The following is a 55,483-nucleotide window of genomic DNA, read 5'->3' as shown; positions in this document are numbered from 1 at the left end:
CGTATGGAGCGCGTCGTGCGCGAGCGCATGACGACCCAGGACGTCGAGGCGATCACGCCGCAGACCCTGATCAACATCCGGCCGGTCGTCGCCTCCATCAAGGAGTTCTTCGGCACCAGCCAGCTGTCGCAGTTCATGGACCAGAACAACCCGCTGTCGGGTCTGACGCACAAGCGTCGTCTCTCGGCGCTGGGTCCCGGTGGTCTGTCCCGCGAGCGGGCCGGCTTCGAGGTCCGAGACGTTCACCCGTCGCACTACGGCCGCATGTGCCCGATCGAAACCCCTGAAGGCCCGAACATCGGTCTGATCGGTTCGCTCGCGTCCTACGGTCGCGTCAACGCGTTCGGTTTCGTCGAGACCCCGTACCGCAAGGTCATCGACGGTGTCGTCACCGACGACGTCGACTACCTGACGGCCGACGAGGAAGACCGCTTCGTCATCGCCCAGGCCAACGCCGGCCTGAACGACGAGATGCGCTTCACCGAGAACCGCGTGCTGGTCCGCCGTCGTGGTGGCGAGATCGACTACATCGCCGGCGACGACGTCGACTACATGGACGTCTCCCCGCGCCAGATGGTGTCCGTCGCGACCGCGATGATCCCCTTCCTGGAGCACGACGACGCCAACCGTGCCCTCATGGGCGCGAACATGATGCGCCAGGCCGTTCCGCTCATCAAGGCGGAGGCGCCGCTCGTCGGCACCGGCATGGAGTACCGCTGTGCGGTCGACGCCGGTGACTCGATCCGCGCGGAGAAGGACGGTGTCGTCCAGGAGGTCTCGGCCGACTACATCACCGTCGCCAACGACGACGGCACGTACACCACGTACCGCGTCGCGAAGTTCTCCCGCTCGAACCAGGGCACCTCGGTCAACCAGAAGGTCATCGTCAACGAGGGCGACCGGATCGTTGAATCCCAGGTCCTCGCCGATGGTCCGGCGACCGAAGAGGGCGAAATGGCCCTCGGCAAGAACCTGCTCGTGGCGTTCATGCCCTGGGAAGGTCACAACTACGAGGACGCGATCATCCTGTCGCAGCGCCTCGTACAGGACGACGTCCTCTCCTCGATCCACATCGAGGAGCACGAGGTCGACGCCCGTGACACCAAGCTGGGCCCCGAGGAGATCACCCGGGACATCCCGAACGTCTCCGAGGAGGTCCTCGCGGACCTCGACGAGCGCGGCATCATCCGCATCGGTGCGGACGTCGTCGCGGGCGACATCCTGGTCGGCAAGGTCACGCCCAAGGGTGAGACCGAGCTGACCCCGGAAGAGCGTCTGCTCCGCGCGATCTTCGGTGAGAAGGCCCGCGAGGTGCGCGACACCTCGCTCAAGGTTCCTCACGGTGAGATCGGCAAGGTCATCGGCGTCCGCGTCTTCGACCGCGAAGAGGGCGACGAGCTTCCCCCGGGCGTCAACCAGCTGGTCCGCGTCTACGTGGCCCAGAAGCGCAAGATCACCGACGGTGACAAGCTCGCCGGCCGCCACGGCAACAAGGGTGTCATCTCCAAGATCCTTCCGATCGAGGACATGCCCTTCCTTGAGGACGGCACGCCGGTCGACATCATCCTGAACCCCCTGGGTGTCCCGTCCCGAATGAACCCGGGACAGGTCCTGGAGATCCACCTCGGCTGGCTCGCCAGCCGCGGCTGGGACGTCTCCACCCTCGGCGAGGAGTGGGCCGAGCGGCTGAAGGCCATCGGCGCCGACCGCGTCGAGCCCGGCACCAACGTCGCCACCCCGGTGTTCGACGGCGCCCGCGAGGACGAGCTCACCGGCCTGTTCGAGCACACCATCCCGAACCGTGACGGTGACCGCCTGGTCCTGCCTTCCGGCAAGGCGCACCTGTTCGACGGCCGCTCCGGCGAGCCGTTCCCGGAGCCGGTCTCGATCGGCTACATGTACATCCTGAAGCTCCACCACCTGGTCGATGACAAGCTCCACGCTCGGTCGACCGGTCCGTACTCGATGATCACGCAGCAGCCGCTGGGTGGTAAGGCGCAGTTCGGTGGCCAGCGCTTCGGTGAGATGGAGGTGTGGGCGCTCGAGGCTTATGGCGCCGCTTACGCCCTCCAGGAGCTGCTGACCATCAAGTCCGATGACGTGACCGGCCGCGTGAAGGTCTACGAGGCCATCGTCAAGGGCGAGAACATCCCCGAGCCGGGCATTCCCGAGTCTTTCAAGGTGCTCATCAAGGAAATGCAGTCGCTCTGCCTCAACGTGGAGGTGCTGTCCTCGGACGGCATGTCCATCGAGATGCGCGACACCGACGAGGACGTCTTCCGCGCGGCGGAGGAGCTCGGTATCGACCTGTCCCGGCGCGAGCCGAGCAGCGTCGAAGAGGTCTGACGGGCCTGACGGGGGGCTCGCTCAAGAGCCCCCCGTCATCCCCGGGACCGTTCAGACCATGATTGAGACTCGACCCCGAAAGAGGGATTGACGCACAGTGCTCGACGTCAACTTCTTCGACGAGCTGCGGATCGGCCTTGCCACCGCGGACGACATCCGAACCTGGTCCCACGGCGAGGTCAAGAAGCCGGAGACCATCAACTACCGCACCCTCAAGCCCGAGAAGGACGGACTCTTCTGCGAGAAGATCTTCGGTCCGACCCGGGACTGGGAGTGCTACTGCGGCAAGTACAAGCGTGTCCGCTTCAAGGGCATCATCTGTGAGCGTTGTGGCGTCGAAGTCACGCGCGCCAAGGTGCGCCGCGAGCGGATGGGCCACATCGAGCTCGCCGCTCCCGTCACCCACATCTGGTACTTCAAGGGCGTTCCGTCGCGTCTTGGCTACCTGCTGGACCTCGCGCCGAAGGACCTCGAGAAGGTCATCTACTTCGCCGCGTACATGATCACGTTCGTGGACGACGAGCGCCGCACCCGCGACCTCCCGTCGCTGGAGGCCCACGTCTCCGTCGAGCGCCAGCAGATCGAGAACCGCCGCGACGCGGACCTCGAAGGCCGCGCCAAGAAGCTCGAGACCGACCTGGCCGAGCTCGAGGCCGAGGGCGCCAAGGCCGACGTGCGCCGCAAGGTGCGCGAAGGTGCCGAGCGCGAGATGAAGCAGCTGCGCGACCGTGCGCAGCGCGAGATCGACCGTCTGGACGAGGTCTGGTCGCGCTTCAAGAACCTCAAGGTCCAGGACCTCGAGGGCGACGAGCTGCTCTACCGCGAGCTGCGCGACCGCTTCGGCACGTACTTCGACGGGTCGATGGGTGCCGCGGCGCTGCAGAAGCGCCTGGAGTCCTTCGACCTCGAGGAAGAGGCCGAGCGCCTCCGCGAGATCATCCGTACCGGCAAGGGCCAGAAGAAGACCCGTGCGCTCAAGCGCCTCAAGGTCGTCTCCGCGTTCCTGCAGACCAGCAACAGCCCCAAGGGCATGGTGCTGGACTGCGTGCCGGTGATCCCGCCGGACCTGCGTCCGATGGTGCAGCTGGACGGTGGCCGCTTCGCGACCTCCGACCTGAACGACCTGTACCGCCGCGTGATCAACCGCAACAACCGCCTGAAGCGCCTTCTCGACCTCGGTGCCCCCGAGATCATCGTGAACAACGAGAAGCGCATGCTCCAGGAGGCCGTCGACGCCCTCTTCGACAACGGTCGTCGTGGTCGTCCGGTGACCGGTCCCGGTAACCGCCCGCTGAAGTCCCTGAGCGACATGCTCAAGGGCAAGCAGGGTCGATTCCGTCAGAACCTCCTCGGCAAGCGCGTGGACTACTCCGCGCGTTCCGTGATCGTCGTCGGTCCGCAGCTGAAGCTGCACCAGTGTGGTCTGCCCAAGGCCATGGCGCTGGAGCTCTTCAAGCCGTTCGTGATGAAGCGCCTGGTCGACCTGAACCACGCGCAGAACATCAAGTCGGCGAAGCGCATGGTCGAGCGCGGCCGCACGGTCGTCTACGACGTGCTCGAAGAGGTCATCGCCGAGCACCCGGTCCTCCTGAACCGTGCGCCCACGCTGCACCGCCTCGGCATCCAGGCCTTCGAGCCCCAGCTGGTCGAAGGCAAGGCCATCCAGATCCACCCGCTCGTCTGCACCGCGTTCAACGCGGACTTCGACGGTGACCAGATGGCCGTGCACCTCCCGCTCTCCGCGGAGGCGCAGGCCGAGGCCCGCATCCTGATGCTGTCCTCGAACAACATCCTGAAGCCCGCCGACGGCCGTCCGGTCACGATGCCGACCCAGGACATGGTCCTCGGTCTGTTCTTCCTGACCACCGACGGTGAGCTCCGTGACACCAAGGGCGAGGGCCGCGCGTTCGGCTCCACGGCCGAGGCGACCATGGCGTTCGACGGCGGCGAGCTGGCTCTCCAGTCCTCCGTGGACATCCGCTTCCCGGTGGGCACCATCCCGCCGCGCGGCTGGGTGCCCCCGGTGGCCGAAGAGGGCGAGCAGGAGTTCCAGCCGGGCGACAGCTTCCGTCTGCGCACCTCGCTGGGCCGCGCGCTCTTCAACGAGCTGCTGCCCGAGGACTACCCGTTCGTCGACTACTCGGTGGGCAAGAAGCAGCTCTCCGAGATCGTCAACGACCTGGCGGAGCGCTACCCCAAGGTCATCGTGGCGGCGACGCTCGACAACCTGAAGGCGGCGGGCTTCCACTGGGCGACCCGTTCGGGCGTCACCGTGGCCATCTCCGACGTCGTCGTGCCCGAGGCCAAGAAGGCCATCGTCAAGGGCTACGAGGAGCAGGACGAGAAGGTCCAGAAGCAGTACGAGCGCGGCCTGATCACCAAGGACGAGCGCACGCAGGAGCTCATCGCGATCTGGACCAAGGCGACCAACGAGGTTGCCGAGGCGATGAACGCGAACTTCCCCAAGACGAACCCCATCTTCATGATGGTTGACTCGGGTGCCCGAGGAAACATGATGCAGATGCGACAGATCGCCGGTATGCGTGGTCTGGTGTCGAACGCGAAGAACGAGACCATCCCGCGTCCCATCAAGGCCTCGTTCCGTGAGGGCCTCACCGTTCTGGAGTACTTCATCTCCACGCACGGTGCCCGTAAGGGTCTGGCGGACACCGCCCTGCGTACCGCCGACTCGGGTTACCTCACCCGTCGTCTGGTGGACGTCTCGCAGGACGTCATCATCCGCGAGGAGGACTGCGGTACCGAGCGCGGCCTGAAGCTGAAGATCGCCGTTCGCGGCGAGGACGGCGTGCTGCGCAAGGCCGACGACGTCGAGACCTCGATCTACGCCCGCATGCTGGCCGAGGACGTCGTCATCGACGGCAAGGTCATCGCGCCGGCCAACGTCGACCTCGGTGACGTCCTCATCGACGCCCTGGTCGCCAACGGCGTCGAGGAGGTCAAGACCCGCTCGGTCCTGACCTGTGAGTCCGCGGTCGGCACCTGTGCCTTCTGCTACGGACGCTCGCTCGCCACCGGCAAGCTGGTCGACATCGGTGAGGCGGTCGGCATCATCGCCGCCCAGTCCATCGGTGAGCCCGGTACCCAGCTGACGATGCGTACCTTCCACACCGGTGGTGTGGCCGGTGACGACATCACGCAGGGTCTGCCGCGTGTCGTCGAGCTCTTCGAAGCCCGTACGCCGAAGGGTGTCGCCCCGATCTCCGAGGCCGCCGGTCGCGTGCGGATCGAGGAGACCGAGAAGACGAAGAAGATCGTCATCACGCCGGACGACGGTGCCGAGGAGACGGCGTTCCCGATCTCCAAGCGCGCCAAGGTCCTCGTGCACGAGGGTGACCACGTCGAGGTGGGCCAGAAGCTCACCGCGGGTGCCACCAACCCGCACGACGTGCTGCGCATCCTCGGTCAGCGCGCGGTCCAGGTCCACCTGGTCGGCGAAGTCCAGAAGGTCTACAACTCGCAGGGCGTGTCGATCCACGACAAGCACATCGAGATCATCATCCGGCAGATGCTGCGCCGCGTGACGATCATCGAGTCCGGCGACGCGGAGCTGCTTCCGGGCGAGCTCGTCGAGCGGTCGAAGTTCGAGACCGAGAACCGTCGTGTGGTCACCGAGGGCGGTCACCCCGCCTCCGGCCGTCCGCAGCTGATGGGTATCACCAAGGCCTCGCTGGCGACGGAATCCTGGCTGTCGGCCGCCTCCTTCCAGGAGACGACCCGAGTCCTGACGGATGCGGCGATCAACGCCAAGTCCGACAGCCTCATCGGCCTCAAGGAGAACGTCATCATCGGTAAGCTCATCCCGGCCGGTACGGGTCTGTCCCGCTACCGCAACATCCGGGTCGAGCCCACCGAGGAAGCCAAGGCCGCGATGTACTCGGCCGTCGGTTACGACGACATCGACTACTCGCCCTTCGGCACCGGCTCCGGCCAGGCCGTCCCGCTGGAGGACTACGACTACGGCCCGTACAACGGCTGAGTCGCTCTAGCGCAGTAGGCAAGCACCGCAGGGCGGTCACCCGAGAGGGTGACCGCCCTGCGGCGTTCCCGGGTCCAGGTAGGGCTGGAGGCGGTGCAGACGGGTCCGGTGGTCGGGGTGGCCGGACAGGAGGCGCTCGAACAGCCCGCTCTCGGCGGCTCCCGTTTCCTCGTCGGCCAGGGTCCGGTGCAGCACCGCGGCCAGCATCGGCGCGAAGCCGAGACCCGCGGCGTGCGCGTCGGCACGCAGCTCGGCCCGGCGGCCGACCGCGGCGGTTAGCCAGGGGAGCGCGAGCAGGACGAGGGGCAGTCCGTACGTCGCTGCCAGAGTGCGGTACGCGAGGTAGCCCGCGAGGGCGGTGATCAGGATGGCGGCTGTGGGGGACAGGGAACGGACGGCCCGAGTCCGTAAGCGGGCCAGTGCCCGCCAGGCGGCCCGCGCCGGGAGCCCGTACCACTGCCCGAGCAGCCCGGCCCAGGCGTGGCCGCCGGTGTGGTGACCCAGCTCGTGGGCGAGCACGGCGGCCAGCTGCGAACGGGGCAGCCGTTCCAACGCGTGCCGGGTGACGCCCACGATGTGTCCGGCGGCGGCGAGCGCGTTGAGGTCGTCGCTGTCCTCGATCCAGAGCTGGTAGCGACCGCCGTCGACCCCCGCGCGCGCGGTCACCTCGCGCCAGACCGGATCGAGGACGGCCCGTTCGTGGGGGAGCGGCCGGTGCAGGCGCAGCAGGTGGCGGGCGATGCGTTCCTCGGTGGGCCGGTGGAAGACGAGCGCGCCGGAGCCGGCCCAGAGCGCGACCGTCACCCAGGCGGGCGGGCCGACCCAGGCCTCCAGGGCGAGCGCCGCGCTCCCCACGAGCACGAGGCCGAGCAGGAAGCCGGGTAGGTGCAGTGCGATCCGGAGCCAGGCGGTGAGGTCGAGGCCGCGCTGCCTGGCCCGGTAGGTGACGCGGGTACCGGGGGCGTGGCGGTAGGCGAGGTCCTCTGCGGGGTCGGGGTCCCGGGCGGGGTCGGATATCGGGTCCATGGGAGGTCTCCGGTCAGCCGATGAGCAGGGCCGTGGGCAGCAGGAGCGCGCCCGCGCAGAAGGCGAGAAGCCCGGTGCGGATCCACTGGTGTTTGCGGACGGCGATCCGGCTGTTCGCCGCGAGGGCCGTCCGCAGGGCGGCGTCCGGGTTCGCCTGGGTGGTGGCGAGGGCTTCGGCGAGCCGGCCCTGGCGGTCCGCGGAGCGGACGTCCCCGAAGTAGGAGAGGGGGACCCCGGCCCGCCATTCGGCGCTGAGCGAGCGGGGCAGTACGGCCAGGAGCAGCGCGGGCAGGGCCACCGCGAGGGCCGTCGCGCCGGCCCACCACACGGTCTGTCCCGGCGCGGACAGCAGGCCGGGCCGCCAGTGGCGGCCGGCGAGCTGGGCGCTGAGCACCCCGGCGGTCATTCCGAAGGCGCCGACCAGCAGGGCGGCCTTGCTGTCGGCCCGGGCGATCTCGACCCGGAGGTCGGCGAGGAGGCGGGCGGCGGCCTCGTCCCCGGCGCCGCTCATCGGGGGGCGTCCGGGTCCGCCGGGTCGGAGGGGGCGGCCGGGGGCGGTTCGTGGGGGATGAACTGACCGAGGATGCCGTGGGCGGCGGTGATCGAAAGCTTCTTGATCGCCGCCAGTTCGAAGGGCTCCGCGCCGCCCTTGTCCAGCACCGCCTTCACCAGATCCAACTGTGCTTTGAGCTGGTTCCTGTGGTTCTCGGCGAGACCGTCCATGGCCGCCTTGGAATCCCCCGTGTGCTGGGCCAGGTGCATGGCCCAGGCGTCGATCCCGCCGCGCGCCAGGTACTCGCGGTAGAAGGCGATGCGCTTGGCCTCGTACTCCTGGATCTCCAGTTGCCCCTGCTGCGTGAGGACGCTGGCGGCCGTCGCGTGCTCGATCTCCTGGAGGTGGCGGGCGTGGGCGATGTTGTCCGCGTCCCTGCGGACCCGTACGGTCCACCGCACGCGCAGCCCCGCGTCCTCGCCGAGCGGTGCGTGCTGCACGGCGGACAGTACCTCCGCCTCGACGTTGGCGCTGTCGGCGATGGGGAACCGGCGTGCGACCGGGCGAGCCGCTCGTTCCAGTGCGCCGAGCAGCAGACGGGGGACGTCACGGTGGCCACTGCGCACGTAGAGGGCCGGGTCGGTGACCTGCCAGTCGAGCTCCACGGTGGCGTCGAACTCGTGGGCGTCGTCGCTGCTGGGCAACAGGATCCGGTCCCGCACCGGGTGGATGCCCAGGTCCACTTCGTAGACGGCGTTGTAGCGGCGGCGGGCGGCGCGCGGCCGGTGCGGGGGCAGAAAGGTGTCGTACGTGCCGCGCCTGGTCGAACAGACCAGGGCGTGGTCGATTCGGGTCGGGACCGTGCGGACGAGGTCGAACCGGCCGAGCTGGCGCACGGTGAGCACCGGGTCGATCAGCGGGCTGTGCCGGTGGGCGTGCTGGTCCCAGTCGGGGGCGCGGAGCAGCGGGTTCTCCATGACGGGGCTCCTCTCAGGCGGGGGTGAGGGCGCGCAGGCGTTTCGCGGCTGCGGGTGGCGGGCGGCCGTCGAGGCCCAGCACGGTGTCGAGCAGGTGATCGAGGCGGGCGGCCTCACGGGCGTCGGTCGCGAGGGCGGGCAGCAGGGATGCCAGGGCCCGTTCCGTTGCGGGGTCCCGGTCGGCGGCGCGTACCCAATCGCACAGGACGCCCTCCGCGTCCGTGGTGCGCTCACGGTCACCGAGGGCGGTACGCATCAGCAGGGCGATGCCGTGGGCGGCGGAGGTGCCCTTCGCGTACTGGGCGAGCACGGGAGGGCAGTGGCCGTCGTCCGGTGGTGAGCAGGCGGCGAGGAAGCCGTTCACGGCGAGTGCGCGGGTGGCCGGGTGGTCGTCGAGGGTGCGGAGCAGTTCGCCGAGGACCGTTTCGGCGGCGTCGGAGAGCAGCAGCAGGGCCACGGATTGGGGGAGCTCCCTGACGATGTGCTCATCGGGCTTCGCCAGCTTGTGTTGTGCACGGGCCTGAGCCCGCAAGGCGGCGAGCGTCTCGACGGGTCGATGCAGGCCGATCAGCCCTTGGGCACGGACGGCGACCCAGCAGCGCTTCGCCGCTTCGCCGTCGGCGGTCCAGACATCGATGATCTTCGGAATGTTGGGGGCGTCGAACCGGTAGGCGAACGTGAGGGCGCTGACCGCGGTGAGCTGTTGCCGCACCTCCTTCGCGGCAGCCCATCGTTCGATGATCAGCGCCATGCTGGACGGCAGGTCGCTGAGGGCGAGGACGGCCACGGTGGCGGCGGCCCGGGTGCGGACGAATGGGCGTCCGTCCTTGGAGAGCTGGTCCAGCCAGGTGATGAGTGCCGGTCGCGCGGCCGGGTGGGCGGTCCACACCTGCTTCAGCAGGATGGGAGCGGTCCTTTGGTCTTTGAAGTAGGCGTTCTCCTGCCGAACGAGCCCCCATTCCGTCTGCTCGTCAGCCGCTCCGAGGTCCGCACGTGCGATCTGGAGACGCTTGCCGATGTGTGTCCCGAACACCGGGATGCTCTCTCCGTGTTCGGAAGCGCCGGTCCTACGCAATCGCTCGAAGAGCCGGTCGCTGAGTTCGGCGGTCAAGGCGTAAGGGCCGTTGTCGAAGGCCGCGAGTGCGATGAGGAAGGCCTTCTCCCGCAGCGGGAGGGTTTCCTCGGCTTCCTCGAACCACTCCTGGACCTGGCGTTCCAGGGCGAACTGGGAGTAGCCCTCGATCCGCGCCTCGTCCTCCTGAACGAGGATGTCGGCATAGGGGACCACTTCGCGCAGCTGATTCTCCTGGGCGAGGAACCGGAGGACCGCGGGCAGGGCGAGCAGACGTTCTGCTGTGGGCTCGTCCACGCGCTGGTTCAGCAGCGCTGCGAGCACTGCTCGTGCCCGGGGCGGTGTCCAGTGGTCACGCCGGATGGTGTCCTCGACATACGGGCTGTGGCCCGTGGTGATCACCAGGTACGCGTTCTTCTTGCGTAACCGGTCTCGCACGGCGAGGAGCTGTGGCTCCCGGAGTGGCTGATCCCGCGTGATCTCGAGGTCGAACAGCACGTGGCCACCGTGCTCGCCCAAGGTGATGTCCTCGGGCTTCGTGCCGCGGTCCACGGACTGTACGGACGTGCACCCGACGGCATGCAGCAGCATCAGGGCGGCGGTGCGGCGGCCGGTGTGCGCGTGGCCCCTCAGGACCAGGACGTGTTCGGCGCGAAGCCGCCCCACCAGGGCGTCGAAGCAGGTCCCGTCGGTGACGAAGCCCCGGGCCAGCCGGTCCAAGGTCTCTCGCGGGATCTCGCCCGAGGTGGTGGAGGACCCGTAGCCGCCGAAGGCGTAGAGGTGTACGCCGCCAGTGATGTTGCGGGCGGCGACCCCGTGGTTCACACCGTCGAAGCTCATCGAGGGCGGGGCGTGGGCGTTCAGGTCACGGCGGGCGTCCCAGGCCTGCTGGGTTTGCTGCTCCGGCTGTTCCGGCGCGTCCGGCGCCGGCTCCGCGTCGGGGGACCTGGGCTCCGCGCTCACGGTCGGCCGCCCCGGTCACCGAAGCTGATGCCCCCCTGGACCTGGTTCGCGACCACGCCGTGGTTGGTGCCCCGGAATGTGAGGCCCGGCTGTTCGGGCGCGGGTGCGGGTGGCGACGTGGGCTCCCGTGTGGGTTCCGGTGCCGCGGGCGAAGCCGGCAGCGGCCCCCGGAGCCATGCCCCCAGCGGGCCGTTCTTGCTGGGGAACGTGACGTGCGTGAACTCCTCGGACCGGATCCCGAGGTGGTTGTGGCGCACGATGCCCGCGTGCACCGACTCCGAGACGCAGAGTGCGTAGTCGTCCGGGCTCTCCCGGAGCGCCGCACGCAGAGGGCCGGCGTCCAGCAGGCGGCAGGCCTCGTTGAGGTCCGAACCGACCCAGCCGTTGCCGTCCAGGGTGACGAAGCCTGTGGCGAGGACGGCCCGCAAGCGGATCCGAGCCGATTCGGCGGCCAGCCGGTTCACTGCGTGGAGCTCGGCGGGAACGTCGCTGAGCAGGGTACGGAGCAGGGTCGTGAGGGGGACCGAGGTGTCGATCAGCTCCATGACCGCATCGCCGCGGTCCTCGTGCAGCCGCAGGGTCTGATCGACTCCGGCGGCCTGCAAGGAGCGGTCGACGATGCCGTAGAGCATGCGGCGCAGGTACGCCTGTTGGACGTCGTCGCGGTCGCTGAAGCGCTCGGTGTCGATGAGGAGGATCGAGTACGGGAGCGGGTGTCCCGTGGGCGGGTTCGTGGTCATGGGAGGAGCGTGCGGCAGTCCGGGACCACGGCGTGAGGTCGTATGACGCTGCCGGAGTGTGACCGTGTGCACTGAAGACGGCAGTGCTCAGCCCGCTGGTGGCTGGGCCCGGGCGATCCGGCGCAGGACGTCCGGCCGTACGATCACCAGCGCGCGGCGGCCCGTGCTGACGACCCCGCGGTCGCGGAGGTCCTTCAGCGCGCGCTGGACCATCTCGCGCGACGCGCTGACGGCCCCCGCCAGTTCCTGCTTCGTCAGCGGGACCCCCACCTCGACGCCCTCGTCCGTGCGTCTGCCGTGGATCTGGGCCAGGTCCAGGAGGAGGATCGCCAGGCGCTCGCGCACGCTCAGAGAGGCGAACTCGAGGCTGCGCCGGTCCGACGCCCGGTTCCGATCGGAGACGAGGGCGGCCAGTTGCAAGGAGACCTCGGGGCTGCGGCCAAGGAAGAGGCGGAAGCTCTCGTGCTCGATCACCACGGCGCGGACGCCTTCGAGCGCGGTGACGGTCGCGGAGCGGGGCCGCCGGGTGAGGGCCGCGGATTCACCGATGATGTCGCCCGGACCGCGGAGGGCGAGGAGCGCCTGGTACCCGTTCGCGTGCGCGGCCGTGACCTTGGTCCAGCCGTGCAGCACCAGCAGCACGTGGGCCGTGGGCTCGTCCTGGTGGAGCAGGGCGGCACGGGGCGGATAGGTCACCTCGCGCCCCAGGGCCCGTAACGCAGCGCCGTCCGCGTCCCCCAGCCGAGCGAGGAAGGGGACACGATCGTCCAGCCCGCCGTCCCCGCTCGTGACGTGCGTGTCCGCACCCATCCGCTGCCGCCTCCCGCCCGGTGATCAGGGCGGTCAATGTACTGAACACAGGGTTCGGGCGGCCCCGGAACGACGGTATTAGCCGGCTGCGCCCCTGCGGCGGCGGCCTGCGACCGTGACCGAGATCAGGGCCAGGAGGGCCAGGGTGCCGGCTGCTAGGCCCGGGGTGAGGCCTCGGGGGGTGAAGGTGCACGCGACCTTGCCGGTGGACGGGGTCACCGGGAGGGCGACCAGGCCGTGGAAGGCGGTCGGGGTGGTGGTGGCGCCGTCCGCGGTGCACTGCCAGCCGGGGACGTCGGTCATCGCGAAGACCGCCGTGCCGGAGGCGCCGCGGGGGAGGGTGGCCTCGATGTCGTGGCCGCCGGCGGTGACCTTCGTGGCCCCGGTGGCCTTCAGGTGGGCGACGGCCGCGTCGAGGCGGCCGCGGTCCAGGCAGCCGACGGGGTGTGCGGGGGCGGCGCCCTGGGAGCGGGTCTCCACCGTCACCTCGACCGTGCCGGAGGCCGGGACCGGGCCGAGCTTCATGACCCCGGAGAGCTTGTCCTCGATCGGGCGGCGGGTGCCGTCGCTGACGACGGTGCCGTAGAGGGCGGGGGAGTACCAGTACAGCTCGGAGCCGGGGGTGCACCGGGCGGTGTACGTCTGTGCGGTGTCCGGGCCCGTGCGGGTGACCTTCGGGACGTCGTAGACGGAGGCGCCCAGGACGTCCTCCTGGTGCGCGTACACGCTGTCGGCCGGATGGGGCGAGGTGAAGGGGGCGCTGCGCACGGTCACCAGGGGCGGGGCCGGGAAGCGGCTGGCCGTCCAGCTGTTCGGGGCGTCGCCCGGGCGGACCCGGGCGCCGATCGAGAAGATCGCGTCGAGGACCGGGTTGTCGGCGCCGAAGAAGGTGCGGCCGTCGTTCTTGTAGCCGAAGCCGAGGGGTTCGAGGGCCCGGTACGTGGCCTCGGGGAGGTAGCTGCTGTAGTACTGCGGACCCTCGGCCCGCAGGGCGAGGGCGTCGTTGTACGCGGTCTGCGGCGCGCCGGAGTCCGTCCGGTAGGCGGGCCAGCCGTCCACGTCGCGGACGGCGTCGAAGTGCTGGGAGATCGACCGGTTCGAGGTCACTGCGGGCGCGGCCCAGCGTTCGCGGGCCCGGCGCTCGTCGGCGTTGACCGCGGCCAGGGTCGACTCCGCGAAGACGACGCCGACCATGAGGACGGCGGCGACGGGCACGAGGTAGCGGCGCTTGCCGCCCATGACCAGGAGCAGCAGCGCGAGCAGCGAGACGCCCCCGCCGCCGAGGACCGCGAGCCAGGTGGCGCCGCCGAAGTCGTTGGTGTGGCGCAGCACGAAGGTGGCGACGACCAGCAGGGCCGCGCTGAGCGCCAGGTGCAGCGGGCGCGGCCGGTGGGCGAGGGCCAGCCAGGCCAGCACCACCAGCATCCCGCTGAAGACGAAGGCCTCGCGGTACGGGTTGCCGTTCGGGACGGCCAGGCCGTGCCACACGTACTGGGTCGGCGGGAACTGGAACGAGGCCGCCACCAGCACGATCGCGGCGCCCCACACCAGGCGGGTGCGCTTGGCGACGGCGGTGTTGAGCAGGAAGGACCCGGCCAGGATCAGCCCGAGCGAGGCGATGTAGAGCCGGGGCCGGCCGCCCCACAGGTGGGTCGCGGGCAGCATCCCGCTGAGGAAGACCTCGATGCGCTGCGGGTGGAAGGAGGAGGCGTCGGTGGGCTGCGCCGCGCCGCTGGAGAGGAAGGACGGAAGGAGCAGGGGGAGGGTGAGCATGATGCCCACCGCCGCGGCGGTGGCCGCGCGCCACACGGCCCGCAGTCGCGCACCGGACTCCATGTCCCGGGTGATGAGACGGACGGCGAGCAGTACGCAGGCCGCCATCGTCGCCATCATCGCGGTGTAGAAGTTGCCGTACCAGGCCAGCGCGACGAGGAGGGCGACCGAGGGCCAGCGCCGCTGCTCCAGGCACCATTCGACCGCGATCCCGAGCAGGGGCAGCGCCACCAGGCCCCACAGCCACATGGGGATGTACGAGGCGTCGCTCAGCGCCCATCCGCACAGGCCGTAGCAGGCGCCCAGCACCCCGCGCTGCCACCACGGGCCGGGGACCAGCTTGCCGAGGTAGACGGCCATCAGGGCCGCCGCGAGCCCCATGGTGAGCGGGGTGACCAGGAAGACGGCGAGGTCGACGCGGGCCCGCGGGACCAGCACGGTCAGCCAGGACAGCGGGTTGCCGAGGTAGGTGTAGTAGTCGGACAGGAACTGTTGTCCGAAGCCGCCGCGCCAGGTGAAGAGCAGGTCGCCGGCGGCCTGCCCGTGGACCAGGTCCCAGAGCGCGCGGTGGAAGGGCACGTACTGGTTGGCCTGGTCGTTCAGGGCCCGCCCGGTGTTGCCGAAGGGGTAGCTCCCGCGCAGCGCCCAGGCCGAGCAGAACGCGGCCGAGGTGACGAGGAAGGCGAGCAGGGGCGCGTACAGCCGCCGCAGGACGAGCCGCAGGCGCCGGCGGGCGGGCCGTGCGGGCTCTGGGGGCGGATCGCCGACCGTCGACCGCTCCGATGCCACGGTGCCCAATGTCTTGCTCCTGATGCTCGCCGATGCCCGTCGGTGCGCCGTGCGTCCGCGGGGGCCCACCGGGGCCGGCGCCGGGTCGCGCGCTGTTCGATGATCGGTATGCTGGTTGGTTTCGGGTAGTTTAAGCGGCCGTGGCCCGGGCCCCCGGGGGTGGTCGACCCGGCGGGGGCATTTGTTTTGACCGGAGTGAATGCGGTAGGTACGCTCAGACCTTGTGCCTGGGGTGTGCCTGGGCTCCCGTGCGTGTCCATCAACCGCACGCGAGCCGCACTGGCCACCGTTATCCGTAGGGTCTCCGCGCTGAGCGGGGGCTGAGCGGGTACGACACACCCGACCGCGTGGGTCGGCAAATGTTCCAGGTTAGCTTCACTACACGGCACACAGAAACCGGAGAAGTAGTGCCTACGATCCAGCAGCTGGTCCGTAAGGGCCGGCAGGACAAGGTCGAGAAGACAAAGACCCCCGCGCTTGAGGCTTCGCCCCAGCGTCGCGGCGTCTGCACGCGTGTGTTCACGACCACCCCGAAGAAGCCGAACTCGGCGCTCCGTAAGGTCGCGCGTGTGCGTCTGACCTCCGGCATCGAGGTCACGGCCTACATTCCGGGTGAGGGACACAACCTGCAGGAGCACTCGATCGTGCTCGTGCGTGGTGGCCGTGTGAAGGACCTGCCGGGTGTTCGTTACAAGATCATCCGCGGTGCGCTTGACACCCAGGCTGTCAAGAACCGCAAGCAGGCCCGCAGCCGCTACGGCGCCAAGAAGGAGAAGTAGAAATGCCTCGTAAGGGCCCCGCCCCGAAGCGCCCGGTCATCATCGACCCGGTCTACGGTTCTCCCCTGGTGACGTCGCTCATCAACAAGATCCTCCTGAACGGCAAGCGCTCCACCGCCGAGCGCATCGTTTACGGCGCCATGGAAGGCCTCCGCGAGAAGACCGGCAACGACCCGGTCATCACGCTGAAGCGCGCGCTCGAGAACGTCAAGCCGTCCCTCGAGGTCAAGTCCCGCCGTGTCGGTGGCGCCACCTACCAGGTGCCGATCGAGGTCAAGCCGGGTCGTCAGTCGACCCTCGCGCTGCGCTGGCTCGTGGGTTACTCCCGCGCCCGCCGCGAGAAGACGATGACCGAGCGCCTCATGAACGAGCTGCTGGACGCCTCCAACGGTCTTGGCGCTGCCGTCAAGAAGCGCGAGGACACGCACAAGATGGCCGAGTCCAACAAGGCCTTCGCGCACTACCGCTGGTAGTCCGAACCCACATCGAGACCGAGAGAAGACTGAGCCGATATGGCTACCACTTCGCTTGACCTGGCCAAGGTGCGCAACATCGGCATCATGGCCCACATCGACGCGGGCAAGACGACCACCACCGAGCGCATCCTGTTCTACACCGGTGTGTCGTACAAGATCGGTGAGGTCCACGACGGCGCTGCCACGATGGACTGGATGGAGCAGGAGCAGGAGCGTGGTATCACCATCACGTCTGCCGCCACCACCTGCCACTGGCCGCTCGAAGATGTTGACCACACCATCAACATCATCGACACCCCGGGTCACGTCGACTTCACCGTCGAGGTGGAGCGTTCGCTCCGCGTCCTCGACGGCGCCGTCACCGTGTTCGACGGTGTGGCCGGCGTCGAGCCGCAGTCCGAGACCGTTTGGCGTCAGGCGGACCGCTACGGCGTCCCGCGCATCTGCTTCGTCAACAAGCTGGACCGCACCGGCGCCGAGTTCCACCGCTGCGTCGACATGATCAAGGACCGCCTCGGTGCGGTTCCGATCGTCATGCAGCTCCCCATCGGCGCCGAGATGGACTTCCAGGGCGTTGTCGACCTGGTCACCATGAAGGCGTTCGTCTGGTCCGCCGAGGCGACCAAGGGCGAGATGTACGACATCGTCGACATCCCGGACACCCACAAGGAAGCCGCCGCTGAGTGGCACGCCAAGCTGGTCGAGACGGTCGCCGAGAACGACGACCAGATCATGGAGCTGTTCCTCGAGGGCGTCGAGCCGTCGGTCGAGCAGCTGCACGCCGCTGTGCGTCGCATCATCATCGGTTCCAAGGGTGACAACGGCGCCACCGTCACCGCGGTGTTCTGTGGCACGGCGTTCAAGAACAAGGGCGTCCAGCCCCTGCTCGACGCCGTCGTCCGCTACCTCCCGTCGCCCCTCGACATCGAGGCCATCGAAGGCCACGACGTCAAGGACGCCGAGGTCGTCGTGAAGCGCAAGCCGTCTGACGAGGAGCCCCTCGCGGCGCTCGCGTTCAAGATCATGCGCGACCCGCACCTCGGCAAGCTCACCTTCGTCCGGGTTTACTCGGGCCGCCTGGAGGCCGGCACTGCGGTGCTGAACTCCGTCAAGGGCAAGAAGGAGCGCATCGGCAAGATCTACCGCATGCACGCGAACAAGCGTGAAGAGATCGAGTCGGTGGGCGCCGGTGACATCGTCGCCGTCATGGGCCTGAAGCAGACCACCACCGGTGAGACGCTGTGTGACGACAAGAACCCGGTCATCCTGGAGTCCATGGACTTCCCGGCCCCGGTCATTCAGGTCGCCATCGAGCCCAAGTCCAAGGGCGACCAGGAGAAGCTGGGTGTCGCCATCCAGTCCCTGGCGGAGGAGGACCCCTCCTTCCACGTCCACTCGGACGAGGAGACCGGCCAGACCATCCTCGGTGGTATGGGCGAGCTGCACCTCGAGGTGCTGGTCGACCGTATGAAGCGCGAGTTCAAGGTCGAGGCCAACGTCGGCAAGCCGCAGGTCGCTTACCGCGAGACGATCCGCAAGACCGTCGAGCGTCACGACTACACCCACAAGAAGCAGACCGGTGGTACCGGTCAGTTCGCCAAGGTGCAGATCGCGATCGAGCCGATCCTCGAGGCCGACGGTCCGGCGTACGAGTTCGTGAACAAGGTCACCGGTGGCCGCATCCCGAGGGAGTACATCCCCTCGGTCGACGCGGGTGCGCAGGAAGCCATGCAGTTCGGCATCCTGGCGGGCTACGAGATGACTGGCGTCCGCGTCATTCTTCTCGACGGTGGCTACCACGAGGTCGACTCCTCCGAGCTCGCCTTCAAGATCGCCGGTTCGCAGGCCTTCAAGGAGGCCGCGCGCAAGGCTTCTCCCGTGCTCCTCGAGCCGATGATGGCCGTTGAGGTCACCACGCCCGAAGAGTCCATGGGTGATGTCATTGGTGACATCAACTCCCGCCGTGGCCAGATCCAGGCCATGGAGGAGCGTCACGGCGCTCGCCTCGTGAAGGGCCTCGTGCCCCTCTCGGAGATGTTCGGCTACGTCGGAGACCTCCGCAGCAAGACCTCGGGTCGCGCCAGCTACTCGATGCAGTTCGACTCCTACGCCGAGGTTCCCCGGAACGTCGCTGAGGAGATCATCGCGAAGGCCAAGGGCGAGTAACTCTTCCGAGTACACGCTTTAGGCTTGTCACCGGAGCCTCAGGGGCAACAGGAGCAACCCTCCCGTTGCCCCGGGGTACCGGCTTTCCAGCAAAGATCACCTGGCGCCAATCTGTAAGGCGTACAGAACCACTCTCCAGGAGGACCCCGTGGCGAAGGCGAAGTTCGAGCGGACTAAGCCGCACGTCAACATCGGCACCATCGGTCACATTGACCACGGTAAGACGACCCTCACGGCCGCCATTACCAAGGTGCTGCACGACAAGTACCCGGACCTGAACGCGGCCTCGGCCTTCGATCAGATCGACAAGGCTCCTGAAGAGCGTCAGCGCGGTATCACCATCTCCATCGCGCACGTCGAGTACCAGACCGAGGCGCGTCACTACGCCCACGTCGACTGCCCGGGTCACGCGGACTACATCAAGAACATGATCACCGGTGCCGCGCAGATGGACGGCGCGATCCTCGTGGTCGCCGCCACCGACGGCCCGATGCCGCAGACCAAGGAGCACGTGCTCCTGGCCCGCCAGGTCGGCGTTCCGTACATCGTCGTCGCCCTGAACAAGGCCGACATGGTGGACGACGAGGAGATCCTGGAGCTCGTCGAGCTCGAGGTCCGTGAGCTCCTCTCCGAGTACGAGTTCCCGGGCGACGACCTTCCGGTCGTCCAGGTCTCCGCGCTCAAGGCGCTCGAGGGCGACAAGGAGTGGGGCGACAAGCTCCTCGGCCTGATGGACGCCGTCGACGAGGCGATCCCGACCCCGCCGCGTGACACCGAGATGCCGTTCCTCATGCCCGTCGAGGACGTCTTCACGATCACCGGTCGTGGCACCGTCGTCACCGGTCGTATCGAGCGTGGTGTCCTGAAGGTCAACGAGACCGTCGACATCATCGGTATCAAGGAGACCAAGACCACCACCACGGTCACCGGTATCGAGATGTTCCGCAAGCTCCTCGACGAGGGCCAGGCGGGCGAGAACGTCGGTCTGCTCCTCCGCGGCATCAAGCGCGAGGACGTCGAGCGCGGCCAGGTCATCATCAAGCCCGGCTCGGTCACCCCGCACAAGGAGTTCGAGGCTCAGGCCTACATCCTGTCGAAGGACGAGGGTGGCCGTCACACCCCGTTCTTCAACAACTACCGCCCGCAGTTCTACTTCCGTACCACGGACGTTACGGGCGTCGTGACCCTCCCCGAGGGCACCGAGATGGTCATGCCCGGTGACAACACCGAGATGACCGTCGCGCTGATCCAGCCGGTCGCCATGGAAGAGGGCCTGAAGTTCGCCATCCGTGAGGGTGGCCGGACCGTCGGCGCCGGCCAGGTCACCAAGATCAACGCCTGATTTCAGGCCTGATCCGACCTGGTAGCTCTGCGGAGCACCATGCACTGAGGGGCCCTTCCCCGTCGCGAGAGCGACGGGGAAGGGCCCCTCGGCGTTTCCCGGGGGGCGTGCCCCGGGGGTCCCGTTACGACCAGCCGTTGTCGAAGGTGGTGGCCGTCTTCACCGGGGTGGACCAGCCGTTGTCGCCGGCGACGTTCTGCCCGGTGCTGGACTCCATAGGAGACTGGCCGATAATGATGGCCAGCGCCGCGGCTACACCGGTGATGAGCAGGGCGATTCGGGCAGAGATCGACTGCATTGTGTGGGTCCTTTTCATGCTGAGAGGTCAGAACAGCATCAGATTGCCGGTCGACATACGGCGCTGATCAGCCAGTTTTGGATGTTCCCCGGATGGCCGGCTGGCTTGTCTTCGAGTAGCTTGCCGCGCGCAGGAGCCGCACGGGACCCCCCTTGACCTGCGGTATTCACGTCTGTCGCAAACACGAAGGGTGGCGAAGTCGATGGAGTACGGCGAAAACGGAGCCGCTGAGGTTCCGCCGGCGGAGCTGACACCCGACGGGTTGCGGCTCTACGAGTTCGTGGCCGGTCTGCCCTCCTTCACACCGGAGGAGGTGGCGGGTCCGCTCGGCCTCGGCGAGCTGGAGCTACAGGCCGCCGTCGAGCAGCTGGAGGCGCTGCGGCTGCTGCGCCGGGACGCGGAGCACAAGAACCGGCTCGCGGTGGTCTCCCCGCAGTTCGCGGCCGGTCAGCTGCTGTGGCCGATGGAGCGCAGGATCCGCCGGCAGTCCGAAGCGGTGGAGCGCATCCGCACCTCCTTCGCCACGCTGGGGCCCTGCTACCAGCAGGGTCAGCAGCGCCAGCAGCGCAAGGCCGTGGAACTGCTGACCGACCTGGACGACGTACGACGCCTGATCGACGGGCTGACGGACAGCTGCCAGACCGAGGCGCTGCACGTGCAGCCGGGCGGCGCGCGCGACCCCGAGGCGCTGCAGAAGGCGCGCGGCAGCATGGCGCGGCTGCTCGAACGCGGGGTGAGCAGCCGGTCGATCTACCAGCACCCGGCCCGCTACAGCCAGCACACGGTGGAGTTCGCCGAGTGGATGATGGAGCGCGGCGCGGAGGTGCGCACCCTCGCCGACGGCCCGGACCGGATGCTGATCTACGACCGCCGGGCGGCGGTGGTCAGCGTGCAGGGGAACTCGGCGCACGCCCTGGTGGTCTACGAGCCCAATCTGGTCGCGTTCATGGTGACCTCGTTCGAGACGGCGTGGCGTGCGGCGGACCCCTTCCCCGTGAGCTTCGACCGCGAGTGGGCGAAGCAGGTCTCCGAGGACCTGCGCCATTCGATCGTGCGGCTGCTGACCGAGGGCCTGGACGACAAGGCCATCTCGCGCAGGCTCGGGATGTCGGTGCGGACGGTTCAGCGGCACGTCGCGGAGATCATGCGGTCCCTCGACGCGAAGAGCCGCTTCCAGATCGGCTACCTGGTCGGCCTGGAGGAGGCGGGCGTGGTGCTCGACGGCGAGTCCCGGGCGGGCGGCGCCGGGGGCGGTGCGGTCGGTGGTGCTGGTGCGGTCGGTGGTGCTGGGGCGGTCGGCGGTGGTGGGGCCGCGGAGGGTGCGGCTCCGGTCACCACTGGGCCCGGGGCCTAGGCGGGCCCACGTCCCGGCGGCTGTGGCCGAAGGTCATGGCCCGCATGACGGCGGGGTCGGTCCGCCCGGCGAGCAGTGCGTCCAGGACGGAGCCGAGCGCCGCCGCGAGCCGGAGGTTCTCGTCCCGCGGCAGGGGCCGCGCGGGCGTCGGGGCCAGCCAGTCCAGGCCGGGCGGCGGCGGGCCCGGCACGACCATCACGTACTCGTGTTCGCGCGCGTACGGGCCCCCCTGCGGCGACCGGGTCCACCACGCGGCCCCGGCCCCCTCCAGCGGGGGCACGGGCGGGGCGACGAGTCGGGGGATCCGGCCGGTCAGCTCCCGTACCAGGGCGGCCGCCGCCGCGGCCGGGTCGGCCGAGGCGGTCAGCGGGGCGTGGGGCAGGGCGGGCGTCCCGCCGGGCAGGACACCCACCCGCCAGGGGCCGGCCGGGGCGCCGGTGGCCCCGGCGGGCGTGCGGGCGTAGACGTAGCACCGGACGGCGGTCACCGCCGGGGCAGCCGGTCCGGGAGGCCGAGGAGCAGCAGGGCCAGGTTGACCCCGGGCCGGCCGAATTCCTCCTGGTAGCGGTCGATGACCACGTTCTCCTCGGTCAGGGAGGTCCGGGCGCCGCCGGAGGTGACGCGGGCGCGGGTGCGCGCGCGGGCGGCCTCGGCGCGCCGGCCGACGAGGTGGATGATCTGCTGGTCGAGGACGGCGATGTCGTCGGGCTGCATGGGGTTCTCCGTTGTGGTGGTCACGGGGGTCAGCCGGCCGGTACGAGCGCGGCGGCGCCGGAGTCGGCGGCGGTACGGGCCCTGCGGCGCAGGGTGGTGAGGGCGACGAGCCCGCACAGGGCGGCCAGCGGCAGCCAGACCCAGAGCGGGTCGCCGAGGCCGATGAGCGCGATGCCCGCGGAGGGGCCGAAGAACATGCCGATGCCCATCATCGAGTTGCACAGGGCGCTGGCCCGGGTCAGCTCGCGGTCGGGCACCTTGGAGATCAGCCAGGGGTGGAACGAGCAGGAGTAGGCGCACTCGCCGAGGCCGAAGAAGGCCGCGTAGAGGATCAGCCCGGTGAGCTGGACGGGCCCGGGGCCGAAGGCGCTCACGCCGGCGCAGAGGAAGCCGATCACCCACAGGGCCACGGCGAGGCGCAGTCCGCGTTCCTCGGCGTGCTTCTCCAGGAGCTTGCCGAGGGGGCGTTGGCAGGCCACGATCACCACGACGTTGACGGTGAGCATCACCGAGATCCAGCCGATGCCGGTGTCCATGAGCTGGTCGGCGACGAGCGGGGCGGTGGCCTCGAACTGGCTGAAGCCGAAGAGGTACGCGCCGAACTGGAACAGGGCGGCGGTCAGCGAGGCGCGGACGAGCATGCCGGTGCCGAAGGCGGGGGCCGCCGCTTCCGGGGCCGGGCCGTCGGGGCTCTGGCCGGCCGCCGCGGATTCAGCGATCCCGGGGACCTTGCGGGCCAGTGCCAGGACGAGGGCCACCGGCAGGTATCCGGCGGCGTTCACCAGCAGCAGCCAGGTGATGGCCTCCCGGGAGAAGGCGGCGAGGAACAGGCCGGCCACCAGGGAGCCGCCCGCCAGCGTGGCGTTGAGGATCTGGTAGCGGCGGGCGAAGACCGCGCGCCGTTCCTCGGGCGGCACGAGGGAGTTCACGATCGGGATGATCGCGGCCATGAAGGCGCCCTGGCCCGCGCCGCCGAGCACGGCGGCCGCGCCCGCCTCGGGCAGGGTCGTGGCGCCGGTCAGCACCCCGAAGCAGCCGACCCACAGGAGCAGGCCGAGGACGCCGAGCAGGTGCCGGGGGACGCGGACGACCGCGGCGGTGAGCAGCAGGGACACGGCGAGGTTGGCCAGGCCGCTGGCGCCGTAGTAGACGGCGACTCCGGCCGTCCCGATCCGCGGCTGGGCGGCCAGGTGGATCCCGATGAAGGGGAAGACCATGCCGTAGCAGAAGGACGACAGGCCGTGCAGGACCAGGATGCGGTTGACCGACCTGCGGCGGAGCGCGGCCAGGGCGTCGGGCGTCGGGCTCATGGGTGCCTTCCGGGGCGGCGGGAACGGGGGACGGTCAGGCGCCGGCGGCGGCCGGTACGAGGGCGAGGATGCGGGCGGGGCTGCCCGATCCGCCGACGATGGGCAGCGGCGCGGCGATCAGCACCGCGCCCAGGGCGGGCAGCCGGTGGAGGTTGCGCAGCTGGGTGATGCCGTACTTGTCGGCGCCGTGGAAGTACCAGTGGCAGGGGTAGGGCTGGTCCTCGAACTCGCCGGCGAGTCCGGCGTCGGTGCCGACCGTCTCCACGCCGATGCCGATGACCGCGGTCTCCTCGGCGAGCCAGCGGGCGCAGTCCGGGGCGATGCCGGGGGTGTGCCGCCCGTTGAGGAAGGTGTCCTGGTCGCCCTGGCGGGCCTCCCAGCCGGTGCGGTAGAGCAGCCAGCCGCCCGCCGGGAGGTCGCCGTGCTCCCGCTGCCAGGCCTCCACGTGGTGGCGCTGGAGCAGGAAGTCGGGGTCGGCCGCGGCTTCGGCGGAGAAGTCGAGCACGGCGGCGGGGCCGACCAGGCGCTGCGGCGGTACCTGGGAGACGTCGTCGAGGTCGCGGCCCGTGAGCCAGTGGACCGGCGCGTCGAAGTGGGTGCCGGTGTGCTCCGAGAGGCGGATGTTGTTCCAGTAGACGGTCGGTCCGGCCTCGTCGTAGTGGCTGATGACCTCGCGCGCGAACGGCCAGGGCTGGCCGCGCTCCGGCGGGAGCTGGATCAGCGGGGTCTGCTCGGACAGTGGCGAGGTGAGGTCGACGACCTCGACGGAGCCGTCGAGGAGGGCGCCCAGCAGCGGCGCGAGGGCGGTGGCGGCGGTGGTGGCAGTGGTGGCGGCGGTGCTCATGCGGAGGTCTCCGTCGTGTGGACGATCGTGTTCCAGTGCCGGTAGTCGGGGTGCTGGTCGCGCACCACCGCGTCGTAGAGCTCCTGGAGCTTGCGGGTGGTCACGCCCGGTGTGCCGTCGCCGACCGGGATCCGGTCGATGGTGGTGACCGGGGCGACCTCGGCGAGGGTGCCCGCGACGAAGATCTCGTCGGCGGTGTACAGCTCGGTGCGGTCGATCTCGCGGCGCTCCATCGGGATGCCCAGCTCGTTCGCGGCGAGTTCGCCGAGGGTGGCGACGGTGATGCCTTCGAGCACGCCGCTGGTCCCGGGCGGGGTGACGAGCTTGCCGTCGCGCAGCATCACGACGCAGGAACCGGGCGCTTCGGAGACGGTGCCGCGCTGGTTGAGCAGGAGCGTGGTGTCGTAGCCGTTGCGCACGGCTTCGTGGTGGGCGAGCCGGCTGTTGTGGTAGTTCGCACCGGCCTTGATGCGCGGCGGCATGCTGTCGTCGCTGATCCGGCGCCAGGAGGAGATGGTCGCGGAGAGCCCGCCGTCGAAGCCGCGGCCGCGCGGGGCGCGGGTGGTGGTGATGTGGGCGCCGGCGTCGTCGGTGTGGCTGAGCGGGTCGCCGTTCGGGCCCATGTTGAAGTACGAGACGACGCAGATGTGCGCGTCCTCCTCGAAGGCGTTGGCCTTCAGCACGTCGAGCACGCCCTGCCTCAGCTGCTCGTCGGTGAAGGGGATCTCCATGCGCAGCGCCTTCATCGAGCGGCGCAGTCGGGCGAGGTGCTCGTCGATGCGGAAGACGGCGAGGCCCGAGCGGTCGGGGCGGCGGTAGGCGCGCAGGCCCTCGAAGACGTTGGCGCCCCAGAAGGCGCCCTGCGAGCGGGCGTGGACGGTGCAGTTCTCCCAGTCGACGACAGTGCCGTTGAGCCAGCCGTGGGTGGGGAGTTGGGGGACGGTCATGGGGTGCTCCTGGAGGCGGAAGAAGGGGGAGGGCGGGCGCGGACCGGGCCGGGTCAGACGGCGACCGGGACGCGGACGTCGGCCGCGGCGTCCTCGGCGGTGGCGGCCGTGGCCAGCGCGCAACGGGCGAGCGTGTCGCCGTAGCGCTCCGGACGGTCGGCGTCGGCCAGCGCGCCCAGGTGGCCGTCGGGGCGGACGACCAGGCAGGTGCCCTCGGTGGCTTGGTAGGCGGCGCGCAGCACGTTGTCGCGGTCGCGCAGTACGGTCACGCCCGCGGGCATGTCGTCGGCGGGGCCGGCGGCCGGTACGGCCAGTTCGCCCTCGCGCAGGACCACGATCAGGTCGGCGGTCAGGCCGCGGGTGTCGGCGAGCGCGCGCTCGGCGAAGGCGCGGGCGGTCTCCCGGTCCGCGGCGAAGTACAGGCCGGTGAAGCCGGCGCCGTACAGCTCGCGCAGGCGGGCGGCGCCGGGCGCGGAGATCCGGGCGTCCGGGGCGAAGGCGCCCAGGAGCGGGTGGCGCTGCGCGGACTCGACGACGGGGGAGTCGACGTAGGTGTGCGGCTCGGCCATCTTGCCGCTGTTGACCTTGTCGCGGGCGCCCTGGAAGGGCTGGGAGAGGGTCAGCAGCACCTTGCGGACCGTGCGGCGCAGCAGGTTCGGCGGCACCATGAACTTGATCGTCGCCTCGGTGACGGCCAGGTTCTCCTTCGCGGCGGCGTAGCGCTCGTCGTGGTAGGTGTCGAGCAGGGCGTCGTCGGCCTGGCCGCGCATCACGAGGGCGAGCTTCCAGGCGAGGTTGTCGGCGTCCTGGATGCCGCTGTTCATGCCGCGGGAGCCGTACGGCGGCAGGGAGTGGGCGGAGTCGCCGGCGAAGAAGATCCGGCCGATCCGGAAGTTCTCCACCACGCGCTGGTGGAAGCGGTAGGTGGACAGCCAGTCGATCTCGTAGTCCACGTCACCGATCACCGCGCGCACGCGCTGGTCGAAGCGGCCGTCGGCGCGCTCGGCCTCGATGTCGGTGTTCGGGGCGAGCTGCCAGTCGATGCGCCAGATGTCGTTCGGCTGCGGGTGCATGACCAGCTGGCGGCCCGGGTTGAAGGGCGGGTCGTAGTGGAAGTGGCGCTCCTTGGCGAGCGGCAGCTTCACCTTCAGGTCGGTGATCAGGAAGCGGTCCTGGTGGCTGTAGCCGGTCCAGGCGACGCCGGTGAGCGCCCGCATGGGGCTGCGCACGCCGTCGCAGGCGACGAGGTAGCGGCAGGTGTACGTGCGCGGACCGTCCGGGGTGTCGGCGGTGACGGTGACCCCGTCGGCGTCCTGCACGGCGTCGGTGATCTCGTGCGCCCAGCGGACCTCGGCGAGGGGCTCGGACTCGATCTTCTCCAGCAGCAGCTGCTCGATGCGGAACTGCGAGATGTTGACGAAGGGGCCGTATCCGATCCGGCGGGTGTACTCGGCGGCGCGGATCTCCTTGCCGCGCACGTAGGTGCGGGCGGTGGTCCAGGTGACGCCCTCGGCGCCGATGGTCTCGGCGCACCCGAACTTGTCGAGCACCTCCAGCACGTCGCCCTGGATCAGGCAGGCCTTGGAGCCCTGCTTGCGCAGCTCGGGGTCGCGCTCGAAGAGCACGGAGGGGATGCCGAAAGAGGCCAGGCGGGCGGCGAGGGCCATGCCGACGGGGCCGGCGCCGACGATGCCGACGGGGATCTGGTCGCTGTTCATGCTGCTGCTTCGCCTTCGTTCGGGTGGCCGGGGGTGGCGGTGCGGGTGTCGGTGTCCGGCTCCTCCGTGACGCTGCGGAAGACCGGGATCTTGCGCACGGAGCTGAGGTACGGGGTGCCCTCGGTGGCGCCGGTGCCCGAGCGGGTGCCGAGCATCCGCACGGCGATCCGGTAGTGGGTCTGGCGCCAGCGGCGCAGCGCCCCGGCGAAGCCGAGCATCGAGGCGGTCAGCACCTCGCGGTCGGCGGCCGTGAAGCGCGGGTCGCCCAAGGCGGTGGTGCAGGCCGCGTCGAGGGTCTGCTGGCCGGCCAGGATCCGCTCGCGCACCTCGGGGGTGGAGCGGTAGGCGGGGGAGTCGAGCCGGTCCTGGTCCGGGACCCGGCACAGCGACTCGACCAGCTTGTAGTTGCGGGACTGGATCGCGCTGGCGCCCTCGGTGAAGTCGCGGAACACCCGGAACGACTCGACCTGCATCGTCGCCAGCAGCGAGAAGAGCGGGGCCGATTCGGCGAGCGCGCTCTCGGCGACCGCCAGGTGGGCGGCGGCCTCCTCGGTGCGGGCGCCGTCGAGGTGGCCGATGGCCGTACGGATGCTCAGCGCCAGCAGCGCGAAGGTCGTCTCGAAGGTCTGGAGCACCCGGATGAACATGTGCTCGTCGTGCGACACGTAGACCGGCAGCATGCTGAGCCGCAGCACCTGGCGCTCGCGGGCGTCCAGCAGTTCGCCGTCGGCCAGCGCCCACAGCTGGGCGGCCTGCCCGGCCGGGTCGGCGGCGGTGAGCCGGTCCCCGAGCCCGAGCCGCTCCAGGGCGGGCCGGGCCACGCGGACCGCGAGCCGGTGGCGCTTCTCCACCATCCGGGCGTCGGGCCGCATCTCGGGCAGCCACGTGGTGCGCCCCTCGACGGCGGCCAGCTCGAAGCGCAGCAGGTCGGCGAGGAGTTGGACGGTCAGCCGGTCCCGGGTCACCCGGGCCGCGGCGGCGGCCTCCGGGCCGTCGTCGGCGGTGGGCAGGCCGAGCACGCCGAGCGAGGTGTAGGTGGGGTAGTCGTAGCGCCCGTCCCACTTGTCGAGCGCGGTGTCCAGGAACCGGTCCAGGAGCAGGCGCTCCGCCGCGTCGACGTCGGCGTCGGCGTCGGCGTCGGTACCGGTCACCGGCTGCGGGGCGAGCCGTTCGCGGGCCAGGGCCAGGGACTTCAGGGTCGCGTCGGACACGAAGTGCTTGCCGACGAGGTGGAACTCCTGGAGCACGGCGGGGTAGGGGAACCGGCTGGGTACGGGATCGGCCAGCCAGTCGGTCAGCTCTTTCACTCTGGGGGTCTCACCTTCGGGAGCGGGACGGGGACGGGGACGGGCAGGGCGGGTCCGGTCAGTGCGCGGAAGGCGCGAACCTCCTGGCACAGGGCCTCCACGTCGGCCGCGGAGTTGTAGTAGTGGAAGGACAGGCGCACGACGGGGCCGCGCGGGCTGACCGCGATGCCCCGCGTCGTCAGCCATCCGGACAGGGAGCGCGGGTCGACGTCGTACAGCGCGAGGTGGGCGCCCTGCGCTTCGGGCGTCCGGGCCCGGCGGACCCGCTCGCCCTGGGCGGTCAGGGTGCGTGCGGCGAGGTCGACCAGGGCGCCGACGTGGCGTCGTACGTCGGCCCAGTCGACGCCGTCGAAGAGGCCGAAGGCGGCGTTCGCGGCGTAGACGGCGGGCACGGCCGGGGTCCCGGTCTCGAAGCGGCGGGCGACGGCCGGGAAGTCGAGGCGCAGCGGGTCGAAGGCCATCGGCTCGACCCGCCCGAACCAGCCCGTGAGCCGCGGCTCCCGGTCGGTGGTCAGGCCGGCGCGCGCATAGAGGAAGGCCAGGCCGGGCAGGCCGGCGAGGTACTTCATCGTGCCCGCGACCAGGTAGTCGCAGCCGATCTCGGTGACGTCCACCGGCATCACGCCCACGGCCTGGTAGGCGTCGACGAAGGTCAGCGCCCCGGCCTCGCGGCCGGCCCCGACGATCTCCGCCACCGGGGGCCGCTCCGCGTACTGGTAGGTGGACATCGGCACCGAGACCAGAGCGGTGCCGGGGCCGAGGACGGCCGTGTAGTCATCCGTCGTGACCCGCCCGCCCTCCCGGTCCCCGGTGAAGCGGACGCGGGCGCCGCGCGGTCGCTGGGCGAGCCAGACGTGCGCGATGGAGGGGAACTCCTCGACCGTGGTGACGATCTCGGTCCGCGGCGTCCGAAGGGCCAGGGTGGAGACCACCTGGTAGGCGCCGACGGAGGCGTTGGGCAGGATCGCGATCTGGTCCGGGGTCGCGCCGATCAGGGCGGCGATGTTCTCCCGGGCCTCGTGCACCTCCCCTTCGAACCGGTCCCAGGGCGCCCCGCGCGCCCCGATGGCCTCCTGCATGCGCTCCAGGGAGGCGTCGACCGCGTCGGACCGGGCGCCGAGGCTGCAACTGGCCAGGTGGACCGTCCGCTCCAGCATCGGGAAGGCGCGCCGGAAGGCGGCGGCCGTGACGCCGGTGACGCCGGTGGCGCCTGTGGTGCCGGTGGTGCCGGTGCTCACGCCGGGCCCATCGGGCAGGCCGGCGGCGCGGCGCCCTCCAGGTACTCGGCGTACTCGGGGGCCGGCTCGTCCTCGCCCATCGGACCGCTCAGCGTCAGCTCGGTGCGCAGCTCCCACAGCCGCGGGAAGAACTTGTGCCCGATCAGCTTGGCCAGGAACTCCACCGGCGCGCCCTTGGTGCCGACCACGGAGTGGCCGATGACCCGGGTGGCCATCTTGTAGTGCTGGGTGCGCCACAGCGAGATGCGCTCGTCCCAGTCGATGAGCGCCTCGCAGAGCCGGTACTCCGGGGTGTCCTGGCTGCTGCGGTAGACCTCGACGAGGTCGGTGCCGCGGGCCTCGGTCAGCCGCCGGAACGCCTTCTCCAGGTCCTGGCTGACCAGCCGGGCGGCCTTCCAGCCCGGGGATTCGAAGCCCGAACCGTGCCCGAGGACGGTACGGATGATCTGGAAGTCCCAGGGGGCCAGCTGCCGCATCATCTCCAGCTGGTCGGCGGTCATCCGCGCGCTCAGCGAGGCGCGGCCGAGCAGCCGGGCGGCGGTGTCGAGCTGCCCCGCGTCGATCTGCCGGGTGGCCTCCTCGACCTCGTGGCAGGCGAGCTTGAGCCACAGTTCGGTCGACTGGTGGACGACCTGGAAGAGCATCTCGTCCCGGTGGATCATGTCCTCGGGGCGGCGCTGGAGCGACAGCAGCGTGTCGGTCCGCATGTAGCGCGTGTAGTCGTTGTCCCCTTCTCCGTCGAGTACGGGAACCGAATAGTCCTTGGCCACGATGCTCCTGTCAGGCGGTGGTGGTGGACAGGGCGAGCGGCTCGGCGCGCACCCGGAAGTCCTTGGCGGTGGCGGTGATGGCGGCCTCGGCCTGGGCACCGGTCGCGGCGCGGAAGCGGAACCTGCCGCCGACGTGCTCGTAGTAGGCGTCCGCGTCGGGCAGCACCTCGCCCGGGTGCAGCACGACCTCGGCGTACGGTCCGAGGGCGCGGCCGGTCATGGAGGTCGACTCCGTGATGCGGCACGGCCGTTCGGCCGGGGCGGGCACGAGCATCCAGCCGGCCACCTCGTCGGCGGCGTGCGGAGCGGCGGCCGCCGCCGGGACGGGCGGCAGCGGGAGGTCCAGCTGGAGCTGCCAGGCGGCGTGCATCAGGTCGTAGCCGTGCACCTCGCGCCAGAGGAAGGCGATCTCGGCGCCGCCGACCCGGGCGCCGCATTCGAGGAAGCGGCAGTGGGGGCGGCCGTCCGCGTCCCGGTCGATGAAGACTTCGAGGTGGAAGACGGTGGCCCGGCCGGGGGAGAGCGCGCCGAGGAAGGCGGTGGCCGCCCGCTCCACGGCCGCGTTGACCTCGGGGTCGTCGATCTCGACGGAGCCGAGGTGGTTCCCGTCGCGGAAGCCCAGGCAGGTGTTGAGGTAGCGGGAGGCCCGCCAGGCGAGCAGCCGTTCGCCGTCGAAGACCCCGTCCACGTGCGAGATCGGGGCGTCCACGAAGGCCTGCACCAGCATCGGCTCGCTGTCCAGGTCGAGCGCGGCGACCTGTTCGGGGCGGTCCACCCGCACCACGCCGGAGCTGGAGCTGCCGGTGCGCGGCTTGACGATGACGGGCCAGCCCGTGTCCTCGCCGAAGGCGCGGACGACGGCCGCGTCGGTGGCGGCGGCGAACTCCGGTACGTCCAGGCCCGCGTCGGCGACCGCGCGGCACATCACGTACTTGTCGCGGAAGACGATCTGCGAGGCCTGGCGCGGGCCGGGTACGTCCCACTCCTCGCGCAGCGCGGCCCCGACGAGCAGGTCGTCCTCCTTGAGGGCGACGATCGCGGCGGGCGCGCCGTGCCGGGCGGCCAGGGCGCGCACCTCGGCGCGGACCCGCTCCAGGTCGTCGGTCGCGGGGACCAGGACGACCTCGTGGGCCTCGGCGGGCACGGAACCGGTGCCGACCTCGGTGCTCACGTAACTCACGCGGTGCGCGGCGTGGTCGATGTAGCGGGTGAATTCCGCGTACCGCTCGCGCCAGCGGTTGACGACGACGACGTGCGGGCGATCGGTGTCCGGGCTCATATCTGCTTCTCCTCGTCTTCCGGGTGGGTGAACACGCAGGTGCCGCGGGTGCCGGGGTTCGCGTAGGTGATGACCGAGCCGTCCCGCGGCTGGAGGGCGCGGACGAAGGCGCCGCCGTACCCCCGCGGGGTGACGAAGATCCCCCAGTTCGCGACCCATTCCCCGATGAGGCCGGTGTCCGGGTCGAGGGCTGGCTCCAGCGCCGGTACGACCAGCTCCTGCGCCACGTAGTCGCGCAGGGCGGTCGCCGCCAGGGCCGCCGCCCACGCCGCGTCGTCGACGTCCCGGCCGATGACCACGCCGTCGGCGCTGTAGCCGATGCCGGGCTTGAGCACGAGCGAGGCGCGGTGCGTACGGGCGTGCTCCAGGGCGTCTTCGCACCCCTCGGCCCCCAGCACCCAGGTCCGCGGCAGCACCCGGTCGACCAGCTCCCGCTCGGCCCCGGTCAGCTCGGCGCGGACGGCCGGGCGGTGCAGCAGGCCGAGGGCGGCCTTGCTCGTGAACAGGGCCCCTTCGAGCGGGGTGAACAGGGCGGTACGGCCTTGCGCGTGGGCCCGGTTGACGAGGCTCAGCGCGGCCCGGGCGGCCGGGTCGCCGGCGATCTGGCCGGCGGCGAAGAAGCGCAGGATCACGTCGAGCGGGCGGCCGTGCAGGTGCAGCCTGCCGTCCGGCCCCTCGGTGAGTTCCTGGATCTCCCCGAGCTGGAGCTCGATGCCGTGGCCGCGCAGGTCCTCCTGGATGGAGAGGAAGACCCCGTCGTGTTCGCCGAGCGCGCCGGGCGCCTCCACCAGGGCCACGGCCGGGGCGCCTTCGGTGGGGGCGGCGCCGGTACGGGCGGCCGCCGCGGCGTACAGCTCGGTGACCAGCTCCGCCATGGTGTCGGTGTGGCCCAGTCGGTTCTTGTCGGCGAAGGCGCGGAAGGCCGGGACGTCGAGGAAGGCGCGGTTGAGCTGGGCGCTGTCGATGCCGCCCAGTTCGCTGCCGACGTTCAGCTCCAGCAGGCGGAAGCCGGTGCCGTCGTGGAAGGCGTCGGCGCGGGCGTAGAGCAGCGGGTCGCCACCGGCGCCCTCGCGCATCACCTCGATGAGTTCGGGCGGCAGGCCGATGGCCGCGCCGTAGCGGTCGAGGTCGCCGTCGTAGCAGCGCTCCGGCAGCGAGACGAGGATGCGGAAGAGGGCGGCGAGGTCGTCGGCGAAGGCACGGACCTCGCGCTCGGGGACGAAGACGGGCCGGGGCAGCAGTACGTGCCCGTAGGTCTTGGCGTAGGCGGCGGGGACGGCGGCGCGGGCGGTGAGGGTGCGCAGCTCGCTGTCCGGGCGTCGGGTCTCCTCGACGTAGCGGCCGGTGACGGGACTGTCCATGGGCGGTCTCCATTTCTGCCGGATCGGGGCATGCCGGATCACGGCACGAAGGGGGAGCCGCCGGATGCGCGGCGGCGCGGAAATGCGGGGGAAGGGCCGGGGTCCCGGTGCGTGGGGGGACGGTCCCGGTCGGCCGGAGAGCCCGGTGGGGCGGGAATCCGGAGGCGGGCCCGTTGGCGGCGGCCCGGCGCACATGCGGCAATGCGGGAAGCGGTGTGATCCGCGGTGACGTGCCTTCACTGTGGCAGCGGCGCCCCCGGCCGGGGCGGCGTCCCGGGCTGCGCGTTTACGGCTGTCGTGAATGCGCCAGGGAGCTCCGGGCCGCCAGAAGCGGACAGAACGGGGCGAAGGGTCGGGTCGGACCGTCCGGGGCGGCCGGATCCGGTTGCGCGGGGCCCCGCTCGGCTGCTTACCTACGGATCACTGCAGGGGCCCACGCCCCTCCGGACGATCCGCGGTGACCACCGGAACGTCCACCAGGGAGAAACCACATGCCCCGCCTGCAGATCGTCATCGCCAGCACCCGCCCCGGCCGCGTCGGCCCCGCCGTCGCCACCTGGGCCGCGGCCGAGGCCGGCCGCCACGGCGGCTTCGAGATCGAGACCGTCGACCTCGCCGAGGCCGCCCTGCCCTTCTTCGACGAGCCCGGGCACCCGTCCGAGGGCGCGTACGTCCACCAGCACACCAAGGACTGGAGCGCCACGGTCTCCCGCGGCGACGCCTACCTCTTCGTGATGCCCATGTACAACGGCGCCTTCACCGCGCCGCTGAAGAACGCCATCGACTTCCTGTACCAGGAGTGGCAGGACAAGCCCGTCGCCCTCCTCAGCTACACCGCGGGCCCCTCGGGCGGCGTGCCGGCCGTCGAGATGCTGCGCCCGATCCTCACCCGGATCGGCTTCCGCGCCGCGCAGCGCAGCCTGTCCGTCCCCGGTGTCGGCGAGCTGACCGACCCCGCCGACCCGTCCGTCTTCCACGCCCCGGCCGACCTCGCGGGCGACCTGAAGGGCGTGCTCGACGAGCTGACCGAGCTCCTCGCGCCGCTCGACGCGTCCGACGCGGCCCAGGTCTGAGGGGCGCGGCCATGACCTCGCACTCCCCGCCCGCGCCCGGGCCCGTAGCCGCTCCCGCTCCCGCCTGCGCCGCCCCGCGGCTGATCGTGGTCGGCAGCGGCGGGCGTCCGTACCGCGCGTACTCCTTCGCGTCCCTGCACGCCCGCCACACCCTCTCCGCGGTGCTCTCCGCGGAGCCGGACTGGCAGCGCGAGTACCTCGACTCCTACGCCGTCACCGACCTGTCCGATCCGGTCGCGATCGCCGATGCCGTACTGGCCCTCGCGGGCCCCGACATCGCCTCCGCGGCCGTGCTGACCTGGGACGAGACGGCCGTCGAGGCGACCGCCGCGGCCGCCGCCAAGCTCGGGCTGCCGCACCTGTCCGCCGAGGCAGCCGGCCGCTGCCGCGACAAGTACGCGACCCGCACGCTGCTCGCCGAGGCGGGCCTCGCCGCGGTGCGCCACCGACTCGTCACCTCCGCGGACGAAGCGGCCCTGGCCGCCGCCGAGTTCGGCTATCCCGTGGTCCTCAAGCCGCGCGCCCTCGCCGGCAGCATCGGCGTCACCCGCGCCGACGACGAGGGCCAGGTGCGGGCGGCCTTCGCCCTCGCCGACGGCGCCGCCTTCGCCACGCTGCCCACCGGCCACGGCATCCTCGTCGAGGAGTACCTCGACGGCCCCGAGATCAGCGTCGACAGCGCCGTCCACGAGGGCGAGGTCCACGTCGTCCACGTCGCGCACAAGCGCCTCGGCTTCGCCCCGTACTTCGAGGAGGTCGGCCACCTGGTCGCCACCGCGGCGGGCGAGCCCTGGGCGGACGAGGTCCGCGACCTGGTCATCGGCGTGCACCGGGTGCTCGGCGTCACCACCGGCGTCACGCACGCCGAGGTCCGCCTCACCTCCCGCGGCCCGCGCCTGATCGAGCTGAACGCCCGCCTCGGCGGCGACCTCATCCCCTTCATCAGCGCCCTGGCCAGCGGGATCGACCTGGTCGCCGTCGCCGCCGAGCTGGCCTTCGGCCGGCTGCCCGACCTGACCCCGACGCGCGCGAACACCGCCGAGGTCCGCTTCGTGTACGCGGACACCGACGGCCTCGCCCGTCCGCTCGACCTCTCCGCCGCCGCGGCCGTGCCCGGCATCGCGCACACCGCGGTGCTCGCCGGGCCCGGTGACACCCTGCGCCTGCCGCCCCGCCAGGCCATCCCGCGGCTCGCCGCGCTGGTCGCCGTCGGAGCGGACGCGCGGGACTGCGCGCGGATCCTCGACCTGGCCGAGGCCGCCGTGGACCGCGGGGTGGACCCGATCCCCGGATCGGGGGCCGACGCGTGAGCGCCCCCGTCGACGAGAGCGTCGACCTGCGGATGGCCGAGCGCACGGCGGCCGACCGTACGGCGGTCGACCGTGCGGCCGCGGACCTGCGGGCGGGCGTGCTGCCCGACGCCGGCGCCGCGCGGGACCTCGCCGCCCGCCACGCCTTCGTACCGCTCCACATCGAGCTGCTCTCCGACACCCTCACCCCGGTGACGGCCTTCGCCCGCCTCTGCGGACCCGACGAGACGGGCCTGCTGCTGGAGAGCGTCATCGGGACCGACACGAGCGTCGCCGTCGCGCGGTACTCGTACATCGCCCACCGCACCCGCCCGCTCCCGCTCGGCGACGGGGACCCGCTCCTCGCGCTCCAGCCGTTGGCCGACCGCGACGTGGCCCGGCTGCCCGGGCTCCCGCCCTTCCACGGCGGGGCCGTGGGCTACCTCGGCTACGAGAGCGCCCGCCACTTCGAGCGGCTGCCCACCGCCCCCGGGCCCGGTCCGGACATGCCCGAATCGGTGTTCCTCCAGGCCGATGACCTGGTCGTCTTCGACCACGCCACCCGCCGGGTGCTGATCACGACCCTGTACGACACGGCCGCCGAGACCTACGAGGACGCCGTCGCCCGGCTCTGCTCGACCCACGAGCGGCTCTACGGCGACCACCCCGCGGCGGCGGCCGCCACGGGCGCGGGGAACCGACCGCTGGCCCGGACCCGGACCGCCGATCAGCAGGACCGTTCCGCCTGGCGCGCCCACACCTCCGAGGAGCGCTTCCTCGACATGGTCGACACCGCCCGCGAGCACATCCGCGCCGGCGACATCTTCCAGGTGGTCCTCTCCCAGCGGTTCAGCAAGCCGCTGGCCGCCGCGCCCCTCGACGTCTACCGCCACCTGCGCGCCGTCAACCCCTCGCCGTACATGTTCCACCTCTCCCTCGGCGGCGGCCGGCACGTCATCGGGGCCTCGCCCGAGCTCCTGGTCAAGGTCGAGGACGGCCGGGCACAGACCCGCCCGCTCGCCGGGACCCGCTGGCGCGGCACCGACGCCGCCGCCGACGCGGCCCTGGAAGCGGAGCTGCTCGCCGACGAGAAGGAGTGCGCCGAGCACGTCATGCTCGTCGACCTCGGCCGCAACGACATCGGCCGGATCGCCGCCCCCGGCACCGTCCGGGTCGACCGGCTCATGGAGGTCGAGCGCTACTCGCACGTCATGCACCTGTCGTCCACGGTCAGCGGCGACCTCGCCGAAGGCCGTACGCCGCTCGACGCGCTGCGCTCCACCTTCCCCGCGGGCACCGTCTCCGGCGCCCCGAAGATCCGCGCCATGGAGATCATCGCCGAGCTGGAGCACGAGCGGCGCGGGGTCTACGGCGGCGCGCTCGGCTTCATCGGCACCGGCGGCGACCTGGACACGGCCATCGCGCTGCGCACCCTGGTCATCGCCGACGGGCAGGCGTGGGTCCAGGCCGGAGCCGGGGTGGTCGCCGACTCCGACCCGGCCGCCGAGTACCGCGAGACCCTCAACAAGGCGCAGGCGCTCTTCGCCGCGGTGGAGCGGGCGGAGGCCGGCGCATGAGCACCCCCGCGTCCGTCCCGGCCCCGCGCATCGCCGTCATCGACAACTACGACTCCTTCACCTACAACCTCGTCCAGTACCTGGCCGAGGCGGGCGCGCGGCCGCTCGTCCACCGCAACGACGGCATCACCATCGAGGAACTGGCCGCCCACGACGCCGTCCTGATCTCACCCGGCCCCGGCAACCCCGGGCAGGCCGGCATCAGCCTCGCCGCCGTCCGCGCGCTCAGCGGCCGGCTCCCGCTGCTCGGCGTCTGCCTGGGCCACCAGGCGATCGCCGAGGCCTTCGGCGCCGACGTGGTCCGGGTGGGGCCCGTACACGGCAAGACCGACCGGGTGCGGCACGACGGCACGGGCGTCCTGACCGGGCTCCCGGACCCCTTCACCGCGACCCGCTACCACTCCCTGGCCGTGGACCCCGCGAGCCTGCCGCCCGAGCTGGTCGCCCACGCATGGGCCCAGGACGGCACCGTCATGGGCCTGCGCCACCGCGCGCACCCGACGTACGGCGTGCAGTTCCACCCGGAGTCGGTCCTCACCGAGCAGGGCCACCGCATCATCGCCAACTTCGTCGACTCGGTCCGCGTCCCGGCGCTGGTCCGGGATCCGGCGACGGCCCCGCTCGAAGGAGCCGCCCGGTGAAGAACGCCCTGCGCACCCTGGCGGCGGGCCGCCGCCTCACCCGCGACGAGGCGGGCAGCGCGATGGCCGCCGTACTGGCCGGGGAAGCCACCCCCGGCCAGATCGCCGGATTCGCCATGGCCCTGTCGGCCCGCGGAGCCGACGTCGAGGAGATCGTCGGCCTCGTCGCCACCGCCCGCTCCTTCGGGACCCGCCTGCCCGGCGACGGCCGGGTCCTGGACACCTGCGGCACCGGCGGCGACGGCCACGACACCTTCAACATCTCCACCACCGCCGCGATCGTCGCGGCGGCCTGCGGGGTCCCGGTCGCCAAGCACGGCAACCGCAGCGCCTCCTCGGCCTGCGGCAGCGCCGACGTCCTGGAAGCCCTGGGCGTACGGATCGACGCGGGCCCGGCGGAGGCGGCCGCCTGCCTGGCCGAGGTGGGCATCGCCTTCCTCTTCGCGCCCGTCTTCCAGCCCGCCTTCCGGCACGCGTCCGGGCCCCGCCGCGAGCTGGGCGTCCGGACCGTGTTCAACGTGCTGGGCCCGCTCTGCAACCCGGCCGGCGCCCGCTACCAGACCCTCGGCGTCTCCGACCCGGCCCTGCTGGAGGTCATGACCGAGGTCCTGCACCGGCTCGGCACCGAGCGCGCGCTGGTGTTCTGCGCGGAGGACGGCCTGGACGAGCTGAGCACCTGCTCCCCGTCCCGGGTCGTCGAACTCGCCGACGGCCGCACCACCTCCTACCGGCTCGACCCCGCCGAGCTGGGCCTCGCCCCCGCCACCCTGGCGGACCTGCGGGGCGGCGACGCCGCCGCGAACGCGCGGACCGTACGCCGCGTCCTGGGCGGGGGAACCGGCCCGCACCGGGAGATCGTGCTACTCAACACGGCCGCCGCCCTGCGAGCGGCCGGGCGCTGTGAGGACTGGCACACGGGGATCGCGCGCGCCGCCGAAGCCATCGACAGCGGCCGCGCCGCCGCCGTGCTCGACGCCTGGACGGCCGTGGGAGCGGCCCGCGGGCCGCTCCCGGCCGCCGCGTGACGCGACACCCCACGACACGACGAGGAGTCGTACGTTGACCCGCACCACCCGCACCACCCCGATGTCCGGGGCCGAGGCCGAGGCCGAGGCGCCGCACGTCGGCAGCGGTCTGCTGGCCGAGCTGATCGCTGCCGCGCACCGTCAGACCGAGGCCCGCCGCGCCGAGGTCCCGCTCGCCGAGATCGAGCGCCGGGCCGCCGCGGCTCCCCCCGTACGGGACTTCGGCGCGGCCCTGCGCGCCCCCGGCCTCGGCGTCATCGCCGAGCTCAAGCCCCGCAGCCCGCTCAAGGGCCCGCTCACCGACGACTACCGGCCCGCCGAGCTGGCCCGCGCCTACGAGGCGGGCGGCGCCTGCGCGCTCTCGGTCCTCGCGCACACCGAGGGCTTCGGCGGCCGTCCCGAGGACCTGGCGACCGTACGGGAGGCCGTCGGCCTGCCCGTCATGCGCAAGGACTTCATCGTCGACGAGTACCAGATCGCGGAGGGCCGGGCCTTCGGCGCGGACGCGGTCCTGCTCGTGGTCGCGGCGCTGACCGGCGAGCGGCTGGCCCAGCTGTACGCGTACGCGACCGGCCTCGGCCTGCACGTCCTGGTGGAGGTGCACAGCGAGGCGGAGGCGCACACCGCGCTCGGCCTCGGCGCCGTGAACATCGGGGTCAACCACCGCGACCTGCGCGACTTCCGCATGGACCTCGGGCTCACCGGCCGGCTGCGCCCGCAGGTCCCGGCCGACCGGGTGCTGATCGCCGAGAGCGGCGTGCGCGGCCCGGCGGACGCCCGCCGCCTGCGCGCGGACGGCGCGGACGCGGTCCTGGTCGGCGAGACGCTGATGCGCGCGGCCGATCCGGCGGCGCTGGTGGCGCAACTGAAGAACGTAGAGAACACCCCCGAGGAGAACCGGTCATGACCAGCACCACTTCCTTCTTCCCGGACGCGGGAGGAGCGGTCCCGAACACCGAGGGCTATTTCGGTGATTTCGGTGGCAAGTTCATTCCGGAGGCGTTGGTCGCCGCGGTGGATGAGGTTGCGGCCGAGTATGAGAAGGCGAAGGTCGATCCGGCGTTCGCGGCCGAGTTGAATGATCTGTTGGTGAATTACACGGGTCGTCCGAGTGCGTTGACCGAGGTGCCGCGGTTCGCGGAGCACGCGGGTGGGGCGACGGTCTTCCTGAAGCGTGAGGATCTGAACCACACGGGTTCGCACAAGATCAACAATGTGTTGGGTCAGGCGTTGTTGACCAAGCGCATGGGGAAGACGCGGGTGATCGCGGAGACCGGTGCGGGTCAGCACGGTGTGGCGACGGCGACGGCGTGTGCGTTGTTCGGTCTCGAGTGCACGATCTACATGGGTGAGATCGACACGGAGCGTCAGGCGTTGAATGTGGCGCGGATGCGGATGTTGGGTGCCGAGGTCATCGCGGTGAAGTCGGGTTCGCGGACGTTGAAGGACGCGATCAACGAGGCGTTCCGTGACTGGGTCGCGAATGTGGACCGTACGCATTATTTGTTCGGTACGGTCGCGGGTCCGCATCCGTTCCCGGCGATGGTGCGTGATTTCCACCGGGTGATCGGTGTGGAGGCGCGGCGGCAGATCTTGGAGCGTGTGGGGCGGTTGCCGGACGCGGTCGCGGCGTGTGTGGGGGGCGGGTCGAACGCGATCGGTCTCTTCCACGCGTTCATTCCGGACGCGGGGGTGCGTCTGGTGGGGTTCGAGCCGGCGGGGCACGGGATCGAGACGGGTGAGCACGCGGCGACGTTGTCGGCGGGTGAGCCGGGGATCCTGCATGGTTCGCGTTCCTATGTCCTGCAGGACGAGGAGGGTCAGATCACCGAGCCGTATTCGATCTCGGCGGGTCTGGACTATCCGGGGATCGGTCCGGAGCACGCGTATTTGAAGGACGCGGGCCGGGGCGAGTACCGGGCGGTGACCGATGACCAGGCGATGCGGGCGTTGCGTCTGTTGTCCCGTACGGAGGGCATCATTCCGGCGATCGAGTCGGCGCACGCGCTGGCGGGGGCGTTGGAGTTGGGCAAGGAGCTGGGCAAGGACGGGTTGATCATCGTGAACCTGTCCGGACGCGGTGACAAGGACATGGACACGGCGGCCCGCTACTTCGGCCTCTACGACGGCACCGAGGGGGAGAGCAAGTGAGCACCACGACTGCGGGACAGGGCAACGTCCAGCTGCTGAGCGACACCTTGGCGAAGGCCAAGGGGGAGAATCGGGCGGCGCTGGTGGCGTATCTCCCGGCGGGGTTCCCGACGGTGGACGGTGGGATCGAGGCGGTCAAGGCCGTCATCGCGGGTGGCGCGGACGTGGTCGAGGTCGGCCTGCCGCACAGTGACCCGGTCCTGGACGGTCCGGTGATCCAGACCGCGGACGACATCGCGCTCCGCGGCGGGGTGAAGATCGCCGACGTGCTGCGCACGGTGCGTGAGGCGCATGAGGCGACGGGTGCGCCGGTGTTGGTGATGACGTACTGGAACCCGATCGACCGGTACGGCGTGGAGCGGTTCGCCGCGGAGTTGGCGGCGGCGGGTGGCGCGGGGTGCATCCTGCCGGACCTGCCGGTCCAGGAGTCCGCGCTGTGGCGCGAGCACGCCGACAAGCACGGCCTGGCCACGGTGTTCGTCGTCGCGCCCTCCAGCAAGGACGCCCGTCTGGCGACCATCACCGCGGCCGGTTCCGGCTTCGTCTACGCGGCGTCGCTGATGGGTGTCACCGGGACCCGGGTCTCGGTCGGCGCACAGGCCCAGGACCTGGTCGCCCGCACCCGCAAGACCACCGACCTCCCGGTCTGTGTGGGCCTCGGTGTCTCGAACGCGGCGCAGGCGAAGGAGGTCGCGGTCTTCGCGGACGGCGTGATCGTCGGCTCGGCCTTCGTCAAGCTCCTCCTCGACGCCCCCGACCTCCCGGCCGGCCTCGCCGCCGTGCGGGCTTTGGCGGGCGAGCTTGCGGAAGGCGTACGCAGGAACTAGGCCGCCTCCTTCGCCTCAACCTCCCCCAAAATGCCGCCCCGCCGGCGTTTGAGGCGCCCCCGGAGGGGTCTTTGGGGGACCGACCGGCAAGCTCCGAAGGGGCCGCCCAGGCGTGGCTGACCACGGACGGAACTACGTCGTGCAGCCCTTGCAGCACCCGGGCTCGGCCGCGCGGTAGGCCCGGTCGCACCGCTCACAGTTGCGCAGCGGCAACACCGGGGGCACCGACGCCCGCGGTGTGCCGATGCCCGCCCAGCCCGACCTTTCGGGCGGAATCTGCACGGTGAGCCGGTGCGCGACCAGCCCGGCGGGGTGGCGCGGCCGCGGCGGCAGGTGGAGGGTGAGCGCGGCGGTCACGGCGTCCGGCGAGGCCCCGCGCTCCAGCCAGGCCTCGACCGCGGGCGCGAGCCGCTCGACGTCCCGCTCCCCGAGCAGCAACCGGGGATCCACCCCGCGCAGCCGTACGAGCACCTGCTCGGCGGCCGCCCGGCGCGCGGCGTTGGCCGGGCCGGAGGGCCGGGGGAGCGGTCGTAGCGGGATGGCGGCCGCTACCGGTGGTGGCTCGGACTCCGCCGCCATGGCCTCGGCCGCTCCGGGCTCTGCCCCTACGGGCTCCGCTTCCCGCCCGGTTTCCTCCTCGGGGACGGCGTAACCGGGCCGGTTGTAGAACACGGTCCGCGTGATCACCTGCCCGCCGGGCAGCCGATGCCGGGTGCGCTCCAGATAGCCGTGCTCCTCCAGCTCCCGCAGCGTCCGGCCGATCCGGTACTCGCTCTCGGGGAACCGGGCGGCGAGGTCCTTGATGCCGATGGGGGTGCCGGTCGGCAGCGACTGGATGTGCGTGCCGAGGCCGATGCCCATCAGGGACATCTCGGAGTGCTGGGCGAGGTGGTTGCCCACCACGGTGAAGCGGCGGGTGTGCCGGATGTTGACGTGGATGACCCCGTACCGGGGACTCCCGTCGGTGTTCCGGGACGAGGCGCGCGGACGCACGCTAAGCTTCTGAATACCCATCGGGAAGAGCCTTACTTCCTCGCTGGTCAGGCCCCCGCCCGGGATTGCAGTCCCGCCGGGGGCCGACGCATGTCTGGACTTGTCGCGCCGAGCATATGCCAGCGAACCCCCATGAAAGCCAGCCCAGTTGGCCCAGTTCACCCGTGTGAGCTACGCCCCCGCACCGCCCTTCCCCGAGAGGCTGGAGAGGCTTGGCAGAGGCCTTTCGCTTCCCCAGTACTAACCCCTTACACAGCTAACCCCACCGCATCGCGGTTCCCCACGACGCGGCTGCGTGGCGCCTCCGGGCCCGGTTCGAGCGGAGGGCAATAAGGATGTCTACGACCGCGGGATGCCCTTGCCGATCGCCTCCGCGACGAACCCGACCAGCCACGTCCCGGTGATGCCGAGTGCCCAGGAGTTGATGGTGTTCATCGTCGCCGGGGCCACGAGCACCGCGTCCGCCGGCGGCCACACGTCCGGGTGGCCGGGCCTCGTCAGCCCGAGGCGCACGTCCCAACCGCGAGCCTGCGACTCCTCCACCACACCGGCGATCTCGAAGACGGGCGGAGCCGCCGAACAGAGCAGGTACAGAGTCCTCGTCCTCATGTTCCTGAACCTATGCAACCGCCCCCGAACCGCGTCGAGTCGGGCGATCGGCGAGCGGCCGCCCGCCCACGGCTCCCGCCCGATTACTACGCTGCGGCCATGACGATTCGCGCTGTGGTTTTCGACGTCGGTGAGTGCCTCGTGGACGAGACCCGGGAGTACGGCACGTGGGCCGACTGGCTCGGCGTACCCCGCCACACGTTCGCGGCGATGTTCGGGGCCGTGATCGCACAGGGCCGCGACTACCGGGAGGTCTTCGAACCGTTCAAGCCCGGCTTCGACCTGGCGACCGAGCGGGAAGCGCGGGCCGCCGCGGGCAAGCCGGAGTGGTTCGGCGAGGACGACCTCTACCCGGACGTGCGGCCCGCGCTCGCCCGGCTCCGCGCGGACGGGCTCTGGCTCGCCATCGCCGGGAACCAGACCGTGCGCGCCGGCGGACTGCTGCGCGAGTTGTTCACCAAGGACGTGGACCTGATCGGCACCTCGGACGACTGGGGCGCGTCGAAGCCGGACCCCGAATTCTTCGAGCGGGTCGCCGCGGTCGTCCCCGCCGAGCCGTCGGAGATCCTGTACGTCGGCGACCGCGTCGACAACGACCTGCGGCCCGGCAAGCAGGCGGGGATGCACACCGCGCTCGTCCGCCGGGGCCCGTGGGCCACGATCCAGTGGGACACCCCCGAGGCGCGCGAGCTGCCGACGTTCCGCGTCGAGAGCCTCGCCGAGTTGTCCCCCCGCATCGCCGACTTCAACGGGCGATAGCGCTGACCACCGCACCCCAGGCGTAGAGCCGATCGTCGAGGTCGCGGACGTACTGCTCGTGCTCCCAGGGGCCGAGCGCGCGCCGCACCTCGCGGACCCGCTCCAGCCCGGTGGCGTACCAGTGCGTCTCCAGCAGTTCCAGCGCGCGCAGGGCGTACCGGGCCGCGTCCTGCGGGCGCCCGGCGGCGGCCTCGACCGCACCGAGGTCGCCGAGGACGACCGTGCGCTGCTTGTCGGCGTCCCCGGGCAGTTCGTCGAGTACGCGCAGGAGCGTCTCGCGTGCTTGCGGCAGGTGTCCGGCGGTCAATTGCGTGTTGCCCTTGAACGCGGCGAGCCGGACCGGGCTGAACCAGTCCATCCACTCGGGGGTGGGGCTCGCGGTGTCCTCGACGACGGTCTCGCCGTGGGCGATCAGGTTGAGGGCCGCGCGCGCATCGCCGCATCGGGTGGCGCACTCCGCCTCGACCGCGTCGAGCCAGGCGACGAAGTGGCCGCCGGCCCGCCCGCGGCGGGCGTAGGTGCGGGCTGCGACCATGCGTTCGGTCGCTGCTGCTCGCTGTCCGGCCCACCCGGGGATGAACGCCATGTGGGCGAGGACCGCGGCGCCGAGGAGGGCGTCGTCGGCTTCTCCGCCAGCCTGGAGCGCGCGGACCCACGTGTCACCCGCCCGCTCGGGCTCGCGGAGGTCGAAGAACTCGATCCGGCCGGCCAGGAGCCAGCTCTCCGCGAGGGAGGCCGCGAGCGTCTGCCGGGTGCGGCCGGTGGTCGCATCGAGCAGCTGGCCGCCGAGGGCGGCGTGCGCGGCCACGGCCGGGTGCAGTATCGCGGGGGCCACGGTCCAGTACAGCCGACGGTGGGCACGCGTGACGGCGAGGAAGTCCCCTCCGACGCTGGCGGGTTGCGGCGGACTGGCAGTGCGGATCGGGCCGCGGTTCGCGGGGGCGATGAGGCTCTTGGCGGGCAGGGGGCCGGTACCGGACGGCACGTTGAATCCGAGCTCGTCCAGGGTGCGTCCGAGGAGGTCGACGAGCGCCTGACGGACCTCCGGATTCGGCAGGGGCGGGTTCTCCCCTTCGTAGCGGCGGGCCTGGCGCAGACCGATGTGGAGTCCGCGGGCCGCGAGGGCATCGACCAGTTCTTGCTGGGTCCGGTAGCCCGCGGCTTGGCGGGCCGCCCTGAACCGGGCGTTGCCGGTGGGTCGGCTCATTCCAACTCCCTTGACGGGTGGGTGTCCTGGCCCACTGTCCCAGGGAGCGCCCTTTGCCGCCATGGTCCACGAAAAAGGGGACCGCAAAGCCCTCTTTTGGACTCGAAAAGGCCGCTTCTAAGTCCTCCCCATAGGACTTTTATGAGTCCAAGGTGTCTTTCACCACCCACTGATGACGGTAGGGAGCACCCCGGATGGACGTACGCGAGAGCAGGCCGGACGAGACCTTCGGGCACGTCGACCACCCCCTCCTGCACCGGCGGGTCCGCGACCCGCAGTCGATGCGCGAGGGCGAGCTGATGGCCGTCGTCGAGGAGTTCCTCGGCGTGGTCGCGGGGGAGCGGAAGTACACGCGGACCGCCTACATCCGTGGCGCCGACGGCCTGGAGTTCACCGCGGCCCCGCACACCCTGGAGCAGCTGTGAGCTCCGGGGCGCCGGCCGCCGGCCGGATCTGCGTCTTCTGCGACCGCCCCATCAAGGCCGGCGGCCACGAGTTCGTCCCGCACTCGGCCTCCGGCGCCCAGCCCTCCAGCTGGGCCCACGACATCCGCGACCCGTCGTGCAAACCGCTCCGCGCGGACGAACGGTGACCCACGAGGGCCCGACTCCGCCGGGGCGCCGGGCATGCCTGGTGCTGCGCACCCTGTCATGGACCGGGCGCGCCCCGCCCATCCGATGGCCTGGAATTTTGACCGTCAGGTCCGGATTCCTCCGAGAGCCGCAGAGTCAAGCTACTCAAGCCCCTCCAGAAGGTCGTGGACGTACGCGCGCAGTGCTGTGGGGTGCGCCTCAAGGTCGATGCTTCCCAGATGTGTGGCCATGTCCGGATCGAGGAACTCGGAGAGCTGGAGCAGTGCATTGAGCTGCGCCTCCAGCGCCTCGCTGTCCCGCTCCTGAGCGGCGGCGAGAGCCAGCACGCCGGCCAATTGCCGCGCCACCTCCGGAGATGCGACGAAGGACAGGTCGGTGACCTTGTCTGCCGCGCTCTCACGCCGCCTGGCATCCTCGTGGGCCAATTCCCTGATCATTTCGAACGCGAGACGAGAAGACGAAGCCATCTCGGGGTGGGTCCTCTCAATAGGGGAGTTCATAGCCGCCCGGCCACGTTATGTGAGTGTCATTGGCGGCGGCCGGATTGTGGTGCTCGCTCCTGGGGTTGTGAACTTGCCGGTGGTGGAGCGTTCCGGATTCGTCCTGATACCTTCCGCCTATCGAAATGCGGTAGATATCCCCGCTGGCGGCGTTCGATCCTGCAGGCGCGGTCGCGTCGGCATCGTGAATTCTCAGACGGACCGTATTGCCTGTCACATCGTCCATCCACTTGTACTCGACTCCCTTCTGGGCTCCCCCATTGGGATCGGGTGTGAGCGTTCGAACCGTGGCGTCCTCCGGAACGATGTCCAACGGGTTCTGTTGGGGGCGGGGGAGAGGCCCAGGGGGTCCGGGGTGAGGTAGCGGGCCGTTTCCGGGTCGTAGGTGCGGAAGACGTTGTGGTGGAGGCTGGATTCCGGGTCGTAGTACTGGCCCGGGAAGCGCAGCGGGGTGTAGGCGGTGGCGTCGCGGTTCCAGGTCGTCGTGCCCCACAGGGTGGTGCGGGTGTGCCAGGCGACCTCGCCCGCCTCGTCGATCAGCTGGGTCGGGGTGCCGATCAGGTCCGTGACGATGGCGAAGAAGCGGTCGTCGACGCCCTCCTGGTCCAGGTGTTCGGTCTGGGTCAGGGGGTGCGCGCCCTGGTGGGTCCATGTCAGGTTGACCGGCCCGTGCTCTGCTCGCAGAGGGCGGCGCCGTCCCAGGTGAACACGACCTCCTCCGTCGGGCTCCGCTTCGAGGTGCGGCGGCCCAGGGGGTCGTAGGTGTAGGTCCAGCGCGTGCCGTCCGGGGTGGTGACGGCGGCCAGCTGGTCCTGCGCGTTCCATTCGTAGTGCCAGGTGTCGGGCTTGCGGGACAGCCGCGTCTTCTGCCGCAGCACCGTCCGGCCCAGGGCGTCGTACTCGTAGCGGACCGAGCCCGCCCGGGTGAGGAGGGTGCCGGTGTAGGTGCGGGCCCCACGGGCCTCCGCCCCCGGGTGGGGGTCGGGCCAGTCGGCCGAGGTCTGGTTGCCGGCGTCGTCGTAGGCGTACCGCTCCGACCACGAGCCCGCCTCCACCGCGGTGACCCGCGCGGCCGCGTCGAGCGTGAAGGTGCGGGCGCCGGTGAGGGAGTCCTCGGTCCCGGTCAGGTGGCCGTCGGCGCGGTAGCCGTAGCCCCGGCGCTGGAGCGTGCGCCCGTCCCGGCCGATGACCGACTGCGCGGTCGTGCGGCCGAGCTCGTCGTACTCCTGGGTGAGGGATACGGCGCCGATCGTGCGCGCGAGCTCCTGGCCCGCCGCGTCGTGCGTGAAGGTCAGGGTGCGGCCGGAGGTCGTCAGGGCCGCGCTCCGCCCCGCCGCGTCGTGCGTCCGGACCGTGCGCCGCTGGGCGTCGTACGGGCGATGCGGCGGCCCAGGGCGTCGTAGGTGTAGCTCAGCGTGCGGCCGTCGACCGTCTCCGAGCGGACCCTGCCCGCGCGAGTGCCCGTACGCCCCACTCCCAGCGCCCGCAGAAGTCCTCGAAGACCGATGCGACGGCCGGGTGGCCCGCCTCCATGCCCGTCAAGGCCAGAGCCCCGAAGCCCGCGCCGAAGGACGCCCCCGCCGAGGACGCCCCGATGCCGCCGATCTCGCCCAGCTCCGCCGTCGTCGCCCTCAAGCCGCTCAGTACCTGTTCGACGGCCGCCGGGTCCACCGCCAGGTCCTTCGACGCCTCGGACGCCTCTTCGCCGCCGCTACCGCTCATGTCCCACCCCCGTGCTCGAAACGGCAGCGTAGGAGGTGGTGCGGGCGGATCGATCTTTGCGCGTGCGGATCCGGCCAAAGGCCCTCCCCGGGCCCGCCTTCGGGCTGGTCAGGGGCTGTGAGAGGCTCCGCTGACAAAGATCACGGGGGTGGAGCATGACAAACGATGAAAGCCGCGGCGGGAGCGGATCCGGGGTGCCCGACGACGAGTGGGCGCGGTTCGTCCAGGACGCCGAGCGGGGGAGTGGGGCGGCGCCCAAGGAGCCGTCGGCGCGGGCGCGGATGGTGACGGAGCGGTTGCGGCGCGAGGACGAACAGCGGGCCGCCGCCGCGCGCGGGCGGTTCGGGCGGCGGCGCGGGTCCGTGCCCGTCGAGCCGCCCGGGTGGCGGACCGGGCCGGCCTGGCAGGAGATGCGGGGCCGGGGCAGGGCCAAGCGGCGGATCAAGACGACCCTGGCCGTCGTCTTCGTCGCGGGGCTCGCGCTGGCCGCACTGCGGCCCGAGCTGCTGGTCGACAAGCTGACCGGCGAGGGGGAGGACCGGGACCGGGACCGGGCCCGCATCGCCGCCCCGCTGCCCGCCGAGACCGCGCGGCCGACCGCGGCTCCGGGGCCGGTGGACCCGGACCGGCCGACCCTCAAGGAGCCCTTCCGCGGCTCCCCGGCCCTCCAGTGGGCGGACGGCGCCGCCGGCATCGAGCTGCCGGCCGCCACGGCCGTGAACGGGGTCCCCCAGGAGCAGGTCGCCTCCCTGCTGGCCCGCACCCGGGACCTGCTCGTCGCCGCGAACCTGGACCCCGCGGTCCTGGCCGGGGCCCGGCCAGAGGTCGCCCTGGGGCTCCTGGACCCGCTGCAGGACGAGGTCAAGGGCCGCATGGAGCGGGCGCTGGAGAAGCCTTCCGCCGAGGACAACCCGCTCTTCCTCTTCAGCCGCTTCGACCCGGCGGAGGTGCGCTTCCACGGCGGGGTCGTCAAGACCCGGGGCCGGATGACGGTCGAGGGCGGCAAGGAGGCGGGGGAGGTGCTCGTGCACGCCGACTACACCTTCGTCTACCCGGTCGTACGGGCGAAGGGCGGCTCCGACGAGGTGGCCCGCACCATCGTCCGGCGCACCGTGACGACGGCCTACCACGACCCGAAGCACTGGCAGGTGACCGACGGCAAGCTCCAGCTCGTGGAGTGGAAGGAGAGCGCGGGCAACGACGACTGCACCCGGGACGGGACCGGCTACCTGCACCCGAACTTCGCCGGTGACCCGCGTACGACGCCGAACCCGACCGGGTCGGTCACGGACCCGTACGACCGGAGCACGCCGCTGGACGCGCTGCCGCAGGACTGCGGGACCGTCTCCCGGTCCTGACCCCCGCCCCGGTGCGGCGCTGCGTGGTGCAGTTTGACCACGCAGCGCGACGGGGTATTGTTCTGCGCCCGATTGGCGCCATACGTGTCGGGTATGGCAGACTACTCAAGTTGCTCGGCTGAGTGCCGATGCTGCGCGCCTCCCGCCGGGAGGACCGGAAGCGAGTCCCACAGTACTCGTCGCCTTCATCTGCCCTCCGGGGCAGCACTGGGGCGGACGTACGGGAATCTTCTGGGAAGTGTCAGCACGGAGTAGGCCAGGCACTCGGTGGGTGTTTCTCCCCCGATGCGCGGTCCTGGGACCGCACCCCCTTGGCAGGGAATTTCCTATGGAAATTTCTTTGGAGGGAGTGCGACACGCCCGACCGCGTGGGTCGGAGGAGGAGCTGTGGAGAAATCCGCGGCCTACCGGGAGCCAGAGCGTTTCCACAACAGACAGGACTACGGAGTAGCCATGGCGGGACAGAAGATCCGCATCCGGCTCAAGGCCTACGACCACGAGGTCATCGATTCCTCGGCGAAGAAGATCGTCGAGACGGTGACCCGCACTGGTGCGTCGGTCGCGGGCCCGGTGCCGCTGCCCACTGAGAAGAACGTGTACTGCGTCATCAAGTCGCCGCACAAGTACAAGGACTCGCGCGAGCACTTCGAGATGCGCACGCACAAGCGCCTGATCGACATCCTCGACCCGACGCCCAAGACCGTTGACTCGCTGATGCGCCTGGACCTTCCGGCCGGCGTTGACATCGAGATCAAGCTCTGAGAGGCACGGAGAAGATGGCAAAGCAGATCAAGGGCGTCCTGGGCGAGAAGCTCGGCATGACCCAGGTCTGGGACGAGAACAACCGTGTCGTCCCGGTGACCGTGGTCAAGGCCGGACCCTGCGTCGTTACCCAGGTCCGTACGAACGACATCGACGGCTACGAGTCGGTCCAGATCGCCTTCGGCGAGATCGACCCGCGCAAGGTGAACAAGCCCCTCAAGGGCCACTTCGCCAAGGCCGACGTGACCCCGCGCCGCCACCTGGTGGAGCTCCGCACCTCTGACGCCAGCGAGTACACGCTCGGCCAGGAGATCACTGCGGCCGTGTTCGAGTCCGGCGTCAAGGTTGACGTCACGGGCAACAGCAAGGGCAAGGGCTTCGCCGGTGTCATGAAGCGGCACAACTTCCGGGGCCTCGGCGCCGGTCACGGTGTGCAGCGCAAGCACCGCTCCCCCGGTTCGATCGGTGGCTGCGCCACCCCTGGGCGTGTCTTCAAGGGCATGCGCATGGCCGGTCGTATGGGTAACGAGCGCGTCACCACCCAGAACCTGACCATCCACGCGGTTGACGCGGAGAAGGGCCTGCTCCTCATCAAGGGCGCGGTTCCCGGTCCGAACGGCGGCCTCGTCCTGGTCCGTACCGCGGTTAAGGGGGCTTGAGTTAATGAGCACCATTGACATCCTTTCGCCGGCAGGCGACAAGGCCGGTACCGTCGAGCTCCCCGCGGAGATCTTCGACGCCAAGACCAGCGTTCCGCTGATCCACCAGGTCGTCGTCGCTCAGCTGGCAGCTGCCCGTCAGGGCACGCACAAGACCAAGCGTCGCGGCGAAGTCCGTGGTGGTGGCCGCAAGCCGTACCGCCAGAAGGGCACCGGCCGCGCCCGTCAGGGTTCGACCCGCGCTCCGCAGTTCGCCGGCGGTGGCGTCGTCCACGGCCCGCAGCCGCGTGACTACTCGCAGCGGACCCCGAAGAAGATGAAGGCCGCCGCTCTCCGCGGTGCCCTGTCGGACCGTGCGCGTCACTCCCGCATCCACGTCATCACCGGCGTGGTCGAGGGTGCCGCCTCCACGAAGGCCGCCAAGACGCTGTTCGGCAAGATCTCGGAGCGCAAGAACCTGCTCCTGGTCGTCGACCGCGCCGACGAGGCTGCGTGGCTGTCCGCCCGCAACCTGCCCCAGGTCCACATCCTGGAGCCGGGCCAGCTGAACACGTACGACGTGATCGTCTCTGACGACGTGGTCTTCACTCAGGCCGCTTTCGAGTCCTTCGTGTCTGGCCCCAAGGCCGACGAGACCGAAGGGAGCGACGCGTAATGTCTGACGCGACCGTTACCAGCAAGACCTTCACTGACCCGCGCGACCTGCTGATCAAGCCGGTTGTCTCGGAGAAGAGCTACGCGCTGCTCGACGAGAACAAGTACACGTTCATCGTCGCGCCGGGCTCGAACAAGACCCAGATCAAGCAGGCTGTGGAAGCGGTCTTCTCGGTCAAGGTCACCGGGGTCAACACGATCAACCGTCAGGGTAAGCGCAAGCGCACCAAGACCGGTTTCGGCAAGCGCGCTGACACCAAGCGCGCCATCGTGACCCTCGCTGAGGGCGACCGAATCGACATCTTCGGCGGCCAGGCCTCCTAACGGAGGTCTAGTCGTCCGGAATCGGACGAGGACTGAGAAATGGGTATCCGCAAGTACAAGCCGACGACCCCGGGCCGTCGTGGCTCCAGCGTCGCCGACTTTGTCGAGATCACGCGGTCCACGCCGGAGAAGTCGCTGGTTCGCCCGCTGCACAGCAAGGGCGGCCGTAACAACACCGGTCGGATCACTGTTCGCCACCAGGGCGGCGGCCACAAGCGCGCCTACCGCGTGATCGACTTCCGTCGTCACGACAAGGATGGCGTGCCGGCCAAGGTCGCTCACATCGAGTACGACCCCAACCGCACCGCGCGCATCGCGCTCCTGCACTACGCAGACGGCGAGAAGCGCTACATCATCGCCCCGGCCAAGCTGAGCCAGGGTGACCGGATTGAGAACGGCCCTGGCGCCGACATCAAGCCGGGCAACAACCTCCCGCTCCGCAACATCCCGGTCGGTACCACGATCCACGCGATCGAGCTCCGTCCCGGTGGTGGCGCCAAGTTCGCCCGCTCTGCCGGTTCTTCCGTGCAGCTGCTCGCGAAGGAGGGCCAGTACGCCCACCTGCGTATGCCGTCGGGCGAGGTTCGCCTGGTCGACGTCCGCTGCCGCGCCACGGTCGGCGAGGTCGGCAACGCCGAGCAGTCGAACATCAACTGGGGCAAGGCCGGCCGCATGCGCTGGAAGGGCGTTCGCCCGACCGTCCGCGGTGTCGCGATGAACCCGGTCGACCACCCGCACGGTGGTGGTGAGGGTAAGACCTCCGGTGGTCGTCACCCGGTCTCCCCGTGGGGTCAGAAGGAGGGTCGTACTCGCTCGCCGAAGAAGGCTTCGAGCAAGTACATCGTCCGCCGCCGCAAGACGAACAAGAAGCGCTAGGAGCGGGTTTAGATGCCGCGCAGTCTCAAGAAGGGACCCTTCGTCGACGGACACCTCATCAAGAAGGTGGACGTACAGAACGAAGCCGGTACCAAGAACGTCATCAAGACCTGGTCCCGTCGCTCGATGATCATCCCGGCCATGCTGGGTCACACCATCGCGGTGCACAACGGCAAGATCCACGTCCCGGTGTTCGTCACCGAGTCGATGGTCGGCCACAAGCTCGGCGAGTTCTCGCCGACTCGCACCTTCCGCGGCCACGTCAAGGACGACCGGAAGTCGAAGCGCCGCTAAAGGCGGGGTGGTTACGACTATGACTTACACCGAAGGGACAACCATGGAAGCCAGGGCCCAGGCGCGGTACATCCGCGTCACGCCCATGAAGGCCCGCCGAGTGGTGGACCTTATCCGTGGCATGGATGCCACGGAGGCTCAGGCGGTCCTGCGTTTCGCCCCGCAGGCCGCGAGCGTGCCGGTTGGCAAGGTGCTGGACAGCGCCATTGCCAATGCCGCACACAACTACGACCACACGGACGCCTCCTCGCTGGTTATCAGCGCGGCGTACGTGGACGAGGGCCCGACCCTGAAGCGGTTCCGTCCGCGTGCTCAGGGCCGTGCCTACCGGATCCGCAAGCGGACCAGCCACATCACCGTGGTCGTCAGCAGCAAGGAAGGTTCCCGGTAATGGGCCAGAAGGTAAACCCGCACGGGTTCCGGCTCGGCATCACCACCGACTTCAAGTCGCGTTGGTACGCCGACAAGCTGTACAAGGACTACGTCAAGGAAGACGTCGCCATCCGCAGGATGATGACGTCCGGCATGGAGCGCGCCGGCATCTCGAAGGTTGAGATCGAGCGCACCCGTGACCGCGTGCGTGTGGACATCCACACCGCTCGTCCCGGCATCGTCATCGGCCGCCGTGGCGCCGAGGCCGACCGCATCCGCGGTGACCTCGAGAAGCTCACGGGCAAGCAGGTCCAGCTGAACATCCTCGAGGTCAAGAACCCCGAGATGGACGCTCAGCTGGTCGCGCAGGCCGTTGCGGAGCAGCTGTCCTCCCGCGTTTCCTTCCGTCGCGCCATGCGTAAGAGCATGCAGGGCACGATGAAGGCCGGCGCCAAGGGCATCAAGATCCAGTGTGGTGGCCGTCTCGGCGGCGCCGAGATGAGCCGGTCCGAGTTCTACCGCGAGGGTCGTGTGCCGCTGCACACGCTGCGCGCGAACGTGGACTACGGCTTCTTCGAGGCCAAGACCACCTTCGGCCGTATCGGCGTGAAGGTCTGGATCTACAAGGGCGACGTCAAGAACATCGCCGAGGTTCGCGCCGAGAACGCTGCGGCCCGTGCGGGTAACCGCCCGGCCCGTGGTGGCGCGAACGACCGTCCGGCCGGTGGCCGTGGTGGTCGTGGTGGCGAGCGTGGCGGCCGTGGCGGCCGCAAGCCGCAGCAGGCTGTCGGCGCCGAGGCCCCCAAGGCCGAGGCCGCTGTCGCCGCTCCGGCTGAGAGCACCGGAACGGAGGCCTGACCGACATGCTGATCCCTCGTAGGGTCAAGCACCGCAAGCAGCACCACCCCAAGCGCCGCGGTATGGCCAAGGGCGGTACTGAGGTCTCGTTCGGCGAGTACGGCATCCAGGCGCTTACCCCCGCCTACGTGACGAACCGCCAGATCGAGGCGGCTCGTATCGCGATGACCCGCCACATCAAGCGTGGCGGCAAGGTCTGGATCAACATCTACCCGGACCGTCCCCTGACGAAGAAGCCTGCCGAGACCCGCATGGGTTCCGGTAAGGGTTCTCCCGAGTGGTGGATCGCGAACGTGCACCCGGGCCGGGTCATGTTCGAGCTGTCCTACCCGAACGAGAAGATTGCTCGTGAGGCGCTCACCCGCGCTGCTCACAAGCTTCCGATGAAGTGCCGGATTGTTCGGCGCGAGGCAGGTGAGTCGTGATGGCGACGGGAACCAAGGCGTCCGAGCTGCGTGAGCTCGGCAACGAGGAGCTCGTTGGCAAGCTGCGCGAGGCCAAGGAAGAGCTGTTCAAGCTGCGCTTCCAGGCGGCCACGGGTCAGCTCGAGAACAACGGCCGGCTCCGTTCCGTCCGCAAGGACATCGCCCGGATCTACACCCTGATGCACGAGCGCGAGCTCGGCATCGAGACGGTGGAGAGCGCCTGATGAGCGAGAAGAATGTGACTGAGACCCAGGACCGCGGCTTCCGCAAGACCCGTGAGGGCCTCGTCGTCAGCGACAAGATGGACAAGACCGTCGTCGTCGCCGTCGAGGACCGCGTGAAGCACGCCCTGTACGGCAAGGTCATCCGCCGTACGAACAAGCTCAAGGCGCACGACGAGCAGAACGCTGCTGGCGTCGGCGACCGCGTCCTCATCATGGAGACGCGTCCGCTGTCGGCGAGCAAGCGCTGGCGCATCGTCGAGATCCTCGAGAAGGCCAAGTAAGGAAATTGCCTGGGGGGTTTCCCCCAGGTCAGTTCCGCCAGGCTCGGTAGGGGCTTCCACCGCTTGAAAGAGCACCGCGAAGCCCCTGCCGGGAACCGGCAGACAAACAGGAGATAGACGTGATCCAGCAGGAGTCGCGACTGCGTGTCGCCGACAACACTGGTGCCAAGGAAATCCTTTGCATCCGTGTTCTCGGTGGTTCGGGTCGCCGCTACGCGGGCATCGGTGACGTCATCGTCGCCACCGTCAAGGACGCTATCCCGGGCGGCAATGTGAAGAAGGGTGACGTCGTCAAGGCCGTCATCGTTCGCACCGTCAAGGAGCGCCGCCGCCAGGACGGCTCGTACATCCGCTTCGACGAGAACGCCGCTGTCATTCTCAAGAACGACGGCGACCCTCGTGGCACCCGTATCTTCGGCCCGGTGGGCCGTGAGCTGCGCGAGAAGAAGTTCATGAAGATCATCTCGCTCGCGCCGGAGGTGCTGTAAGCATGAAGATCAAGAAGGGCGACCTGGTTCAGGTCATCACCGGTAAGGACAAG

General features: G+C 70.6%; 57 protein-coding genes and 1 pseudogene (2 of these 58 running past the window's edge). 32 read left to right on the top strand and 26 right to left on the bottom strand.

Annotated features, from left to right (window positions below; genetic code table 11):
- On the top strand, positions 1–2,346 hold the 3' portion of the coding sequence (rpoB, locus tag ACZ4UB_RS25705) for a DNA-directed RNA polymerase subunit beta (RefSeq protein ID WP_468073511.1). It extends 1,137 nt beyond the left edge of the window; the window shows 2,346 of its 3,483 coding nt (coding positions 1,138–3,483); the start codon falls outside the window, past its left edge; the stop codon is at positions 2,344–2,346.
- Positions 2,347–2,443: 97 nt separating this feature from the next.
- Complete coding sequence (locus ACZ4UB_RS25700) at positions 2,444–6,343, top strand: DNA-directed RNA polymerase subunit beta' (protein ID WP_354382745.1); 3,900 nt, start codon at positions 2,444–2,446, stop codon at positions 6,341–6,343.
- 36 nt (positions 6,344–6,379) lie between these two features.
- On the opposite strand, the gene ACZ4UB_RS25695 is transcribed toward ACZ4UB_RS25700, so the two are convergent.
- From ACZ4UB_RS25695 to ACZ4UB_RS25665, 7 genes are all read right to left on the bottom strand, one after another.
- Positions 6,380–7,369, bottom strand: a complete 990-nt coding sequence (locus ACZ4UB_RS25695; protein ID WP_468073509.1) for a M48 family metalloprotease — start codon at positions 7,367–7,369, stop codon at positions 6,380–6,382.
- A gap of 13 nt (positions 7,370–7,382) precedes the next feature.
- Positions 7,383–7,880 carry a Pycsar system effector family protein gene (locus ACZ4UB_RS25690; protein WP_468073507.1) on the bottom strand — a complete coding sequence of 166 codons (498 nt, stop codon included), beginning with the start codon at positions 7,878–7,880 and terminating at the stop codon, positions 7,383–7,385.
- Positions 7,877–8,839: a hypothetical protein gene (locus ACZ4UB_RS25685; RefSeq protein ID WP_468073505.1), complete on the bottom strand. Its 963-nt coding sequence runs from the start codon at positions 8,837–8,839 to the stop codon at positions 7,877–7,879. The genes ACZ4UB_RS25690 and ACZ4UB_RS25685 overlap by 4 nt, the downstream gene beginning before the upstream one ends.
- Positions 8,840–8,852: 13 nt before the next feature.
- The gene (locus tag ACZ4UB_RS25680; protein ID WP_468073503.1) at positions 8,853–10,874 is read right to left on the bottom strand and encodes a hypothetical protein; all 2,022 of its coding nucleotides are present in this window, start codon (positions 10,872–10,874) and stop codon (positions 8,853–8,855) included.
- Positions 10,871–11,614, bottom strand: a complete 744-nt coding sequence (locus ACZ4UB_RS25675; protein ID WP_468073501.1) for a hypothetical protein — start codon at positions 11,612–11,614, stop codon at positions 10,871–10,873. The genes ACZ4UB_RS25680 and ACZ4UB_RS25675 overlap by 4 nt, the downstream gene beginning before the upstream one ends.
- Positions 11,615–11,701: 87 nt before the next feature.
- A complete protein-coding gene (locus ACZ4UB_RS25670; RefSeq protein WP_468073499.1) occupies positions 11,702–12,424 on the bottom strand; it encodes a Crp/Fnr family transcriptional regulator in 723 nt (240 codons plus the stop codon).
- A 78-nt stretch (positions 12,425–12,502) separates the two neighbouring features.
- Complete coding sequence (locus ACZ4UB_RS25665; protein WP_468073497.1) at positions 12,503–14,986, bottom strand: YfhO family protein; 2,484 nt, start codon at positions 14,984–14,986, stop codon at positions 12,503–12,505.
- Between the two features lie 407 nt (positions 14,987–15,393).
- Here ACZ4UB_RS25665 and rpsL point away from each other — a divergent pair, with 407 nt between their 5' ends.
- From rpsL to tuf, 4 genes are all read left to right on the top strand, one after another.
- Positions 15,394–15,765: a 30S ribosomal protein S12 gene (gene rpsL / locus ACZ4UB_RS25660; RefSeq protein ID WP_007265893.1), complete on the top strand. Its 372-nt coding sequence runs from the start codon at positions 15,394–15,396 to the stop codon at positions 15,763–15,765.
- A gap of 2 nt (positions 15,766–15,767) precedes the next feature.
- Positions 15,768–16,238, top strand: a complete 471-nt coding sequence (rpsG, locus tag ACZ4UB_RS25655) for a 30S ribosomal protein S7 (RefSeq protein ID WP_330332013.1) — start codon at positions 15,768–15,770, stop codon at positions 16,236–16,238.
- Between the two features lie 39 nt (positions 16,239–16,277).
- Positions 16,278–18,407 (top strand): elongation factor G, encoded by a 2,130-nt coding sequence (fusA, locus tag ACZ4UB_RS25650; protein WP_354382753.1) that lies wholly within the window; start codon positions 16,278–16,280, stop codon positions 18,405–18,407.
- 148 nt (positions 18,408–18,555) lie between these two features.
- The gene (gene tuf, locus ACZ4UB_RS25645; protein WP_354382754.1) at positions 18,556–19,749 is read left to right on the top strand and encodes an elongation factor Tu; all 1,194 of its coding nucleotides are present in this window, start codon (positions 18,556–18,558) and stop codon (positions 19,747–19,749) included.
- Between the two features lie 124 nt (positions 19,750–19,873).
- On the opposite strand, the gene ACZ4UB_RS25640 is transcribed toward tuf, so the two are convergent.
- Positions 19,874–20,047, bottom strand: coding sequence for a hypothetical protein (locus ACZ4UB_RS25640; protein ID WP_468073495.1), 174 nt, complete (start codon positions 20,045–20,047; stop codon positions 19,874–19,876).
- A 202-nt stretch (positions 20,048–20,249) separates the two neighbouring features.
- Between ACZ4UB_RS25640 and ACZ4UB_RS25635 the strand changes: the two genes are divergently transcribed.
- Positions 20,250–21,401 carry a helix-turn-helix transcriptional regulator gene (locus ACZ4UB_RS25635; RefSeq protein WP_468073493.1) on the top strand — a complete coding sequence of 384 codons (1,152 nt, stop codon included), beginning with the start codon at positions 20,250–20,252 and terminating at the stop codon, positions 21,399–21,401.
- On the opposite strand, the gene ACZ4UB_RS25630 is transcribed toward ACZ4UB_RS25635, so the two are convergent.
- From ACZ4UB_RS25630 to ACZ4UB_RS25580, 11 genes are read right to left on the bottom strand one after another with little or no spacing between them, the layout of a single operon-like run.
- Entirely contained in the window at positions 21,379–21,888 is a 510-nt protein-coding gene (locus tag ACZ4UB_RS25630) for a hypothetical protein (RefSeq protein ID WP_468073491.1), read from the bottom strand. The two genes, ACZ4UB_RS25635 and ACZ4UB_RS25630, sit on opposite strands and share 23 nt — an antisense overlap.
- Complete coding sequence (locus ACZ4UB_RS25625; RefSeq protein ID WP_468073489.1) at positions 21,885–22,139, bottom strand: chorismate mutase family protein; 255 nt, start codon at positions 22,137–22,139, stop codon at positions 21,885–21,887. Before ACZ4UB_RS25625 ends, ACZ4UB_RS25630 begins: the two co-directional genes overlap by 4 nt.
- 5 nt (positions 22,140–22,144) lie before the next feature.
- Entirely contained in the window at positions 22,145–23,425 is a 1,281-nt protein-coding gene (locus ACZ4UB_RS25620; protein WP_468073487.1) for an MFS transporter, read from the bottom strand.
- Positions 23,426–23,459: 34 nt separating this feature from the next.
- Complete coding sequence (locus ACZ4UB_RS25615; RefSeq protein ID WP_468073485.1) at positions 23,460–24,269, bottom strand: cyclase family protein; 810 nt, start codon at positions 24,267–24,269, stop codon at positions 23,460–23,462.
- Positions 24,266–25,216 carry a branched-chain-amino-acid transaminase gene (gene ilvE, locus ACZ4UB_RS25610; RefSeq protein WP_468073483.1) on the bottom strand — a complete coding sequence of 317 codons (951 nt, stop codon included), beginning with the start codon at positions 25,214–25,216 and terminating at the stop codon, positions 24,266–24,268. Before ilvE ends, ACZ4UB_RS25615 begins: the two co-directional genes overlap by 4 nt.
- A 53-nt stretch (positions 25,217–25,269) precedes the next feature.
- The gene (locus ACZ4UB_RS25605) at positions 25,270–26,934 is read right to left on the bottom strand and encodes an FAD-dependent monooxygenase (RefSeq protein ID WP_468073481.1); all 1,665 of its coding nucleotides are present in this window, start codon (positions 26,932–26,934) and stop codon (positions 25,270–25,272) included.
- Positions 26,931–28,241, bottom strand: coding sequence for a tryptophan 2,3-dioxygenase (locus ACZ4UB_RS25600; RefSeq protein ID WP_468073479.1), 1,311 nt, complete (start codon positions 28,239–28,241; stop codon positions 26,931–26,933). The genes ACZ4UB_RS25605 and ACZ4UB_RS25600 overlap by 4 nt, the downstream gene beginning before the upstream one ends.
- Entirely contained in the window at positions 28,238–29,479 is a 1,242-nt protein-coding gene (locus tag ACZ4UB_RS25595) for an aminotransferase class V-fold PLP-dependent enzyme (protein ID WP_468073477.1), read from the bottom strand. The genes ACZ4UB_RS25600 and ACZ4UB_RS25595 overlap by 4 nt, the downstream gene beginning before the upstream one ends.
- A complete protein-coding gene (locus ACZ4UB_RS25590) occupies positions 29,476–30,249 on the bottom strand; it encodes a tryptophan 2,3-dioxygenase family protein (RefSeq protein ID WP_468073475.1) in 774 nt (257 codons plus the stop codon). The genes ACZ4UB_RS25595 and ACZ4UB_RS25590 overlap by 4 nt, the downstream gene beginning before the upstream one ends.
- A 10-nt stretch (positions 30,250–30,259) precedes the next feature.
- Positions 30,260–31,528 (bottom strand): ATP-grasp domain-containing protein, encoded by a 1,269-nt coding sequence (locus ACZ4UB_RS25585; RefSeq protein WP_468073473.1) that lies wholly within the window; start codon positions 31,526–31,528, stop codon positions 30,260–30,262.
- On the bottom strand, positions 31,525–32,889 hold the full coding sequence (locus ACZ4UB_RS25580) for a hypothetical protein (RefSeq protein WP_468073471.1): 1,365 nt from the start codon (positions 32,887–32,889) through the stop codon (positions 31,525–31,527). Before ACZ4UB_RS25580 ends, ACZ4UB_RS25585 begins: the two co-directional genes overlap by 4 nt.
- Positions 32,890–33,380: 491 nt before the next feature.
- On the opposite strand from ACZ4UB_RS25580, the gene ACZ4UB_RS25575 reads away from it, so the two are divergent.
- The 8 genes from ACZ4UB_RS25575 to trpA are packed head-to-tail and all read left to right on the top strand — an operon-like array spanning position 33,381 to position 41,472.
- Complete coding sequence (locus tag ACZ4UB_RS25575; RefSeq protein WP_468073469.1) at positions 33,381–33,962, top strand: NADPH-dependent FMN reductase; 582 nt, start codon at positions 33,381–33,383, stop codon at positions 33,960–33,962.
- An 11-nt stretch (positions 33,963–33,973) separates the two neighbouring features.
- Positions 33,974–35,272: an ATP-grasp domain-containing protein gene (locus ACZ4UB_RS25570; protein ID WP_468073467.1), complete on the top strand. Its 1,299-nt coding sequence runs from the start codon at positions 33,974–33,976 to the stop codon at positions 35,270–35,272.
- A 32-nt stretch (positions 35,273–35,304) separates the two neighbouring features.
- A complete protein-coding gene (locus ACZ4UB_RS25565; RefSeq protein ID WP_468073556.1) occupies positions 35,305–36,828 on the top strand; it encodes an anthranilate synthase component I family protein in 1,524 nt (507 codons plus the stop codon).
- Positions 36,825–37,469 carry an anthranilate synthase component II gene (locus ACZ4UB_RS25560; protein ID WP_468073465.1) on the top strand — a complete coding sequence of 215 codons (645 nt, stop codon included), beginning with the start codon at positions 36,825–36,827 and terminating at the stop codon, positions 37,467–37,469. The genes ACZ4UB_RS25565 and ACZ4UB_RS25560 overlap by 4 nt, the downstream gene beginning before the upstream one ends.
- Positions 37,466–38,494, top strand: a complete 1,029-nt coding sequence (gene trpD / locus ACZ4UB_RS25555; RefSeq protein WP_354382770.1) for an anthranilate phosphoribosyltransferase — start codon at positions 37,466–37,468, stop codon at positions 38,492–38,494. Before ACZ4UB_RS25560 ends, trpD begins: the two co-directional genes overlap by 4 nt.
- Before the next feature lie 34 nt (positions 38,495–38,528).
- Entirely contained in the window at positions 38,529–39,401 is an 873-nt protein-coding gene (gene trpC / locus ACZ4UB_RS25550; protein WP_468073463.1) for an indole-3-glycerol phosphate synthase TrpC, read from the top strand.
- Positions 39,398–40,645, top strand: a complete 1,248-nt coding sequence (gene trpB, locus ACZ4UB_RS25545) for a tryptophan synthase subunit beta (protein ID WP_468073461.1) — start codon at positions 39,398–39,400, stop codon at positions 40,643–40,645. Before trpC ends, trpB begins: the two co-directional genes overlap by 4 nt.
- The gene (gene trpA / locus ACZ4UB_RS25540) at positions 40,642–41,472 is read left to right on the top strand and encodes a tryptophan synthase subunit alpha (protein ID WP_468073459.1); all 831 of its coding nucleotides are present in this window, start codon (positions 40,642–40,644) and stop codon (positions 41,470–41,472) included. The genes trpB and trpA overlap by 4 nt, the downstream gene beginning before the upstream one ends.
- 132 nt (positions 41,473–41,604) lie before the next feature.
- On the opposite strand, the gene ACZ4UB_RS25535 is transcribed toward trpA, so the two are convergent.
- Together ACZ4UB_RS25535 and ACZ4UB_RS25530 are read right to left on the bottom strand one after the other, a co-directional pair.
- On the bottom strand, positions 41,605–42,486 hold the full coding sequence (locus ACZ4UB_RS25535; protein ID WP_468073457.1) for a helix-turn-helix domain-containing protein: 882 nt from the start codon (positions 42,484–42,486) through the stop codon (positions 41,605–41,607).
- Between the two features lie 318 nt (positions 42,487–42,804).
- On the bottom strand, positions 42,805–43,074 hold the full coding sequence (locus ACZ4UB_RS25530) for a flavoprotein (protein WP_468073455.1): 270 nt from the start codon (positions 43,072–43,074) through the stop codon (positions 42,805–42,807).
- A 99-nt stretch (positions 43,075–43,173) separates the two neighbouring features.
- Between ACZ4UB_RS25530 and ACZ4UB_RS25525 the strand changes: the two genes are divergently transcribed.
- Positions 43,174–43,833, top strand: a complete 660-nt coding sequence (locus ACZ4UB_RS25525; RefSeq protein ID WP_468073453.1) for an HAD family hydrolase — start codon at positions 43,174–43,176, stop codon at positions 43,831–43,833.
- Here ACZ4UB_RS25525 and ACZ4UB_RS25520 read toward each other — a convergent pair.
- On the bottom strand, positions 43,820–45,040 hold the full coding sequence (locus ACZ4UB_RS25520; protein WP_468073451.1) for a transcriptional regulator: 1,221 nt from the start codon (positions 45,038–45,040) through the stop codon (positions 43,820–43,822). The two genes, ACZ4UB_RS25525 and ACZ4UB_RS25520, sit on opposite strands and share 14 nt — an antisense overlap.
- Before the next feature lie 194 nt (positions 45,041–45,234).
- On the opposite strand from ACZ4UB_RS25520, the gene ACZ4UB_RS25515 reads away from it, so the two are divergent.
- Positions 45,235–45,465, top strand: a complete 231-nt coding sequence (locus tag ACZ4UB_RS25515) for a hypothetical protein (protein ID WP_468073449.1) — start codon at positions 45,235–45,237, stop codon at positions 45,463–45,465.
- Positions 45,462–45,632: a hypothetical protein gene (locus tag ACZ4UB_RS25510; protein WP_468073447.1), complete on the top strand. Its 171-nt coding sequence runs from the start codon at positions 45,462–45,464 to the stop codon at positions 45,630–45,632. The genes ACZ4UB_RS25515 and ACZ4UB_RS25510 overlap by 4 nt, the downstream gene beginning before the upstream one ends.
- A gap of 141 nt (positions 45,633–45,773) precedes the next feature.
- On the opposite strand, the gene ACZ4UB_RS25505 is transcribed toward ACZ4UB_RS25510, so the two are convergent.
- The 4 genes and pseudogenes from ACZ4UB_RS25505 to ACZ4UB_RS25490 all read right to left on the bottom strand — a co-directional run bounded on the left by ACZ4UB_RS25505 (position 45,774) and on the right by ACZ4UB_RS25490 (position 47,855).
- Positions 45,774–46,100 (bottom strand): hypothetical protein, encoded by a 327-nt coding sequence (locus ACZ4UB_RS25505; protein ID WP_468073445.1) that lies wholly within the window; start codon positions 46,098–46,100, stop codon positions 45,774–45,776.
- Between the two features lie 16 nt (positions 46,101–46,116).
- A complete protein-coding gene (locus tag ACZ4UB_RS25500) occupies positions 46,117–46,446 on the bottom strand; it encodes a polymorphic toxin type 30 domain-containing protein (RefSeq protein ID WP_468073443.1) in 330 nt (109 codons plus the stop codon).
- A gap of 8 nt (positions 46,447–46,454) precedes the next feature.
- Positions 46,455–47,583 (bottom strand): annotated as a pseudogene (locus ACZ4UB_RS25495) (RHS repeat domain-containing protein); the annotation flags it as partial.
- The gene (locus tag ACZ4UB_RS25490; protein ID WP_468073441.1) at positions 47,544–47,855 is read right to left on the bottom strand and encodes a hypothetical protein; all 312 of its coding nucleotides are present in this window, start codon (positions 47,853–47,855) and stop codon (positions 47,544–47,546) included. The pseudogene ACZ4UB_RS25495 and the gene ACZ4UB_RS25490, both read right to left, overlap by 40 nt.
- Before the next feature lie 155 nt (positions 47,856–48,010).
- Here ACZ4UB_RS25490 and ACZ4UB_RS25485 point away from each other — a divergent pair, with 155 nt between their 5' ends.
- The 14 genes from ACZ4UB_RS25485 to rplX all read left to right on the top strand — a co-directional run.
- On the top strand, positions 48,011–49,213 hold the full coding sequence (locus ACZ4UB_RS25485; protein WP_468073439.1) for a hypothetical protein: 1,203 nt from the start codon (positions 48,011–48,013) through the stop codon (positions 49,211–49,213).
- 453 nt (positions 49,214–49,666) lie between these two features.
- Positions 49,667–49,975 (top strand): 30S ribosomal protein S10, encoded by a 309-nt coding sequence (gene rpsJ, locus ACZ4UB_RS25480; RefSeq protein ID WP_003948644.1) that lies wholly within the window; start codon positions 49,667–49,669, stop codon positions 49,973–49,975.
- Positions 49,976–49,989: 14 nt separating this feature from the next.
- Positions 49,990–50,634: a 50S ribosomal protein L3 gene (gene rplC, locus ACZ4UB_RS25475; protein ID WP_354382999.1), complete on the top strand. Its 645-nt coding sequence runs from the start codon at positions 49,990–49,992 to the stop codon at positions 50,632–50,634.
- Between the two features lie 4 nt (positions 50,635–50,638).
- The gene (rplD, locus tag ACZ4UB_RS25470; protein ID WP_354383000.1) at positions 50,639–51,289 is read left to right on the top strand and encodes a 50S ribosomal protein L4; all 651 of its coding nucleotides are present in this window, start codon (positions 50,639–50,641) and stop codon (positions 51,287–51,289) included.
- Complete coding sequence (gene rplW, locus ACZ4UB_RS25465; protein WP_215023440.1) at positions 51,289–51,612, top strand: 50S ribosomal protein L23; 324 nt, start codon at positions 51,289–51,291, stop codon at positions 51,610–51,612. The genes rplD and rplW overlap by 1 nt, the downstream gene beginning before the upstream one ends.
- A 39-nt stretch (positions 51,613–51,651) precedes the next feature.
- Positions 51,652–52,488, top strand: a complete 837-nt coding sequence (gene rplB / locus ACZ4UB_RS25460; protein WP_354383001.1) for a 50S ribosomal protein L2 — start codon at positions 51,652–51,654, stop codon at positions 52,486–52,488.
- Between the two features lie 12 nt (positions 52,489–52,500).
- Positions 52,501–52,782, top strand: coding sequence for a 30S ribosomal protein S19 (gene rpsS / locus ACZ4UB_RS25455; RefSeq protein WP_023539342.1), 282 nt, complete (start codon positions 52,501–52,503; stop codon positions 52,780–52,782).
- 43 nt (positions 52,783–52,825) lie between these two features.
- Complete coding sequence (rplV, locus tag ACZ4UB_RS25450) at positions 52,826–53,173, top strand: 50S ribosomal protein L22 (protein WP_354383077.1); 348 nt, start codon at positions 52,826–52,828, stop codon at positions 53,171–53,173.
- Positions 53,173–54,012 (top strand): 30S ribosomal protein S3, encoded by an 840-nt coding sequence (rpsC, locus tag ACZ4UB_RS25445; protein WP_385777854.1) that lies wholly within the window; start codon positions 53,173–53,175, stop codon positions 54,010–54,012. The genes rplV and rpsC overlap by 1 nt, the downstream gene beginning before the upstream one ends.
- 5 nt (positions 54,013–54,017) lie before the next feature.
- Positions 54,018–54,437, top strand: a complete 420-nt coding sequence (rplP, locus tag ACZ4UB_RS25440; protein ID WP_030026326.1) for a 50S ribosomal protein L16 — start codon at positions 54,018–54,020, stop codon at positions 54,435–54,437.
- Positions 54,437–54,661 carry a 50S ribosomal protein L29 gene (gene rpmC, locus ACZ4UB_RS25435; protein WP_073912892.1) on the top strand — a complete coding sequence of 75 codons (225 nt, stop codon included), beginning with the start codon at positions 54,437–54,439 and terminating at the stop codon, positions 54,659–54,661. The genes rplP and rpmC overlap by 1 nt, the downstream gene beginning before the upstream one ends.
- Entirely contained in the window at positions 54,661–54,942 is a 282-nt protein-coding gene (gene rpsQ, locus ACZ4UB_RS25430) for a 30S ribosomal protein S17 (RefSeq protein ID WP_053682619.1), read from the top strand. Before rpmC ends, rpsQ begins: the two co-directional genes overlap by 1 nt.
- Before the next feature lie 119 nt (positions 54,943–55,061).
- The gene (gene rplN, locus ACZ4UB_RS25425) at positions 55,062–55,430 is read left to right on the top strand and encodes a 50S ribosomal protein L14 (RefSeq protein WP_003956455.1); all 369 of its coding nucleotides are present in this window, start codon (positions 55,062–55,064) and stop codon (positions 55,428–55,430) included.
- A 2-nt stretch (positions 55,431–55,432) separates the two neighbouring features.
- On the top strand, positions 55,433–55,483 hold the 5' end (the start) of the coding sequence (gene rplX, locus ACZ4UB_RS25420) for a 50S ribosomal protein L24 (protein WP_330332032.1). It continues 273 nt past the right edge of the window; only the first 51 of its 324 coding nucleotides appear in the window; its start codon is at positions 55,433–55,435; its stop codon lies beyond the right edge, outside the window.

Source organism: Streptomyces sp. NPDC028419 (assembly GCF_055565515.1).
The sequence above is the reverse complement of the archived record's forward strand: the minus strand, read 5'-3'. Positions and strand labels throughout refer to the sequence as shown.

Bases quoted from the DNA above. Each gene is read 5' to 3' on its own strand.
- ACZ4UB_RS25695 (WP_468073509.1), bottom strand. From the start codon at position 7,369: ATGGACCCGATATCCGACCCCGCCCGGGACCCCGACCCCGCAGAGGAC.
- ACZ4UB_RS25690 (WP_468073507.1), bottom strand. From the start codon at position 7,880: ATGAGCGGCGCCGGGGACGAGGCCGCCGCCCGCCTCCTCGCCGACCTC.
- ACZ4UB_RS25685 (WP_468073505.1), bottom strand. From the start codon at position 8,839: ATGGAGAACCCGCTGCTCCGCGCCCCCGACTGGGACCAGCACGCCCAC.
- ACZ4UB_RS25675 (WP_468073501.1), bottom strand. From the start codon at position 11,614: ATGACCACGAACCCGCCCACGGGACACCCGCTCCCGTACTCGATCCTC.
- ACZ4UB_RS25670 (WP_468073499.1), bottom strand. From the start codon at position 12,424: ATGGGTGCGGACACGCACGTCACGAGCGGGGACGGCGGGCTGGACGAT.
- rpsG (WP_330332013.1), top strand. From the start codon at position 15,768: ATGCCTCGTAAGGGCCCCGCCCCGAAGCGCCCGGTCATCATCGACCCG.
- fusA (WP_354382753.1), top strand. From the start codon at position 16,278: ATGGCTACCACTTCGCTTGACCTGGCCAAGGTGCGCAACATCGGCATC.
- ACZ4UB_RS25640 (WP_468073495.1), bottom strand. From the start codon at position 20,047: ATGCAGTCGATCTCTGCCCGAATCGCCCTGCTCATCACCGGTGTAGCC.
- ACZ4UB_RS25635 (WP_468073493.1), top strand. From the start codon at position 20,250: ATGGAGTACGGCGAAAACGGAGCCGCTGAGGTTCCGCCGGCGGAGCTG.
- ACZ4UB_RS25620 (WP_468073487.1), bottom strand. From the start codon at position 23,425: ATGAGCCCGACGCCCGACGCCCTGGCCGCGCTCCGCCGCAGGTCGGTC.
- ACZ4UB_RS25615 (WP_468073485.1), bottom strand. From the start codon at position 24,269: ATGAGCACCGCCGCCACCACTGCCACCACCGCCGCCACCGCCCTCGCG.
- ilvE (WP_468073483.1), bottom strand. From the start codon at position 25,216: ATGACCGTCCCCCAACTCCCCACCCACGGCTGGCTCAACGGCACTGTC.
- ACZ4UB_RS25605 (WP_468073481.1), bottom strand. From the start codon at position 26,934: ATGAACAGCGACCAGATCCCCGTCGGCATCGTCGGCGCCGGCCCCGTC.
- ACZ4UB_RS25585 (WP_468073473.1), bottom strand. From the start codon at position 31,528: ATGAGCCCGGACACCGATCGCCCGCACGTCGTCGTCGTCAACCGCTGG.
- ACZ4UB_RS25580 (WP_468073471.1), bottom strand. From the start codon at position 32,889: ATGGACAGTCCCGTCACCGGCCGCTACGTCGAGGAGACCCGACGCCCG.
- ACZ4UB_RS25575 (WP_468073469.1), top strand. From the start codon at position 33,381: ATGCCCCGCCTGCAGATCGTCATCGCCAGCACCCGCCCCGGCCGCGTC.
- ACZ4UB_RS25570 (WP_468073467.1), top strand. From the start codon at position 33,974: ATGACCTCGCACTCCCCGCCCGCGCCCGGGCCCGTAGCCGCTCCCGCT.
- ACZ4UB_RS25565 (WP_468073556.1), top strand. From the start codon at position 35,305: ATGGCCGAGCGCACGGCGGCCGACCGTACGGCGGTCGACCGTGCGGCC.
- ACZ4UB_RS25560 (WP_468073465.1), top strand. From the start codon at position 36,825: ATGAGCACCCCCGCGTCCGTCCCGGCCCCGCGCATCGCCGTCATCGAC.
- trpB (WP_468073461.1), top strand. From the start codon at position 39,398: ATGACCAGCACCACTTCCTTCTTCCCGGACGCGGGAGGAGCGGTCCCG.
- ACZ4UB_RS25535 (WP_468073457.1), bottom strand. From the start codon at position 42,486: ATGGGTATTCAGAAGCTTAGCGTGCGTCCGCGCGCCTCGTCCCGGAAC.
- ACZ4UB_RS25530 (WP_468073455.1), bottom strand. From the start codon at position 43,074: ATGAGGACGAGGACTCTGTACCTGCTCTGTTCGGCGGCTCCGCCCGTC.
- ACZ4UB_RS25525 (WP_468073453.1), top strand. From the start codon at position 43,174: ATGACGATTCGCGCTGTGGTTTTCGACGTCGGTGAGTGCCTCGTGGAC.
- ACZ4UB_RS25520 (WP_468073451.1), bottom strand. From the start codon at position 45,040: ATGAGCCGACCCACCGGCAACGCCCGGTTCAGGGCGGCCCGCCAAGCC.
- ACZ4UB_RS25515 (WP_468073449.1), top strand. From the start codon at position 45,235: ATGGACGTACGCGAGAGCAGGCCGGACGAGACCTTCGGGCACGTCGAC.
- ACZ4UB_RS25505 (WP_468073445.1), bottom strand. From the start codon at position 46,100: ATGGCTTCGTCTTCTCGTCTCGCGTTCGAAATGATCAGGGAATTGGCC.
- ACZ4UB_RS25490 (WP_468073441.1), bottom strand. From the start codon at position 47,855: ATGAGCGGTAGCGGCGGCGAAGAGGCGTCCGAGGCGTCGAAGGACCTG.
- ACZ4UB_RS25485 (WP_468073439.1), top strand. From the start codon at position 48,011: ATGACAAACGATGAAAGCCGCGGCGGGAGCGGATCCGGGGTGCCCGAC.
- rpsJ (WP_003948644.1), top strand. From the start codon at position 49,667: ATGGCGGGACAGAAGATCCGCATCCGGCTCAAGGCCTACGACCACGAG.
- rplC (WP_354382999.1), top strand. From the start codon at position 49,990: ATGGCAAAGCAGATCAAGGGCGTCCTGGGCGAGAAGCTCGGCATGACC.
- rplD (WP_354383000.1), top strand. From the start codon at position 50,639: ATGAGCACCATTGACATCCTTTCGCCGGCAGGCGACAAGGCCGGTACC.
- rplW (WP_215023440.1), top strand. From the start codon at position 51,289: ATGTCTGACGCGACCGTTACCAGCAAGACCTTCACTGACCCGCGCGAC.
- rplB (WP_354383001.1), top strand. From the start codon at position 51,652: ATGGGTATCCGCAAGTACAAGCCGACGACCCCGGGCCGTCGTGGCTCC.
- rpsS (WP_023539342.1), top strand. From the start codon at position 52,501: ATGCCGCGCAGTCTCAAGAAGGGACCCTTCGTCGACGGACACCTCATC.
- rplV (WP_354383077.1), top strand. From the start codon at position 52,826: ATGGAAGCCAGGGCCCAGGCGCGGTACATCCGCGTCACGCCCATGAAG.
- rpsC (WP_385777854.1), top strand. From the start codon at position 53,173: ATGGGCCAGAAGGTAAACCCGCACGGGTTCCGGCTCGGCATCACCACC.
- rplP (WP_030026326.1), top strand. From the start codon at position 54,018: ATGCTGATCCCTCGTAGGGTCAAGCACCGCAAGCAGCACCACCCCAAG.
- rpmC (WP_073912892.1), top strand. From the start codon at position 54,437: ATGGCGACGGGAACCAAGGCGTCCGAGCTGCGTGAGCTCGGCAACGAG.
- rpsQ (WP_053682619.1), top strand. From the start codon at position 54,661: ATGAGCGAGAAGAATGTGACTGAGACCCAGGACCGCGGCTTCCGCAAG.